The sequence below is a fragment of the Serratia sp. 121840015-1 genome (genome assembly GCF_053627655.1).
Map to the genome: position 1 here is coordinate 339,620 of NZ_JBSEYF010000003.1, position 57,204 is coordinate 396,823.

Consider the following 57,204-nt stretch of genomic DNA (forward strand, 5'->3'; position numbering starts at 1 on the left):
CGACGAAGAAAGCGATAATCCATGCACAGACGGAGAGGGCCACCGTGACCTGAAAGCCGGACCAAATCCAGCCGAGGTAAGTGGTGTTCCCAAACGGGGCCTGCTGCAGGAAGATACCCCAGTTCCAATCTATTGACATAACAAACTCCGGTAAACGGGCGCAGGGCGCCGAAGATTGATGACTTGATGAGCGCCGATCGCCGTGCGGCCAGTCTGGCTGGCTTGTTGTGTGCGGAGATCGGTGATGCGCGTTGGGGAAAATGAGGGAGGGGAACGGCCCCCCTCATACCTGTCTGTCCCAGTCATCAACTGGGCCGGTTTGGCCTGCGGCCGCCCCGGCTCTTGTTCTATTTAGTTCAACGCTTTGTCGTTAGGCTCTTTGAACAGCTGCTTCATGTCGTCCGAGAGTTCGAAGTTCATGTTGAGGTTTTTCGGTGGAATAGGCTGCTTGAACCATTTGTCAAACCACTTGGCCGCTTCACCGGAGGTTTGCGCCTGGGCGATGGTGTCATCGACCAGCTTTTTGAACTCAGGATCGTCTTTGCGCAGCATGCAGCCGTAGGCTTCTTTCGACTGCGGCGTGCCGATGATTTCCCACTGATCCGGCTTCTTGGCCTTGGCGCGCTCGCCCGCCAGCAGGGCATCGTCCATCATGAAGGCCACCGCGCGGCCGCTTTCCAGGGTGCGGAAGGAGTCACCGTGGTCTTTGGCGCTGATGATGCGCATGTTCATTTTGTCGCTGTCGTTCAGCTTGTTCAGCAGCACTTCGGAGGTGGTGCCGGAGGTGACCACCACCGGTTTACCGGCCAGGTCTTTAAAGTCTTTGATGTCGGAGCCTTTTTTCACCAGCAGACGGGTGCCGACCACGAAAATGGTGTCGGAGAAGGCGGCCTGTTTTTGGCGCTCGAGGTTATTGGTGGTGGAGCCGCACTCGAAGTCATAGGTGCCGTTTTGCAGCAGCGGGATGCGGTTCTGCGAGGTAATCGGCAGCATTTTCACCTGCAGATTCGGTGCATTAAGTTTTTTCTTAACAGCTTCAACGATTTGGTTGGAGTAGTCCTGAGAGTAGCCCACAACTTTTTGTTGGTTGTCGTAGTAGGAAAAGGGCACTGACGATTCGCGGTGGCCGACAACGATCACGCCGTTGTCTTTGATTTTCTTCAGCGTACCGGACAGGTCTTCCGCATGCGCCACGCTACCTGCCATACCGAGCAGCAGTAACGATAACGCCAATTTACGCATTTGCATGGTCCAACTCCTTTGCTGTTGTGGTGGCTCTGACTAAAGAGCGTCAGGTTAAATCGACTATTTATTGCTCAAGTTATAAAGATAGTCTTAGAACGGATAGCCGTTAAAAAATAACCGATTGTGAATACCTTGAAACTAAAATGTTTCATTTTTTGAGACGCCGCGCGCACCAAATCAATGCAACGAAACCCTGACGCCCCCGCGTGGTGCGCTCAATGCACCCAAAATGTGCACAGGTGCGACAAAACGTCAGCAAAAGTAAATCGGCGCGCGATGTCACCATAGTTAAAGCAAGGAGTGTGCCAGCCGCGTTGATTTAACGGCGTTTTCTGACCAAGGAGGGGACAGTGACGAGAACGCGGGGCGCGGCGGGCGCGCCCCGGCGAGAAGGACTATTTGCGGCGCAGGCCCAACATCAGCGCCCAGCCGCCCAGCAGCAGGGTTATCACCCACAGCGGCGTGGCGCCGAAGCGTGCGTAAGGCGTGACGCCGGTGGTCGGCGTGACCTTCACTTCGAGCACCTGACGGGTAAACTGCGGGATCTCGGCGATCACCTCGCCGTTCGCATCCACCGCGGCGGTAACGCCGTTGTTGGTGCTGCGCAGCAGCGGCCGGCCGAGCTCCAGCGCCCGCATGCGCGCCATCTGGAAGTGCTGCCACGGGCCGATAGAGTGGCCGAACCAGGCATCGTTGGAGATGGTCAGCAGGAAATTGGTGTCCGGGCGGAAGTTATCGCGTACCTGCTGGCCCAGGACGATTTCGTAGCAGATGGCCGCCGTCAGGTTGTACCCGCGTACGCTGAGCTGCGGCTGCACGTAGTCGCCGCGGCTGAAGGAGGACATCGGCAGATCGAAGAACGGCGCCAGCGGCCGCAGCAGGGTTTCCAGCGGCACGAACTCGCCGAACGGCACCAGGTGGTGCTTGTTGTAGCGATCCTTGGCCGGGTAGCTGTACGGCGTCGGTTCGCCGAGCACGATGGCGCTGTTGTAGATCTGCTGGCCCTGTGGCGTGGCGCGCACGTCGACGATGCCGGTGATCAGGCTGCTGTTCTTCGCCCGCATCAGGTCGTCCATCATGGTCAGGAAGCCGTTCTGGTTGGCTTCATAATCCGGGATGGCGGACTCCGGCCAGATGACGATCGGCGCCTTGCCCACGTACGGACGGGTTTCGTCCAGATAGGTTTGCAGCGTGCTGACCAGCGCTTTCGGATCCCATTTCATCGACTGGGCGATGTTGCCTTGCACCATGGCGACGTTCACCGCTTTCTCCGGCTGCGGAGTAAACCACTGCAGCTGGCGCAGCGGCCACGGCAACAGCAGCAGCGCGGCGGCGATGATCGCAGCCGACAGGCGGCGCTGATTGACGGCGTACACCAGCAGGCCGGCGATGGCCATCAGCACAAAGGTGATGGCGTCGATGCCCAGCAGCGGCGCGATGCCCTTCAGCGGGCCGTTGATCTGGCTGTAGCCGAACTGCAGCCACGGGAAGCCGGTCAGCACCCAGCCGCGCAGGAATTCGGTCACCTGCCACAGCGCCGGCGCGGCGATGGCCAGCCGCCACCAGCGGGTGGCCGGCCACAGGCGCGTCAGCAGCCCGGCGAACAGCCCGGTATACAGCGACAGGTAAGCGGCGAGCAGCACCACCAGGAAGACGTTGACGGCGAAAGGCATGCCGCCGAAATCGGCGATGCTGACATACACCCAGTTGATGCCGCTGCCGAACAGCCCGAAGCCCCAGACAAAGCCGAGCAGGGCAGACTGTTTGGTGGTGCGATTGAGGGTAACGGCCAGCAGGCCGAACAGGGAGACGATGGCCGCGGGCCAGAAGTCGTAGGGCGAGAACGCCAGCGTCCCGCCGGCACCTGACAACAGCGCCAGCAGGGCGCGAACCCGCTGGCGTTCAAGTAATGAGGCTTTAGCCATGTTGGATTTAATCTTCCAGTTTCGGTGGTGGAGAATCGTCCGGAATTTTTACATGAACCTGGATAATACGTCGACTGTCGGCCATGGCAACTTTAAATAGGTAACCTTCGATTTCAATGGTTTCCCCGCGCGCCGGCAGGTGACCGAAGGCCTGCATCACCAGACCGCCGATGGTATCGACCTCGTCGTCGCTGAAATGGGTGCCGAAGGCGTCGTTGAAGTCTTCGATCGGGGCCAGCGCGCGCACGGTGTACATGTGGCGGCTGAGCTGGCGGATATCCAGATCGTCTTCGTCGTCGTATTCGTCTTCGATCTCGCCGACGATCAGTTCCAGAATGTCTTCGATAGTGACCAGGCCGGACACGCCGCCGAATTCGTCAATGACAATCGCCATGTGATAGCGCTGGGAGCGGAACTCTTTCAGCATCCGGTCGACGCGCTTGCTTTCCGGCACCACCACCGCGGTGCGCAGCACCTTGTCGATGCTGAACGGCTCGGAGTCCGCGCGCATGAACGGCAGCAGATCCTTGGCCATCAGGATGCCTTCGATGTGATCTTTGTCTTCGCTGATCACCGGGAAGCGCGAGTGGGCGGAGTCGATAATCACGTCCAGGCACTCTTCCAGCGTCTGGTTGCGCTTGAGCGTCACCATTTGGGAGCGGGGGATCATGATGTCGCGCACGCGCTGCTCGGCGATATCCATCACGCCTTCCAGCATGTCGCGGGTATCGGGATCGATCAGGTCGTTTTGTTCGGAATCACGGATCAGCTCGACCAGATCGCCACGGTTTTTGGGCTCGCCGTGGAACAGCTGGTTAAGGATAAGAGTAAAGAACCCCTTCTTGGGACTGGGGCTGTCATTGCTTTGTGAATGGTCGTCGCTCATGGCGTTTTCGTTACTGTCACTCATGTCAGAGTTAAGGGGCGTCAGCGACAGCCCCGCATGGGGGCTGTAGGGTAAACGGCTGACGTCAGACGGGGTCTTTTTCCGCCAGGTACGGATCAGGGTAACCCAGTCCGTGCATGATTTCGGTTTCCAAAGACTCCATTTCTTCGGCTTCATCGTCTTCGATGTGGTCATACCCTAGCAGATGAAGACTGCCATGGACAACCATATGCGCCCAGTGGGCCTCCAGCGCCTTGCCTTGCTCAATCGCTTCCTGTTCAACCACCTGGCGGCAGATAATCAGGTCGCCGAGCAGCGGCAGCTCGATGCCCGGCGGGGCCTCGAACGGGAAAGAGAGCACGTTGGTCGGCTTGTCTTTGCCGCGGTAGGTCAGGTTCAGCTCGTGGCTTTCCGCTTCGTCTACCAGACGCACGGTCACCTCGGCTTCTTCCTGAAATTGCGACAGCACGCCTTCCAGCCAGCGCTGGAAGGTGGCCTCATCCGGCAGGCCGTCGCCGCTTTCACAGGCAATCTGCAGATCCAAAATCACCTGACTCATGGTGTCTCCTGCTCGGAGGCGGCGAGCGCCTCGCGCTTACGTTGTTCGGCAATCGCGTCTTTGCGTTTCTGTTCGGCCGCTTCCCAGGCCTCATAGGCGATGACTACGCGGGCCACCACCGGGTGGCGCACCACGTCTTCGCTGTGGAAGAAGTTGAAGCTCAGTTCTTCCACGTCCGACAGCACTTCCACCGCGTGGCGCAGGCCGGATTTCTGGTTGCGCGGCAGGTCGATCTGAGTGACGTCGCCGGTGATGACCGCCTTCGAGTTGAAGCCGATGCGCGTCAGGAACATCTTCATCTGTTCGATGGTGGTGTTCTGGCTCTCATCCAGAATGATAAAGGCGTCGTTCAGCGTACGGCCGCGCATATAGGCCAGCGGCGCGACTTCGATCACGTTGCGCTCGATGAGCTTCTCCACGCGCTCGAAGCCCAGCATCTCGAACAGGGCGTCGTACAGCGGGCGCAGGTAAGGATCGACCTTCTGGCTCAGATCGCCGGGCAGGAAGCCCAGTTTTTCGCCGGCTTCGACCGCAGGGCGCGTCAGCAAAATGCGGCGAATTTCCTGGCGCTCCAGCGCATCCACCGCGGCGGCGACCGCCAGGTAGGTTTTGCCGGTGCCCGCCGGGCCGATGCCGAAGGTGATGTCGTGATCGAGAATGTTGGCGATGTACTGCGCCTGGTTAGGCGTACGCGGTTTCACCATGCCGCGCTTGGTTTTAATGGTGACCGCCTTGCCATAATCCGGCACGCTGTCGGCCACCTGTTCCAACACCCGGCTCTCTTTGATAGCCAGGTGGATTTGCTCTGGGTCGATATCCGGGATCACGCCGCGAATCGGCGCGGTATCCACGTACAGATGGCGCAGGATATCGGCGGCGGCAACCACGCACAGGTTTTTGCCGACCAGCTTGAAACGGTTGTCGCGGCGATTGATTTCAATGCCCAATCGGCGCTCGAGTTGCTTGATGTTGTCATCAAACGGGCCGCACAGGCTGAGCAAACGCTGGTTGTCTGCGGGCTCTAACAAAATTTCTTGTGTTGCGACGTTCAAACTATTCCTCTAGGTCACATCGGGCCTGGTTGATGTCACATAGCGCGTTCGGGACGCGCGCGTTCAGGACGAGCCTGAATACTCTCTTTCTTGAATTATTCATGGTGCGCCGCAACGGCGCAAGTTTACCGCTGATCTATCTGTGCGCCATCGGCGGAATTCAAGGGAAGATAAGGAAAAAACGCGGCGGGGCGCAAAGCCCGCCGCGTCATCACAGAACAAGGCCGCCGTGAATCAGTTCTTTTTCACGAACTCGGATTTCAGCTTCATCGGGCCGAAGCCGTCGATTTTGCAGTCGATGTTGTGATCGCCTTCGACCAGGCGAATGTTTTTCACCTTGGTGCCGATCTTCAGCATCGAGGAGCTGCCTTTGACCTTCAGGTCTTTGATCACGGTGACCGCATCGCCGTCCGCCAGCAGATTGCCGTTGGCGTCTTTGACGATCAGCGCGTCCTGATCTTCCGCCGGAGCGCTGTCGCTCCACTCGTGGGCGCACTCAGGGCAGATGAACAGGGCATTGTCCTGGTAGGTGTATTCGGAGTTGCACTTCGGGCAGTGTGGGAGTTGCATGTTATGTCGCCTCTTCAACAATAAAAAAATAAAAAAGAAAATCACCGGGCGCGGGCGCCCGGCGGAGAAACGGTAAGGAGTAGCGCGAATGGGCGGCGATAAGGCGGCCGCCGCGGCGTCAGGGCTGGTAAATGCCGACGCCCAGCGCGTTTTCTTTGCGGGTACGGGCGATCACCGACTGCGGGGATTCATGTACGCGCAGATCCATCTGCTGTTCGGTGCGCACCACTGCGCCGCGCAGGGTGTTGGTCAGCGCCTCGGTAATTTCCACGTCGACGAACTGGCCGATCATGTCGGGTGTGCCCTCGAAGTTTACCACACGGTTGCACTCCGTGCGCCCGGCCAGCTCCATCACGCTTTTGCGCGAGGTGCCCTCCACCAGAATGCGCTGGACGGTGCCGAGCATGCGGCGGCTGAACTGCAGCGCCTGCTGGTTGATGCGATCCTGCAGAATATACAGCCGCTGTTTTTTCTCTTCTTCGCTGACGTCGTCGACCATGTCCGCCGCCGGGGTGCCCGGGCGCGACGAATAGATGAAGCTGAAGCTGACGTCGAAATTGACGTCGGCGATCAGGTTCATGGTCTGTTCGAAGTCGGCCTGGCTTTCGCCCGGGAAACCGACGATGAAATCGGAGCTGAGCTGAATGGCCGGCCGCGCCTTGCGCAGCTTGCGGATAATCGCCTTGTACTCCAGCGCGGTGTGCGCGCGTTTCATCATGGTCAGGATGCGATCCGAACCGCTCTGCACCGGCAGATGCAGGAAGCTGACCAGCTCCGGCGTGTCTTCGTACACCGCGATGATGTCATCGGTGAACTCGATAGGGTGGCTGGTGGTGAAGCGAATGCGATCGATGCCGTCGATGGCTGCCACCAGGCGCAGCAGTTCGGCGAACGAACAGATCTCGCCGTCATGCGTGGCGCCGCGGTAAGCGTTGACGTTTTGGCCGAGCAGGTTGACCTCGCGCACGCCCTGCGCCGCCAGTTGGGCGATTTCGAACAGCACGTCGTCGCTCGGGCGGCTCACTTCTTCACCGCGGGTGTAAGGCACCACGCAGAAGGTGCAGTATTTGTTGCAGCCTTCCATGATCGACACGAATGCGGTCGGGCCTTCGGCGCGCGGTTCCGGCAGACGGTCGAACTTTTCGATCTCCGGGAAGCTGATGTCAACCACCGGGCTGCGGGTGCCCTGAACGTGATTGATCATTTCCGGCAGGCGGTGCAGGGTCTGCGGGCCGAAGACCACGTCGACGCAGGGCGCGCGGCTGCGGATCAGTTCGCCTTCTTGCGAGGCCACGCAACCGCCGACGCCGATGATGACAGACGGGTTCTTTTCTTTCAGCAAGCGCCAGCGCCCCAGCATGGCGAAAACTTTTTCCTGCGCTTTTTCACGGATCGAGCAGGTGTTCAGCAGCAGCACGTCCGCCTCTTCGGCGTTTTCGGTCCACTCGAAGCCGTGCGTGCTGTTCAACAGGTCGGCCATTTTCGATGAATCATACTCATTCATCTGGCAGCCCCAGGTTTTGATATGTAGTTTTTTCGTCATTGACTTGCCATTACTCAGTGCGGAGCGAAAGTTGCGTTACGCGACATGCAGGGCGCGTATTGTAATCATTTGCCGCCGTTGTGACCAGCGCGGGGGAAAATGGCACGCGACCTGAAGCCGGAGCGAAAATCCGGTACACTGCGCAAAACGCCATGCCGGGTGGGATGGCGAGCATTCACACAGAAAACATAGCCAATATGAAGACATCTCAAAATCGGTATGACGCGGTGGTGGTGGGCGGCGGCATGGTCGGCGCGGCGGCGGCCCTGGGGCTGGCGCAGGCGGGCTGGTCGGTGGCGTTGCTGGAACATCAGGCGCCGCAGGCGTTCGAGGCGCAAAGCCCGCCGGATCTGCGCATTTCCGCTATCGGCTGCACCTCGGTGGGGCTGCTGAAACAGCTCGGCGCCTGGCAGGCCGTGACGGCGATGCGCACAGCGCCGTATCGCCGGCTGGAGACCTGGGAATGGGCGTCGTCGCGCGTGGCGTTCGACGCGGTGTCCCTGGGGCTGCCCGAGCTGGGCTTTATGGTGGAAAACCGCATTCTGCAGCTGGCGCTGTGGCAGCAGTTCGCGCAGTGCGCCAACCTGACGCTGCTGTGCCCCGCCAGGCTGCAATCGCTGCAGCGGGCGGACAATGCCTGGCAGCTGACGCTGGACGGCGGCGAGACGCTGCAGGCGCGCCTGGTTGTCGGCGCCGACGGCGCCAACTCGCAGGTGCGCAAGCTGGCGGCGATCGGCACCAACGGCTGGCAGTATCGTCAGGCGTGCATGTTGATCACCGTCGATACCGGCGCGCCGCAGCAGGATGTGACCTGGCAGCGTTTCTTCCCGTCTGGGCCGCGCGCCTTCCTGCCGCTGTACGACAGCTGGGCGTCGCTGGTGTGGTATGACAGCCCGCAGCGCATTCGCCAGCTGCAGGCGATGCCGCCGGCGCAGCTGGAGCGTGAGATCGCCGCCGCTTTCCCGGCGCGACTGGGCCCGGTCAAGGTGCACGCCGCCGGTTCGTTCCCGCTGACGCGGCGTCATGCGCAGCGCTACGTGCTGCCGGGGCTGGCACTGCTGGGGGATGCGGCGCATACCATCAATCCGCTGGCGGGGCAGGGCGTCAATCTGGGGTATCGCGACGTGGATGCCTTGCTGAACGTATTGAGCGATGCGCGGGAGCAGGGAGAGGACTGGAGCAGCGAGGCGGTACTGCTGCGTTATCAGCGCCGCCGCCGTACCGACAATCTGCTGATGCAGAGCGGGATGGATCTGTTCTATACGGCTTTCAGCAATAACCTGGCGCCGCTGAACGTCGCGCGCAATCTGGCGCTGATGGCCGCGCAGCGGGCGGGCAAGCTGAAAGAGCATGCGTTGAAGTACGCGTTGGGATTGTAACCGACAGGGCTCAGTTGCGGCTGGGCCCGTTAGGATTGACTGAACGCCAGACAGCAAAAAGCCCGCCGAAGCGGGCTTTTCTAAATATGGCTGGGGTGCCAGGATTCGAACCTGGGTATGCTGGTATCAGAAACCAGAGCCTTACCGCTTGGCGACACCCCAATTATGGTGGCTACGACGGGATTTGAACCTGTGACCCCATCATTATGAGTGATGTGCTCTAACCAGCTGAGCTACGTAGCCGATGTTACTTTTTACTTCTTTGATTTGCAAGCAGTTTGTTATGGCTGGGGTACCTGGATTCGAACCAGGGAATGCCGGTATCAAAAACCGGTGCCTTACCGCTTGGCGATACCCCACCTGCAAACAAATCTTATGTTGAAACCCCATTCCCGAAAGAATATGGCTGGGGTACCTGGATTCGAACCAGGGAATGCCGGTATCAAAAACCGGTGCCTTACCGCTTGGCGATACCCCATCAACATACTGCGCCGACGATGAAGAGAAATGGTGCGGGAGGCGAGACTTGAACTCGCACACCTTGCGGCGCCAGAACCTAAATCTGGTGCGTCTACCAATTTCGCCACTCCCGCAATGCAAAAAAGAGATGGTGGCTACGACGGGATTCGAACCTGTGACCCCATCATTATGAGTGATGTGCTCTAACCAGCTGAGCTACGTAGCCCTCTTTTTTTGCTTTGCCTTCATCGGCGTTGCGGGGCGCATTATGCGTATATGACCGATTTGCGTCAACAAGTTTTTTCCCGAAAAAGTGCCGGGAAGCGCCGTTTGTCTGGGTTGTGAACATTATGGCGATAAAATCGGCAATTCAGGCAGTTGGCGGGGGGGAAAGGCAACAAAAAGGCGGGCCAAAAGGCCCGCCTTGGGGAAAACGCCGCGCGATTATTTATAGGCGGCCTGGTGCACGCCGACGGCGCGGCCGGAAGGATCGTCCATCTTCTTGAACGATTCGTCCCATTCGATGGCCTTGGCGGACGAGCAGGCGACGGACGGGCCGCCCGGCACGCATTCGGCGGCGCTCGGCAGCGGGAACAGCTCTTCGAAGATCTCGCGGTACAGGTAGCCTTCTTTCGAGGTCGGCGTGTTGTACGGGAAGCGGAAACGCGCGGTTTCGAGCTGTTGATCGCTGATTTGCTGCGCAGCGACCTCTTTTAGCGTGTCGATCCAGCTGTAGCCGACGCCGTCGGAGAACTGCTCTTTTTGGCGCCAGGCCACGCTGGCCGGCAAATAGGACTCGAAACATTCGCGGACGATGTGTTTTTCCATTTTGCCGTTGCCGCACATTTTATCTTTCGGGTTGATGCGCATCGCCACGTCGAGGAATTTCTTGTCCAGGAACGGCACGCGGGCCTCAACGCCCCAGGCGGACATCGCCTTGTTGGCGCGCGCGCAGTCGAACATATGCAGCGCCAGCAGCTTGCGCACGGTCTCTTCGTGGAATTCGCGGGCGTCCGGCGCCTTATGGAAGTAAAGGTAGCCGCCGAACACTTCGTCCGCGCCTTCGCCGGAGAGCACCATCTTGATGCCCATCGCCTTGATTTTGCGCGACATCAGGTACATTGGCGTCGAGGCGCGAATGGTGGTGACGTCATAGGTTTCGATGTGGTAAATCACGTCGCGGATGGCGTCCAGGCCTTCCTGCACGGTGAAGTGGATCTCATGGTGCACGGTGCCCAGATGGTTGGCGACCTCCTGCGCGGCGCGCAGATCCGGCGAGCCTTCCAGACCGACGGCGAAGGAGTGCAGCTGCGGCCACCAGGCTTCGCTGCGTTCCTGATCTTCCACGCGGCGCGCGGCGTACTTCTTGGTGATCGCCGAGATGACCGAGGAATCCAGCCCGCCCGACAGCAGCACGCCGTAAGGCACGTCGGACATCAGGTGGCTTTTCACCGACTCTTCCAGCGCGGTGCGCAAGGCGGCGGCGTCGGTCACGTTGTCTTTGACGCTGTCGTAATCGAACCAGTCGCGGCGATAGTATTCGCGGATCTCACCGTCCTGGCTCCACAGGTAGCTGCCGGCCGGGAATTCCTTGATGGTGCGGCACACCGGCACCAGCGCTTTCATTTCGGAGGCGACGTACAGGTTGCCGTGCTCGTCGTGGCCCATGTACAGCGGGATGATGCCCAGGTGATCGCGGCCGATCAGGTAAGCGTCTTTTTCGGTGTCATACAGGGCGAAGGCGAACATGCCTTGCAGATCGTCGAGGAAATCCGGGCCTTTCTCCTGGTACAGCGCCAGGATCACTTCACAGTCGGACCCGGTCTGGAACGCGTAGCGGTCGCTCAGCTGTTGGCGCAGCGCCTGGTGGTTGTAAATTTCGCCGTTGACCGCCAGAACGTGGGTGTGCGCGGCGTTGTACAGCGGTTGAGCGCCGTTGTTGACGTCGACGATCGACAGGCGTTCGTGGGCCAAAATGGCTTTGTCGCTGGCGTAAACGCCGGACCAATCCGGGCCGCGGTGGCGCATCAGGCGCGACAGCTCCAGCGCTTTCTTACGCAGTTCAACGGGATCGGACTTCAGATCGAGCACACCGAAAATAGAACACATACAACTCTCCTAACGGGCTTTCATGACTGTGATGTTGTTTTTTACTGTTATGGGCAGCATTGCCGATTCATCAGCGATAACGCGGTTTTGCTGCGCTGTGGTTATGAAAATGCGCCTAAAGCTGCAGGAGATGCAAGTGTTTTAGCCATACGCTGAGAAATAGTTGTTTGCGTGGCTGCGATTTTTAACGGATTTTCAGTTATTGGCGGGAAAATTTAACGATTATGCAATTTTTAGCGTGATGACGGGATTGCCGGCCGGTTTGGCCGGCAATCGATTAGCGATTAGGCGATGAGCTGCCACAGGGTGAAGGCGGCGTCCGGCGTCCAGCCGGCGTTGGAGGTGTGCGCCTGGATACAGGTGTATTTCTTGCCTTTATAACTCACCACGTCGCCGGCTTTGTAGCTGTGGTTGTTCTGCCACTCGGGCGCCCCCGGATCGGGTGGCGTGCCGTCGTTGGCGGTTTTAACCGCCAGCGCGCTGCTCGGCAGCGAGGTATTGCCCTGGCTGTCGGTGGCGGTAACGAAGTAGCTGTACTGGGTGGCCGGGGTCAGGCCGCTGTCGGCCAGCGACAGGCCGGCGGTCTGGCCGATCGGGGTGCCGTTGCGGTAGACGGTGTAACTGGCGATCGGTAAGGCGCCGGTGGCGGCGGCCCAGCTCAGCTTCAGCGAGGTGGCGCCCAGCTCGGCGACCGTCAGCGCAGTCGGTGCATTAGGTTTTCCCGGCGGTGGGGTAACGCCGCCCTGAATCAGCGGCGCGTAGCGGGTTTTGAATTCCCAGTTGTAGGCCACGCCGGCTTTGCTATTACCGTTGTCCCAGTTGATTGACCAGGTCATCAGGCCCTTGATCGACAGGTTCTTGGCGTCGAGACGCGAGAAAGCGTTATATACCGCCTGTTTATCGATCACGTAGCCGGTGGCGGCGGCGTCGTTGTTGCTCGGCAGGCCGATGACGAATTTCGCCGCCGGGATCTTCGCATAGCCGCGGGTGCCGGTGACCAGGCTTTCCGTCAGGTAGTAGAGGAAGTCTTCCTTCTTGGTGTCGTCGTTTTGGGTCAGCCAGGTTTTAATTTCTTCAACCCAAAGGCCATCGCCACCCTGGTTGTAATATTGTGGTGCGATAAAGTCGTAGTAGCCTTCGAGGGCGTTGATATAATCCAGGTAGGTGCCATTCTCACGTAAATATGGGAATTCCGGCGCCATGCTGATAATAAAGTTTTTCCCCTGCGCGGCGTAATAGTCTTTTACTTTTTTCAATGCCGCAGGCAAGACGGTTTTATTATTGGCGGCGCCGATTGCCGCCTGTTCCAAATCGATATCCAGGCCGTCGAAGCCATAGACTTCCACCAGGCGAATAATCTCGTCTTTCAGCTTATCTTCGTCGCCGGTTTTCAGCTCGATATGCGCGTCTGCGCCGCCGAGGGAGATCAGCACCGCGCGGCCCTGGCTGTTCAGCACGCCCACCTGGCGGCGGAACTCGGCGTCGGACAGGTTGTACGGTTTGAAGGTTGGGATGCCCTGGCCTTTCATAAAGGCGACGGCCACCACGTTGTATTCGGCGGGAATATCGGTCAGGTTCATATTGGCGAACTGGCCTTGCCGATAGCCGTCACTGGCGCCGGCGGCCCAGTTGTGCCAAAAACCCATCAGGATTTTTTTATTGGCGATAGTCGGCATAATGGCTGCGTCATCGGCGGCGGCATTAATCATGTTATTTGTGCTCATGGTAGCCTCATTAATTAGGGGTAAAGGTTTTCCGCTGGCCGGCAATATCAGCTATTGGCGGGGCGTAAGGTTATAATGAGGATTTTTAGCGCAGGCAGGCTGAAACCTTTTGCGGCCATGAACGAATTAAATTCAAACTGCGGTCAGGAAGAGAGAAATAATGGCGGCCGGGCAGCCGCCATAAATGCATCAGAAGATGGTGATATCGGCAACGGAAGGGTAGACGTAGCTCGGGCGGAACGGCATGGTTTCAATGTCGCTCAGCGTGGAGACGCCGGACAGCACCAGCACGGTTTCCAGACCGGCCTGGAAGCCCGCCAGAATGTCGGTGCGCAGGTTGTCGCCGACGATCACCGTCTCTTCCGAGTGCGCCTGCATTTTGTTCAATGCGGCGCGAATGATCCACGGGCTGGGCTTGCCGACGTAAAACGGCTTGCGGCCGGTGATCTTCTCGATGGGAGCGCACAGCGCGCCGCAGGCTGGCGAGAAGCCGTGGCCGTGGCTATCCGGGTTGGTGGCGATAAAGCGTGCGCCGTTACTGACGAAGTAGGCGGCCTTGTGCATCATGTCCCAGTTGTAAGAGCGGGTTTCACCGACGATCACGAAATCCGGGTTGATGTCGGTGATGGTGAAACCGGCTTTGTACAGCTCATGGATCAGGGCGCCTTCGCCGACCACGTAGGCTTTTTTGCCTTCCTGGCGGCGCAGGAAATCGGCGGTGGCCATCGCCGAGGTATAGAACGCGCTCTCCGGCACTTCCAGCCCGGCGGCGGCGAAGCGGTTCGCCAGATCCTGCGCGGTCTGTGACGGGTAGTTGGTCAGCACCACCAGCGGCATGCCTTGTTCCTGGATGCGCGCCAGGAACAGATCGGCGCCGGGCACCGGCGTATTGTCATGCAGCAGCACGCCGTCGATATCGCATATAACGTTTTTGATTTTCATTTGTCGCTGTTTCTCATGATTACGGCAGGCAAGGGGTGACGATAACACACCTGCCAGAAGCGGCGGATCAGCTTTCCAGCAATCGCTGCAAGAGCACGCCGTTGAGCATCGCGCGTTTGGCCAGGGCGAAAGCGCCGATCGCCGAGCGATGATTGAGTTCGGAGGTCACCACCGGCAGATTTTTGCGGAAGTCCTTCAGCACCTGGGTATTGATGCAGCTCTGGATCGCCGGCAGCAGCACCTTGTCCGCTTCGGTGATCTCACCGGCGATCACCACCTTCTGCGGATTGAACAGGTTGATGGCGATGGCCACCGCCTTGCCTAGATAGCGGCCGACGTGTTCGATCACTTCGCTGGCCAGCAGATCGCCGCGGTTGGCGGCCTTGCAGATGGCGTTGATGCCGCAGTCTTCCAGCGTCAGTTTGCTCGGGTAGCCCTGGCTCAGCAGCTGGCGCACGCGCTGTTCGATCGCCGCGTTGGCGGCTACAGTTTCCAGGCAGCCGAAGTTGCCGCAGTGGCAGCGTTCACCCAGCGGATCGATTTGGATATGGCCGATTTCGCCGACGTTGCCGTTATTGCCGAGAAAAATCTGCCCGTTGACGATGATGCCGGCGCCGGTGCCGCGGTGCAGGCGCACCAGAATAGAGTCTTCGCAGTCGCGGGTAGCGCCGAAGTAGTGCTCCGCCAGCGCCAGGCTGCGGATGTCGTGGCCGACGAAGCTGGTGACGTTGAAGCGCTGCTGCAGGTTGTCGACCAGCGCCCAGTTGCTGACGCTGATGTGCGGCATGTAGCGCACCACGCCCAGCGCCGGATCCACCAGGCCGGGCAGGATCACCGCGATGGCGATCAGCTCGCGCAGGCGGCGCTGGTTTGCTTCGATGAATTGGGCGATGGCGGCGAACAGTGCATTTTCCAGCGTTTCCTGGGTGCGTTCCGGCAGCGGATAGTGTTCTTCGCTGAGCGATTTACCGCTCATGTCATACAGGGTGATGGTGGCGTCGTGGCGGCCGAGACGTACCGCGACGGTATGGAAATGACGGGTTTCCGACACGATGGAGATCGCGCGGCGGCCGCCGGTGGAGGCTTGCTGATCGACTTCTTTGATCAGCCCGCGCTCCAGCAGCTGGCGAGTAATTTTGGTGACGCTGGCGGGGGCAAGCTGGCTGAGTTCGGCAATTTGAATGCGCGAGATCGGGCCCTGCTGGTCGATCAGGCGGTAAACTGCCGCGCCGTTAAGCTGTTTGACTAAGTCAACGTTCCCTATTTGTGCTTGTCCGCCAGTGCTCATCAATAATGTTACTCGCTGTTCATTGAATTAAACCTCGTTACCGTTAACGAGCGTTTTGGTGATCTTGAAATCACGGGTGAAGGCGGTCAGGTTAGCCACCTTGCCGGCTTCGATGGTGCCCAGACGCTGCTCGACGCCGATGGCGCGCGCCGGATACAGCGTCGCCATGCGCAGCGCTTCGTCCAGCGCGATGCCGATATGCTCGACGCTGTTTTGCACCGCTTCGATCATGGTCAGTGCGGAACCGCTCAGGGTACCGTTCTCATCCACGCACAGCCCATCCCGATAGTATATTGTTTTACCGGCGAAAATAAATTGGTCAATATCTGCACCTGCCGGTGCGGTCGCGTCGGTGACCAATACCAATTTATCACCTTTCAGGCGTTTGGCGTTACGGATACTCGCCCAGGCCACGTGATGGCCGTCGGCGATGATGCCGGTATAGACCTCCGGCGTATCGAAGATCGCCCCCATCAGCCCCGGTTCGCGGCCGGTGATATACGGCATGGCGTTGTACAGGTGGGTGGCGAAGCTGATGCCGGCGGCGAAGCCGGTGCGCGCCTGATCGTAGGTGGCGTTCGAGTGGCCGGCGGAGACCACGATGCCGGCCTCGGTCAGCTGCTTGATAACGTGCGGCTCAACCATTTCCGGCGCCAGCGTCACCTTGGTGATCACGTCGGCGTTGGCGCACAGGTAATCGATCATGTCCTGAGTTGGCTTGCGAATGAACGCCGGGTTATGGGTGCCTTTTTTCACCGGGCTGAGGTACGGCCCTTCCAGGTGCAGGCCCAGCGCCTGGTTTTGGTGCTTTTTCAGATAAGCACGCATCACGTCGACGCTGTGCTTCATGAATTCGTCGCTGCTGGTGATCAGCGTCGGCAGATAGCTGGTGCAGCCGGATTTCTCGTTGGCGCGCTGCATGATCTCCAGCGTTTCTTCCGAAATCGCTTCCAGCGAATCGTTGAACTGGACGCCGCCGCAGCCGTTCAGCTGCACGTCGATAAGCCCAGGGGCCAGGATGGCGCCACCCAGGTCGCGCGTTTCGATGCCGGCGGGCAATTCAGCCGCCGGGCAGACTCTCTCGATCAGCCCATCAGCGATAATGACTGCATGGTCATCAAGTACGTCGTGGCCGGTATAGATTCGGCCGTGGGTTAAAGCGAACATCGTAGCCCCCTGCAAAGATTAAAGACTTTTCACGCTTTCCGCTTCTAACTCGCGGAAATATTTGACGGTTTTGACTTTCAGCTCCATGGTGGCCGGCTCGTCGCACACCACGACCGCTTTGGCGTGCAACTGCAGGCAGCTGATGGTCCACATGTGGTTGATGTTGCCTTCCACCGCGGCTTCCAGCGCCTGCGCCTTGGCGTGGCCGGTCACCAGGATCATCACTTCTTCCGCGTCCAGCAGCGTGCCCACGCCGACGGTCAGCGCATATTTCGGCACCAGGCTGACGTCGCCGCCGAAGAAGCGCGAGTTGGCGATGCGGGTGTCTTCGGTCAGCGTTTTGATGCGGGTGCGCGAAGCCAGAGACGAAGCCGGCTCGTTGAACGCGATATGGCCGTCGATGCCCACGCCGCCCATGAACAGGTTAATTTTGCCGTAAGACTTGATCTTCTCTTCGTACTGGCGGCACTCGGCGTCGACATCCGCGGCGTTGCCGTTCAGCAGGTTGATATTTTCACGAGGGATATCAACGTGGTCAAAGAAGTTGCGGTACATGAAGGTGTGGTAGCTTTCCGGGTGTTCCTGCGGCAGGCCAACGTACTCGTCCATGTTGAAAGTCACAACATGCTTAAAGCTTACTTCACCTGCTTTGTGCATCGCAATCAGATGTTTGTAGGCTTCCAGCGGCGTGCCGCCGGTAGGCAGGCCGAGGACAAACGGGCGCTCTGCGGTTGGCTTGAATGCGTTGATGCGTTGAACGATATGACGCGCGGCCCATTTGCCGACTTGTGCGGTATCTTTCAGTGGGATAAGTCTCATCTAACACCTCTTGGGATAAGTAAACTAAAGCTATACTGTACGGGCCTGCGGGAGTCCTAAGCGTAACCCAGCTTTATGATTCTCGCGTGAATCGTCCGTCCGGTTGATTTTTTGAATGATAAAATAAGTTTTGTGTGATGGCCAGCAATCTGGGAGGGAAAGACTACTTTTTGGTGATATTTATCACAAAAAGGGAGGTTTTAATTTGCGATACAAAATAAATTTTTTACACTCGGCATGAGTGATACGTGCCAAGCATTGTTTCTAAAAAGGTAGTGAGAGATCCAAATAAACTACTAATAGGGTCCGTCCGCGGACAACATAGGGGGAAAAGGTGAACATTCTTAGTTATTTGCAAAAGGTGGGACGGGCGCTGATGGTGCCGGTCGCCACGCTGCCTGCCGCCGCCATCTTGATGGGCGTCGGGTACTGGATTGACCCTGTTGGTTGGGGCGGCGACAACGCGCTTGCCGCATTATTTATCAAATCCGGTTCAGCCATTATCGATCATATGGCCGTGCTGTTCGCCATCGGTGTGGCCTACGGCATGTCCAAAGACAAGGACGGCTCTGCCGCACTGACCGGCTTCGTCGGTTTCCTGGTGCTGACCACCCTCTGTTCACCGGCCGCCGTGTCGATGATTCAGAAGATCCCCCTCGACCAGGTGCCTGCCGCGTTCGGCAAAATTGAAAACCAGTTCGTCGGTATTCTGGTGGGTATCATCTCCGCCGAAGTGTACAACCGCTTCAGCGGCGTCGAGCTGCCTAAGGCGCTGTCGTTCTTCAGCGGCCGCCGTCTGGTGCCGATCCTCATTTCCTTCCTGATGATCCTGGTCGCTTACATCCTGATGTATGTCTGGCCAGTGGTGTTCGGCGCTCTGGTGAGCTTCGGCGAACACATCCAGAAATTGGGCTCCGTCGGCGCGGGCATCTATGCCTTCTTCAACCGTCTGCTGATCCCGGTCGGCCTGCACCACGCGCTGAACTCGGTGTTCTGGTTCGACGTGGCCGGCATCAACGATATCCCTAACTTCCTTGGCGGCCAGCAGTCGATCGAAGCCGGTAAAGCGGTCGTCGGCATCACCGGCCGTTATCAGGCGGGCTTCTTCCCGATCATGATGTTTGGTCTGCCGGGCGCAGCGCTGGCTATCTATCACTGCGCGCGCCCTGAGAATAAGGCGAAAGTGCTGGGGATCATGATGGCGGGGGCATTCGCTGCCTTCTTTACCGGCATCACCGAACCGCTGGAATTCTCCTTCATGTTTGTGGCGCCGGTGCTGTATGTGCTTCACGCGATCTTGACCGGGATTTCCGTCTTCATCGCCGCCAGCATGCACTGGATTGCCGGTTTCGGCTTCAGCGCCGGTTTGGTGGATATGGTGCTGTCGTCGCGCAACCCGTTGGCGACCCACTGGTACATGCTGATCCCGCAAGGTCTGGTGTTCTTCGTTATCTACTATGTGGTGTTCCGCTTCACCATCAACAAGTTCAACCTGATGACCCCGGGCCGCGAGCTGGCGGTTGCCGGTGACGAAACCGACGGTTATGACGTCAACGTCAACAGCAACGCCGGTAAAGACGAGAACGAAACTACCACGCTGGCCCGTCGCTACGTCGGCGCGATCGGCGGTTCCGACAACCTGACCGGCATCGATGCCTGCATCACTCGCCTGCGTTTGAACGTGAAAGACTCCGCGCTGGTGAACGACGCATTGGCGAAACGCCTCGGCGCATCCGGCGTTATCCGTCTGAACAAGCAGAGCGTGCAAGTGATCGTCGGCACCCGTGCTGAACTTATCGCCAGCGCAATGCGCAACGTGATTGCAGCCGGCCCGGTAGCGGCAGCGGCGGCCCCGGCGGCGGCTCCTGCTGCGGAAGCCAAACCGCAGGCGGTACCGAACGCACCGAAAGTCGCGTTTGAAACGCTGGTGGCGCCGGTGACCGGTGAAGTCGTGGCGCTCGATCAGGTGCCGGACGAAGCTTTCGCCAGCAAGGCGGTAGGTGACGGCCTGGCGATTCGCCCGACCGACAACATCGTCGTGGCGCCGGCGGACGGCACCGTGGTGAAAATCTTCAATACCAACCACGCGTTCTGCCTGGAAACCGACAAGGGCGCCGAGATCGTGGTGCACATGGGGATCGACACCGTCGCGCTGGAAGGCCAGGGCTTCAAACGCCTGGTGGAAGAGGGCGCGGAAGTGAAAGCCGGTCAACCGATTCTGGAACTGGATCTGGATTATCTGAACGCCAACGCGCGTTCGATGATAAGCCCGGTGGTGGTCAGCAACTCTGACGACTACGCCGGCCTGGCGGCGCTGGCCAGCGGCTCTGTCGTCGCCGGTCAGACCAAGCTGTACGAGATCCAAAAGTAAGACCGTTTTTACCTGAGTAGTACCGGGGGCCGGCCACGCATCATGGCGGAGTTTACCCCGACTTGGCGGGAAGAGAGCGATCTCTTCCCGCTTTTTTTATTCCGTTTCGCCCCACGGCGGTGCGCTGCGCGCCGACGGTGCAACGCGCCGCATTTTTCGTGAAACAAACGGTTGTTTCCAGACGTGGCTTGTTGGATCATAGGCGGTTATGTGTAGCGCTTTGCATTGAGGAACAGTGAAATGAGTGAGGCTGAAGCCCGCCCAACCAATTTTATCCGTCAGATCGTCGATGAAGATCTGGCGTCGGGGAAACACACGTCGGTACATACCCGCTTCCCGCCGGAGCCTAACGGCTATCTGCATATCGGCCACGCCAAGTCCATCTGCCTGAACTTCGGCATCGCCAAGGACTATCAGGGCCAGTGCAACCTGCGTTTCGATGACACCAACCCGGTGAAAGAAGACATCGAGTTCGTGGAGTCAATCAAGCACGACGTGGAGTGGCTGGGCTTTGAGTGGAGCGGCAACGTTCGTTACTCCTCAGACTATTTCGATCAGCTGCACCAGTATGCGGTTGAGCTGATCACCAAGGGCCTGGCCTACGTCGATGAGCTGTCGCCGGAGCAGATCCGTGAATATCGCGGCACCCTGACCGCGCCGGGCAAAGACAGCCCATACCGCGGCCGCAGCGTGGAAGAGAACCTGGCGCTGTTCGAGAAGATGCGCAACGGCGAGTTCGCCGAAGGCGCCGCCTGCCTGCGCGCCAAGATCGATATGGCTTCGCCGTTTATCGTGATGCGCGATCCGGTGCTGTACCGCATCAAGTTCGCCGAACACCACCAGACCGGCAATAAATGGTGCATCTATCCGATGTACGATTTCACCCACTGCATTTCCGATGCGCTGGAAGGGATCACCCATTCGCTGTGCACCCTGGAATTCCAGGATAACCGCCGTCTGTATGACTGGGTGCTGGATAACATCACCATTCCTTGCCACCCGCGTCAGTACGAGTTTTCGCGTCTCAACCTCGAATACGCCATCATGTCGAAGCGCAAGCTGCACCAGCTGGTGGCCGAGAAGATCGTCGAAGGCTGGGACGATCCGCGTATGCCGACCGTCTCCGGTCTGCGCCGTCGCGGTTATACCGCCGCCTCGATTCGTGAGTTCTGCCTGCGCATCGGCGTGACCAAGCAAGACAACAACGTCGAGATGGTGGCGCTGGAATCCTGCATCCGCGACGATCTGAACGAGAACGCGCCGCGCGCCATGGCGGTGCTGGATCCGGTGAAAATCGTCATCGAGAACATGGGCGATGCGGTGGAAATGGTCACCATGCCTAACCACCCGAACAAACCGGAAATGGGCAGCCGCGATGTGCCGTTCAGCCGCGAGATCTATATCGATCGCGCCGACTTCCGCGAAGAAGCCAACAAGCAGTACAAGCGTCTGGTGCTGGGCAAGGAAGTGCGTCTGCGCAATGCGTACGTGATCAAGGCCGAGCGCGTCGAGAAGGACGAAGCGGGCGAGATCACCACCATCTTCTGCAGCTACGATGCGGAAACGCTGAGCAAAGATCCTGCCGACGGCCGCAAGGTGAAGGGCGTGATCCACTGGGTGTCAGCGGCGCACGCGCTGCCGGCGGAAATTCGCCTGTACGATCGCCTGTTCAGCGTGCCTAATCCGGGCGCGGCGGAGGACTTCCTCTCCACCATCAACCCGGAATCGCTGGTCATCAAGCACGGCTTCGTCGAGCCGAGCCTGGCGGCTGCACAGCCGGAGAAAGCCTATCAGTTCGAGCGAGAAGGTTACTTCTGCGCCGACAACCGTCACTCGTCGGCCGAGCATCTGGTGTTTAACCGCACCGTCGGCCTGCGTGACACCTGGGCGAAAATCGAAGGCTAATCTTATTAGCCTCGAAAATTAATGAATCAGCGCGGCTTTAAGCCGCGCTTTTTTATGCCTGCGCTCAGCTCGCGATCTATTCCTCTCTCATTTTATCCGGGGTGCGTTTAATTAATGGCGACGCATTAACCCATTAGTTCTCTTATATTGGTCCTATTAGTCTTCACTTTTTCTTATATATTCGTGATGCGAATTAATTTCATTTGGAGAGCGCTCTCAATTTTTATCGTCTGACTGACGAATTTAGTCAGGCTGAAACCATTAATCGTCTCTGGTTGACCTTGTATCTCAATTTATTCTGATTTAATTGAATTTTTTATTCGACACCCTCTATGATCACCAGCGTAACAAATTCTCACTGATATGTGCTCCTTGTCATACTTTGACAAATCTCCCTCATTTTTCATTTGATAATTCGCGTCGCGAAAAATAGTCTGTCTGTAGCAATTAGTGCTGTGGGAATAACATCTCGTCGGCAATATTTTTTACCCGTTCGGGTTTTTTATTGGCAGTCGTGCAGGGCAGTGGTGAACACAGGCGGCTGCAACTTTTAAGTTAAGTCAAAGAGGAATTTCAATATGGGTACGCACGGTGCTCAGCGTAAAACGCTGGCGCTCGCAGTCGCGGGCGCGCTGTTGGGAACAGGGTTTGCCATGGCGCCTGAGGCGAAAGCCGCAGGGTTTATCGATGATTCCACGCTGACCGGCGGCATTTATTACTGGCAACGTGAGCGCGACCGTAAAGATCTCAATCCGGACAGCAAGGATTACAACCAATACACCACCAACCTGTCGCACTCCACCGCCAACCTGAGCCTGGATTTCGCTTCGGGCTACGCCTGGGACATGTTTGGTCTGGACGTCGGTGCCTTTACCGCCATCGAGCTGGCGGAATCCAGCGCCAGCGGCCACCCGAACGAGATCGCGTTCTCCTCGAAAAACCGTACCTACGACGAAGACTATTCCGGTGACAAAGGCGGCGTCAGCCTGTACAAAGCCGCCGCCAAATTCAAATACGGCCCGGTTTGGGCGCGCGCCGGCTATATTCAGCCGAGCGGCCAAACCCTGCTGGCGCCGCACTGGAGCTTTATGCCGGGCACCTATCAGGGGGCCGAAGCCGGCGCCAAGTTCGACTACGGCGACGCCGGTGCGTTGAGCTTCTCCTACATGTGGACCGATAAATACAAGGCGCCGTGGCATATCGAGATGGACGACTTCCGCCAGAACGATAAGAAAACGCGCGTCTCCTACCTGCACTCGCTGGGCGCCAAGTACGATTTCAAAAACGATCTGGTGCTGGAAGCCGCCTTCGGCCAGGCGCAGGGTTATGTGAATCAATACTTCACCAAGGCGTCTTACAAATTCGATGTGCTCGGCAACCCGCTGACCACCAGTTACCAGTTCTACGGTGCGGAAGACCGCATCAGCGACAAGAACGATCCGAACAGCATCTACGACGGCCTGGCCTGGCTGCAGGCGCTGACCTTCGGTTACACCACCGGGCAGTTCAACTGGCGTCTGGAAGGCACCATGGTCAAGGCGGAAGGCAACCAGGGCTTCTTCCTGCAGCGCATGACCCCGACCTACGCCTCGTCCAACGGTCGTCTGGACGTGTGGTGGGATAACCGCTCCGACTTTAACGCCAACGGTGAGAAAGCGGTGTACGCCGGCGTGATGTATGACCTCAGCAACTGGAACCTGCCGGGCATGGCGGTCGGCGGCTCCTACGTTTACGCCTGGGACGCCAAGCCGAGCACCAACCCGATCTACGATCAGAGCCTGCGCCTGAAGGAAAGCGCCTGGAGCCTGGACGCGATGTACACCATCCAGGAAGGGCGCGCCAAGGGCACCCTGATCAAGCTGCACTACACCCAGTATGACAACCACACCAACATCCCGAGCTGGGGCGGCGGTTACGGCAACATCTTCCAGGACGAGAAAGACGTCAAGTTCATGGTCATCGCGCCATTCACCATCTTCTGATGCGTTCCCCGGCCTCGCCGCCGGGGGCAGTTAAGGGAATTCAACGATGAAAAAAATCATGCTGATGTTGGCGGCCGCCGCGGCCTTGAGCGCCTGTGCGCAACCCGCCGCACCGCCGGAAGACGCCAAATTGAAGCAGGCTTACAGCGCCTGCATCAACACCGCCGAAGGTTCGCCGGAGCGTCTGCAACCCTGTAAGGCGGTGCTGAACGTGCTGAAACAAGAGAAGCAGCACCAGCAGTTCGCCGCGCAGGAAACGGTGCGGGTGATGGATTATCAGAACTGCATTATGGCGGTGCACAGCGGTAACGGTCAGGCCTACGACGCCAAGTGCGGCAAGCTGTGGCAAGAAATTCGCGATAACAATAATTAAGAAGGACAAGAACATGAACGCATTCAAACTGAGCGCATTAGCCGCGTTGACGGCAACGATGGGATTTCTGGGCAGCATGGGAAACGCCATGGCCGATCAACAGCTGGTGGATCAGCTGAGCCAGCTGAAGCTGAACGTAAAAATGCTGGATAACCGCGCCGGCGAAAACGGCGTGGATTGCGCGGCGCTGGGCGCCGACTGGGCCTCATGCAACCGGGTGTTGTTCACCCTCAGCAACGACGGCCAGGCGATCGACGGTAAAGACTGGGTCATCTATTTCCACAGCCCGCGCCAGACCCTGCGGGTAGACAACGACCAGTTCAAGATTGCTCACCTCACCGGCGATCTGTACAAGCTGGAGCCGACCGCCAAATTCAGCGGCTTCCCGGCCGGTAAGGCGGTGGAAATCCCGGTGGTCGCCGAATATTGGCAGCTGTTCAGAAACGACTTCCTGCCGCGCTGGTATGCCACGTCCGGCGACGCCAAGCCGAAAATGCTGGCGAATACCGACACCGAAAACCTGGACCAGTTTGTGGCGCCGTTCACCGGCGACCAGTGGAAGCGCACCAAGGACGACAAAAACATTCTGATGACGCCGGCTTCGCGCTTTGTCAGCAATGCCGATCTGCAGACGCTGCCTGCCGGCGCGCTGCGCGGCCAGATCGTGCCGACGCCGATGCAGGTGAAGGTTCACGCGCAGGACGTCGATTTGCGCAAAGGGGTATCGCCGGATCTGAGCACGCTGGTCAAGCCGGCGGCAGACGTCGTCAACCAGCGCTTCGCGCTGCTGGGTGTGCCGGTTCAGGCCAACGGCTATCCGATCAAGACCGACATCCAGCCGGGCAAGTTTAAAGGCGCGATGGCGGTGCCGGGCGCCTATGAGCTGAAAATCGGCAAGAAAGAGGCGCGGGTGATCGGCTTCGATCAGGCCGGGGTGTTCTACGGGCTGCAGTCGATCCTGTCGTTAGTGCCGAGCGACGGCAGCGGCAAGATCGCCACGCTGGACGCCAGCGATGCGCCACGCTTCCAGTATCGCGGCATTTTCCTCGACGTAGCGCGCAACTTCCATAAGAAGGACGCGGTGCTGCGCCTGCTGGATCAGATGGCGGCCTACAAGCTCAACAAATTCCACTTCCACCTGAGCGATGACGAAGGCTGGCGCATCGAGATCCCCGGTTTGCCTGAGCTGACGGAGGTCGGCGGCCAGCGCTGCCACGATCTGAGCGAAACCACCTGTCTGCTGCCGCAGTACGGCCAGGGGCCGGACGTCTACGGCGGCTTCTTCAGCCGTCAGGACTATATCGACATCATCAAATACGCCCAGGCACGCCAGATTGAAGTGATCCCGGAGATCGACATGCCGGCACACGCCCGCGCCGCGGTGGTCTCGATGGAAGCGCGCTATAAAAAGCTGCATGCCGCCGGGAAAGAGCAAGAGGCCAACGAATTCCGCCTGGTGGATCCGACCGATACCTCCAACACCACCTCCGTGCAGTTCTTTAACCGCCAGAGCTACCTGAACCCGTGCCTGGATTCTTCCCAGCGTTTTGTCGACAAGGTGATCGGCGAGATCGCCCAGATGCATAAAGAGGCCGGCCAGCCGATCAAGACCTGGCACTTCGGCGGCGACGAAGCGAAAAACATTCGCCTGGGCGCCGGCTACACCGACAAGGCGAAACCGGAGCCGGGCAAAGGCATCATCGATCAGAGCAACGAAGACAAGCCGTGGGCCAAGTCGCAGGTGTGCCAGACGATGATCAAAGAAGGCAAGGTGGCCGACATGGAGCATCTGCCGAGCTACTTCGGCCAAGAGGTCAGCAAGCTGGTGAAGGCGCACGGCATCGACAGAATGCAGGCCTGGCAGGATGGCCTGAAAGACGCCGAGAACGCGAAGGCGTTCGCCACCTCGCGCGTGGGCGTCAACTTCTGGGATACCCTGTACTGGGGCGGTTTCGATAGCGTCAACGACTGGGCCAACAAAGGGTATGAAGTGGTGGTTTCCAACCCGGACTACGTCTACATGGACTTCCCTTACGAGGTGAACCCGGACGAGCGCGGTTACTACTGGGGTACCCGCTTCAGCGACGAGCGCAAGGTGTTCAGCTTCGCGCCGGACAACATGCCGCAGAACGCGGAAACTTCGGTCGACCGCGACGGCAACCACTTCAACGCCAAGAGCGACAAGCCGTGGCCGGGCGCCTACGGGCTGTCCGCTCAGCTGTGGAGCGAAACCCAGCGCACCGATCCGCAGATGGAATACATGATCTTCCCACGCGCGCTGTCGGTGGCTGAACGCGCCTGGCACCGCGCCGGTTGGGAGCAGGACTATCGCGCCGGCCGCGAATACAAAGGCGGGGAAACCCACTTTGTCGATACCAAGACGCTGGAGAAAGACTGGCTGCGCTTCGCCAATATCCTGGGGCAGCGTGAACTGGCCAAGCTGGACAAAGGTGGCGTCGCTTACCGTCTGCCGGTGCCGGGCGCACGCGTAGCGGGCGGCAAGCTGGAGGCGAATATCGCGCTGCCGGGATTGGGCATCGAGTACTCCACCGACGGCGGCAAGCAGTGGCAGCGCTATGACGCCAAGGCCAAGCCTGCGGTGTCCGGTGAGGTGCAGGTGCGTTCGGTTAGCCCGGACGGCAAGCGCTACAGCCGCGCCGAGAAGGTCTAAGCCCGGTGCAACGGCCTGCTGCCCTGGCGGCGGCCGTATAACGAAGGGGGAATGCGTTCGCCCGCGCGTGTCGGCGTAGGGCGGACGTTGTAGTGAGAGTAGTACGTGGAGTAGCAGTGCCGCTGCAATTGTGATATTTCATGACATGATTTTCCCCCGGCTTGTCCGGGGATTTTTTTGCCCTTTGCACGGCAGGCATAAAAAAACCGCCTCGGTGTGAGGCGGTTTTTCATAGCCGGTCAGGCTTATTTCTTGTCGTGCAGCGTTTCGTCTTCGCGACAGTCACCGGTTTCACAGTGGCCGTACAGGTACAGGCTGTGGTTGGTGAGCTTGATGCCGTGCTGCTTGGCGATGTCACGCTGCCGCACTTCGATGGATTCGTCGCTGAATTCGATCACTTTGCCGCAGTCCAGGCAAATCAGGTGATCGTGGTGATGCTGTTGGGTCAGCTCGAACACGGACTTGCCGCCTTCGAAATTGTGACGTGTCACAATGCCCGCATCGTCAAACTGGTTCAGTACGCGATAAACCGTTGCCAGCCCGATCTCTTCGCCCATATCAATCAGTTTTTTGTACAAATCTTCCGCACTGACGTGATGGCATTCCGGATTTTGCAGTACTTCCAGGATTTTGAGTCGCGGAAGCGTGACTTTTAAGCCGGCCTTCTTCAATGCGATGTTGTTGTCGGTCATGCGAATTCAGTCCTGTTACTATGCTAATCAAGTTGAGGCGTACTCGCCTGTGGCATCGGTCGGCACAAAGAGTTAATGCGTCTCATTATAGAACCGGTTGTACTAAATGGAAACCGCCGGTTGTTAACAAAGATATAATTGCACTATTGCATGTTTTGCATGCAACGCCTTGATGGATGGGATAAACCGATATCTCAGTCTACCGTGACGGGGTGGGAAGTTACAAATCTGTAGCTTCTATCGCAGCAATCCCTGCTGCCGATGACGGCCCTGTGGGCACACTATGCACTTTACAGGGCCTTTGTTCAACCTTTCGCCAGTGCCGGGGCTTAGCCGACGATATCGGCCAGGCTCAGCTCTTCGACGATTTGTTTGACCCAGGCGTCCACGCGCTCGTTGGTCAGCTCAGGCTGACGGTCTTCGTCGATCGCCAGACCGATGAAGTGGCTGTCGTCCGCCAGGCCTTTGGAGGCCTCGAAGTGGTAGCCTTTGGTCGGCCAGTGGCCCACGATGGCCGCGCCACGCGGTTCGATGATGTCGCGGATGGTGCCCATCGCGTCACAGAAGTATTCCGCGTAGTCTTCCTGGTCGCCGCAGCCGAACAGCGCCACCAGTTTGCCGTTGAAGTCGACTTCTTCCAGCGTCGGGAAGAAATCATCCCAGTCACACTGCGCTTCACCGTAGTACCAGGTCGGGATACCCAGCAGCAGGATATCGAACCCTTCCAGGTCTTCTTTGCTGCTTTTAGCGATGTCATGCACTTCAGAGACGTCGTCGCCAAACTGTTTCTGGAGAATTTTCTGGATCATTTTGGCAATGTTTTCGGTATTGCCAGTGTCGCTGCCAAAGAAAATGCCTACAGTAGCCATATCGCGTATAACCTTTAAATTCAAGTAATTGCATTACTCGACGCCGGCACTGCCGCCGCTGACGCCGATTAAAATGATGCCATGGCAAGAGCCTTTCGCCTCCGGGGCGGGCGCCGACAGGCGCAGTCTCTTACCGGTAAATGCGTATCATGCCAGAAAGTGGCGCCGGGGTTTTATCGCATTTATGCGATGCCGGAGAATGAAGAAAAGCGTGGTCGATCCGGCGTTGTCCTTAACGCCGCGCCGCGCGTGCGGCCGAAGAGATCAATGTTCCGGCTGTTCTTCCGCCAGTTGTGCCAACAGCATCTGCTCGATGAGTTCGCTGCGGCTGATGTTGCGCTGTTCCGCCAGTTTGTTCAGGGCGTCCACCGCATCCGCGTTGATTTTCAGCTCTACGCGCCGCAATCCACGCACTTTATCGCGCCGTAGCTGATTGCGCTTATTGATTCTAAGCTGTTCATCGCGGGAAAGCGGGTTGGTTTTCGGGCGCCCCGGACGGCGTTCATCTGCGAACAGATCCAGCGTCGTGCGATCCGTTTGTTCTTTTGCCATAGGTAGCGGTACTGCAAGGGAGTTTGCATCAAAAAGCGCTCGCACGCTTCCGGAGGCATCGGTTAACACACTTCGGGCCAATAAACCCTAACCCAAATTCACCCCCGAACCGGCGTTCGCGAACGCGCTGGCGCGGTGGCAAAATTATAGCGCGCCATATTACCCCAGCAGATGGAGCGACGACAATGCCTAACTGCGGGCTAAACGCGCTAAGCCGTTATCTTTAGCGCGTTTTTTCGCCAGGTGAGTGCGTTTTTCAGGCTTCGTCGAGGAAACGGTGAATGGTGCGCAGCACCGCTTCCGGTTTTTCGGCGTGCACCCAATGGCCGGTGCCGGCGACGACGTGCGCGCGGGCCTGCGGGAACTGGCGGGCGATGGCCGCACGGTAGCTGTCCTGCACGTACGGCGACAGGCCGCCGCGAATGAACAGGGTCGGATGCGGCCAGGCCGGGACTTCCTGCCAGCCGGTGATGTCTTCGTAGCGTTCGATCAGCACCGGCAGGTTGAAGCGCCATTCGCCGTTGTGGAAGGACTTCAGCAGGAACTGGATCACGCCTTCTTCCTGCAGGTAGTCGCGCATCAGCTGGGCAGCCGCCTGGCGCTGGGTGATGCCGGCGGCGCTGACGGCCTTCAGCGCGGCGAAGATCTCGTCGTGGCGGCGGGTCTGGTAATTCACCGGCGCGACGTCGATGACGATCAGCCTGGCGACGCGCTCGGGCGCGATGGCGGTCAGCGCCATCGCCGCTTTGCCGCCCATCGAATGGCCGATGACGATCGCTTTCTCCAGCTGCAGTTCGTCGAGCAGCGCCAGCAGATCCTGCGCCATGGCGGCGTAGTTCATGTCGTCGGCGCGCGGGGAGAGGCCGTGGTTGCGCAGATCGACCTTGATCACCGTGTGCTGTTTATGCAGATCGCGCGCCAGCACGCCCAGGTTGTCCAGATTGCCGAACAGCCCGTGGATCAGCAGCACCGGCAGCGCGTCTGACTCGGCGGCCAGCAGTTGATAATGTAATTTCATGGCGAAGTTCATACTGAGAGAGATTCAGATTAGGGTATCATGATTGAATCGCACGATGAATCATGCGGAATTTTCGCGGCGCGGGCTTGGCAGTGCCGGCTATAGGTATTAGTCTGCATTTTCCGTCCGGAGGCACATTGTTGTGTTCGCCCCAGCGCTTTTAACCTTATAATCCCATGGCTTGAATGCAGGATCTGGCTTCAGGTTCTAAGTAGAAAAAACAGTATTGGATAAAGATGAAAACTATTGAAGTCGACGAAGAGCTTTACCGTTATATTGCCAGCCACACGCAACACATCGGTGAAAGCGCGTCCGATATTTTACGCCGCATGTTGAAATTCACCGCCGGGCAACCGGTGCGCGCGTTGCCTGCCGCCAGTGCGCCGCAGTCCGTCGAGCTGGAAAAAACGGCGCCGGCGCAGCGTCCGCGCGATCGCGTGCGCGCCATGCGCGAGCTGCTGTTGTCGGATGAATATGCCGAGCAGAACAAAGCGGTCAACCGTTTCATGCTGGTGCTGTCCACCCTGTATACCCTCGATGCCGCCGGTTTCGCCGCCGCCACCGAGGCGTTGACCGGCCGTACCCGCACCTATTTCGCCGGCGATCAGCAGACCTTGCTGGCCAACGGCACGCATACCAAGCCGAAGCATGTACCGGGCACCCCTTACTGGGTGATCACCAATACCAATACCGGCCGCAAACGCAGCATGATTGAACACATCATGCAGGCCATGCAGTTCCCGGCGGAACTGATCGAGAAAGTTTGCGGTACCGTCTAATTTAGCGAACAGCCCGTCATGATGGCCGTGCGCGACGTATTTGCCCGGTCACCGACAGGGATGAGGGAGATATGTCGATGGCGAATAATCCACGTGCCGGGCAGCCCGCCCGCCAAAGCGATCTGATCAACGTAGCCCAGCTGACGTCGCAGTACTATGTGCTGCAACCGGAAGCCGGCAATCCCGCACATGCGGTGAAGTTTGGCACCTCCGGCCACCGCGGCAGCGCACAGCGCCACAGCTTCAACGAAGCGCACATCCTCGCCATCGCTCAGGCGATCGCCGAAGTTCGTCATCAGCAGGGCACCACCGGCCCGTGCTACGTGGGCAAAGACACCCATGCGCTGTCCGAGCCGGCCTTCATTTCCGTGCTGGAAGTGCTGACCGCCAACGGCGTCGATGTGATCGTGCAGGAAAACAACGGCTTCACGCCAACGCCGGCGGTATCGCACGCCATTCTGTGCCACAACCGCCGCGGCGGCGCGCAGGCCGACGGCATCGTCATTACGCCGTCCCATAACCCACCGGAAGACGGCGGCATCAAGTACAACCCGCCGAACGGCGGCCCGGCCGACACCAACCTGACGTCGGTGATTGAAAAGCGCGCCAACGAACTGCTGGCGCAACAGTTGAAAGGCGTTCAGCGCCAGTCGCTGGACAAGGCCTGGAACAGCGGCCACCTGCATGCCAAAGACCTGGTGCAGCCTTATGTCGAAGGCCTGGTTGAGGTGGTCGACATGCCGGCCATCCAACGCGCCGGCCTGAAACTGGGCGTGGATCCGCTTGGCGGTTCCGGCATCGCCTATTGGCAGCGCGTGGCGGAGCACTACAAGCTGGATCTGACGCTGGTGAACGATTCCATCGATCAGACTTTCCGCTTTATGCACTTGGACCACGACGGCATCATCCGCATGGACTGCTCGTCCGAGTCGGCGATGGCCGGCCTGCTGGCGCTGCGCGACAAATTCGATCTGGCGTTCGCCAACGATCCGGATTACGACCGCCATGGCATCGTCACGCCGAAAGGCCTGATGAACCCGAACCATTATCTGGCGGTAGCCATCAACTACCTGTTCCAGCATCGCCCACAGTGGGGCGCCGATGTGGCGGTAGGTAAAACGCTGGTGTCCAGCGCGATGATCGACCGCGTGGTGGCTGACCTGGGCCGCAAGCTGGTGGAAGTGCCGGTCGGCTTCAAGTGGTTCGTGGACGGCCTGTTCGACGGCAGCCTGGGCTTCGGCGGCGAAGAGAGCGCCGGGGCCTCGTTCCTGCGCTTCAACGGCAAACCGTGGTCGACGGACAAAGACGGTATCATCATGTGCCTGCTGGCGGCTGAAATCACCGCGGTAACCGGTGAAAACCCGCAGCATCACTATGACGATCTGGCCAAACGCTTCGGTGCGCCAAGCTACAACCGCATCCAGGCACCGGCGACTGCGGCGCAAAAAGCGGCGCTGTCCAAGCTGTCGCCGGAGATGGTCAAGGCCAATACCCTGGCGGGCGACCCGATCACCGCCCGTCTGACTGCGGCACCGGGCAACGGCGCGTCGATTGGCGGCCTGAAAGTGATGACCGACAACGGCTGGTTCGCGGCCCGTCCTTCCGGTACCGAAGACGCATACAAGATCTACTGCGAGAGCTTCCTCGGGGCGGAACACCGCGAGAAGATCGAGCACGAAGCGGTCGAGATCGTCAGCGAAGTGCTGGCTTCCGCCAAGTAATCGCTTTTCTTGATTGATAAAAAGCGCTGTTTTTACAGCGCTTTTTTTATGCCTGCAATTTAGATATATCTTTTTATCGGCGCAGGCTTGCGCATTTAGATATATCGATCTAGATTAGCCTTATCGACGCTGTTTAGATATATCTAAACAATCTCGTATTGATGTTCACCGTTAAAGCGAGGTATCACGCTATGTTTCATCGATTAGGTTTACACCGGCATCACCACCACCATCATGAATGCGAAGAGGGTCGCCGTCATCGCGGCGGGCGCCATCACTTCGGCGGCGACGGCGAAGAGCACGGCCGGGGTGGGCGCGGCGGCCGGGGCGGGCGTCACCGTCTGTTCGAGCACGGCGATCTGCGTCTGGTGCTGCTGGCGCTGGTGGCGCGCAAGCCCAGCCACGGCTATGAGCTGATCAAGGCGATTGAGGAGGCCTCATCCGGCCTGTACGTGCCGAGCCCGGGGGTGATTTACCCCACGCTGACGCTGCTGGAAGAGCAGGATTTCCTTGAGCCGCTCACCACCGGCAACGGCCGCAAAAGCTATCGCATCACCGCCGCGGGCGAGGGCGAGCTGCAAAAGCATCAACAGGTGGTTGACGTCATTCTGGCGCGCCTGGCGGGTGCCGGCCGCGAGCATTATCGGCACGGCAACCTGGCGGAAGGCATCTACGACGCCATGAACCGCCTGCGCAGCCTGCTGCGCGGCAACGTGATGCGCGCCGATCTCACGCCGCAGCAGGTGGAGCGCATCAACGCCGCGTTGCTGACCGCCGTGGCGGCGATCGAAAGCGAAATGCATATTCAACCCACGCAGCAGGAGAAGAACTGATGCCCGGCCACCGTTTTACTATTACCGTTGAAGCCCTGAGCGATCGCCAGGGCAATCCCGTCGAGAAAGCGCCGCTGAGTTTTGAAGTGACCAACCACGACGATATTCTCGATATCGTCGAGCGCATCCGGGCGCGTGACGATCTGAACTTCGGCCCCGAGCAGAGCGCGGCCTTCGCCGTAGGCTTGAAGCTGTTCTCCGAAGTGATGATCGAAAACCGCAAACACCCGGTGTTCGCTCCGCTGCGCGAGGCGTTTAAGGAATTTATGGTCGGATTGAAGAAGGGGCCGGCGGCGTAAAGGCGCGGCAAACCGCGCCCGCCGAGGTTAAGGCATGAAGCGATAGCCGACGCCGGTTTCGGTCAGCAGGTGTTTGGGCCGGGCCGGATCGGCTTCGAGCTTCTGCCGCAGGTGGCCCATGTAGATGCGCAGATAGTGGCTGTGCTCCACGTAGTTCGGCCCCCAGACGTGGCTCAACAGCTGGCGTTGGGTGATCACTTTGCCGGCGTTGGCCAGCAGCTCCGCCAACAGGCGAAACTCGATCGGCGTCAGATGCAGATCTTCGTCGTTGCGCAGCACCCGGCGATTCACCAGATCGACGGTGATTTCCGAAAAGCTTATCAGCGGGCTTTCCTGTTGGCTGGCGGAGTGGCGACGCAGCGCGACCCGCACCCGCGCCAGCAGCTCGCCGATGCCGAACGGTTTGCTGAGGTAGTCGTCGGCGCCGGCGTCCAGCGCGGCGATTTTGTCCTCTTCGGCGTTGCGCGCCGACAGCACGATCACCGGAATGGCGCTCCACTGCCGCAAATCGCGGATGTAGCTCAGCCCGTCGCCGTCCGGCAAACCCAAATCAAGAATGATCAGATCCGGTTTGCGCGTGCCGGCTTCAATCAACCCACGCTGCAGCGTTTCACTTTCAAATACCCGCAGGCCTTCGCTCTCCAGTGCGGTGCGCACGAAGCGGCGGATCTCTTTTTCATCTTCAACAATCAGAATGTTGGTTGGCGTTATGCTCACGTTTCCCCTGCGTTGATTACAGATCGAAGGCGTCGCCGTCGATCTCGGGCGGTTTTTCCAGCGGCAGCACGAAGCGGAAGCTGGCGCCGCCGTTGGCGCCGTTTTCCGCCCAGATGCGGCCATCATGCACTTCAATAATGGCACGGCAAATCGCTAACCCCAAGCCGACGCCGGGGATCGCCGACTCTTTATTGCCGCGTGAAAACTTGTCGAAAATCAGCTGGAGCTGATCGGCGGGGATGCCGGGGCCGTTATCCCAGACCTCGACTTCCAGCCACTCGGGCAGCGTGCGGGCGCGAATGCCAATGGTGGCCTCGGCGCCGGCGTATTTATTGGCGTTTTCCAACAGGTTGGTGAACACCCGTTCCAGCAGGCTGCCGTCGCAGTTGACCAGGATCTGTTCCGGCGGCAGCTCGACCACGATCGGATGCTGGCTGAGCAGCGGCTCCAGCATGTGCAGCGAGGCGCCGACGATCTCTTCCAGCGACTGCCACTCTTTGCGCAGGCTGAAACCGCCGGACTGGATGCGCGCCATATCCAGCAGGTTATTTACCAGCCGGGTGGTGCTCAGCACCTGCTGGCGGATCTGGCTGGCCTGGGTGGCGTGATTGGAGCCTTCGGCCGCCAGGTCCAGCGTGAGGATTTCCGCCTGGCCGAACAGCACGGTCAGCGGCGTGCGCAGATCGTGCGACAGCGCCGCCAGCAGCGAGTTGCGCAGCTGTTCGCGCTCGGCGTCCAGCTTGGCTTCCTCGGCGCTGCGCGCCAGGTGCAGCCGCTCCAGCGCGCTAGCGATCAGCACCGCGAAGGTTTGCAGCAGCCGCTGCTGTTCCGGCACCATTAGCTGGCGCAGGTTGTTGGGCTCGATCGCCAGCAGGCCGAAGGTCTGCTTGGGGGTATTGAGCGGCAGCAGCTGGTAAGGCACGCCGGGCAGGGTATCGGTGCCGGCGCCGGCCGGCAGGCCTTTGTCGAAGCTCCAGCGTGCGATGGCCTCGTCTACCGACAGCAGTCCACCTTCCTCGCCGACCATCTGTTGCAGGCGGCCGTCTTCCTGCGGCAGCAGCAGCACGGTTTTCGCCTGGAAACTGCTGGAGAGGAAGTGGCGGCTGGTGTTGGCGATGTCGGCCACGGTCAGCGCGCGGCTCAGCCCGCGCGACATTTCGTACAGGTGGCGCGCCCGCTGCTCGCGGTAGCGCGCCACCCGGGCCTGATAACGCACCCCGGCGGTCAGGTTGCCGATGATGATGCCGACGGCGAGCATCACGCCGAAGGTCAGCAGATACTGCATGTCGCTGACGGCGAACGACCATTCGGGCTGGACGAAGAACAGATCGAAACTGGCGACGTTGATCACCGCCGCCAGCACCGACGGCCAGCGGCCGAAGAACAGCGCGACGATCGCCACGCCGAGCAGATAAACCATCACCAGGTTGGCCTGATCGAAGCCCGGCAGCAGCCACTGCGAGAGCAGGGTAATCAGCGCGCACAGCGCCACCGCGACCACGCAACCGCGCAGCTGCATGCGCCATTTATCATTGAAGCTGCGGCCGTCGTGCTCCTTGCCCGGCGGCGGTTGTGCGGTGTCGCTCTCCAGCGCCACGATCACCAGATCGAGATCCGGGCCCAGCCGGCCGAGGCGATCGGCGAAGCTGCCGCGCAGCTTCCAGCGCTGCTCGCTGCGGCGGCCGATGATGATTTTGCCGAGGTTATGCTCGCGGGCATAGCGCAGCACCGCGCGCTCTTCGGACGGATCGGCCAGCGTGGCGGTTTCTGCCCCCAGTTCCTGCGCCAGCCGCAGCGCGCGCAGAATGGCGCGGCGCTGGTTTTCCGGCAGCCGGTGCAGCTTGGGGGTTTCCACATAGACCGCATGCCAGTGGCAGCCGAGCCGCGCTGCCAGCCGGGCGGCGATGCGCACCAGCTTTTCGTTGCCGCTGTTGTGGCCGACGCACAGCAGAATGCTGTCGCGGGTGTGCCACACTTTCTCGCGCCCCTGGGTGTCGCGAAACTCGCGCATCTGGTCATCGACCCGATCGGCGGTGCGGCGCAGCGCCAGCTCGCGCAGGGCGATCAGGTTGCCTTTGCGGAAGAAGTGCTCGATGGCGCGCTCGGCCTGGCCGGGAATATACACTTTGCCTTCGTGCAGCCGCCGGCGCAGATCGTCCGGCGGCAGATCGACCAGCACCACTTCGCTGGCCTCGTCAAACACGTGGTCGGGCACCGTTTCACGCACCCGCACGCCGGTCACGCCGCCCACTACGTCGTTCAGGCTTTCCAGATGCTGTACGTTGACGGTTGTCAGCACGTCGATGCCGGCATCCAGCAGCTCTTCCACATCCTGCCAGCGTTTGGGGTGGCGCGAACCGTGAGCGTTGCTGTGCGCCAGTTCATCCATCAGCACCAGCGCCGGGTGGCGCGCCAGCGCGGCGTCGAGATCGAATTCATGCACCAGCCGGCCGCGATGCTGGATGCGTTTTTGCGGCAGCAGCGTCAGGCCGTCGAGCAGGGCGGCGGTCTCGCTGCGGCCGTGGGTTTCCACCACGCCGACCAGCACGTCCAGCCCCTGAGCGCGCAAACGCTGGGCTTCCTGCAGCATGGCGTAGGTTTTGCCGACGCCGGCGCAGGCGCCGAAGAATACCTTCAACCGGCCGCGCGGTTTTTCATTGGCCATCGCCAGCAGGCTATCGGGATCGGGGCGCTGCTGCTCTTCTTCGACCATGACAATTCCTTGTGTTACCAAGCAAAAAGGGGTTCGGCATGCCGAACCCTATCACTATGCTGAATACGGCGCGTTACTTCAACGCATCCAGCGCCAGGTTCAGCTTCAGTACGTTCACCACCGATTCCCCCATGAAGTTGGGCGTGGCCCGATCGGTGTTGTCTTCGATCAGTTTGGCGATCTGTTCCGGCGGCAGATGCCGTGCCGCCGCGACTCGTGCCAGCTGATACTGTGCGGCGGCGATCGAGATCTGCGGATCCAACCCGCTGCCGGAGGCGGTCAGCAGATCGACCGGGATCGGGCCGCTCATCGCAGGGTTGGCCTGGCGCAGCTGCGCTGCGCGCTCGGCGATAGCCTTATCCAACGCCGGGTTGGTGGCCGCCAGGTTGCTGCCGGCAGAGGCCAGTGGATTATAGGCCGAATCGCCGGTGGCCGATGGGCGGCCCCAGAAATAGTCGGCGCGCGTGAAGTTCTGGCCGATCAGTGCGGAGCCGACCGCCTTGTCGCCCCGGTACAGCAGCGAACCGTTGGCCGCACTCGGAAACAGCAGCTGCGCCAGCCCGGTGGTCAGCAGCGGATAGGCGATGCCGGTGATCAGCGTCAGCAGGATCAGCATCACCAGCGCAGGTCGTAAATAAGTCATGTTCATTTCCCTCAATGGTTAACCGGCGACGTGTAGCGCGACCAGGATCAGGTCGATCAGTTTGATGCCGACGAACGGCACCAGCAGGCCGCCGACCCCGTACAGCCACAGGTTGCGGCGCAGCAGGGCTGCGGCGCTCATCGGTTTGTAGCTCACCCCTTTCAGCGCCAGCGGGATCAGGAACACGATCACCAGGGCGTTGAAGATCACCGCCGACATGATGGCGGAGGCCGGGGAATGCAGATGCATCACGTTCAGCGCGTTCAGCTGCGGATAGGTGGCCGCGAACGCCGCCGGAATGATGGCGAAGTATTTGGCCACGTCGTTGGCGATGCTGAAGGTGGTCAGCGAGCCGCGCGTCATCAGCATCTGTTTGCCGATGTGCACCACTTCGATCAGCTTGGTCGGGTTGGAATCCAGATCGACCATGTTGCCCGCCTCTTTGGCGGCCTGGGTGCCGGAGTTCATCGCCACCGCCACATCGGCCTGCGCCAGCGCCGGGGCGTCGTTGGTGCCGTCGCCGGTCATCGCCACCAGGCGGCCTTCCGCCTGGTACTGGCGGATCAGCGCCAGCTTGGCTTCCGGCGTGGCTTCCGACAGGAAGTCGTCCACCCCGGCTTCGGCGGCGATCGCCGCCGCGGTCAGCGGGTTATCGCCGGTGATCATCACCGTTTTGATGCCCATCTTGCGCAGCTCATTGAAGCGTTCCTTGATGCCGCCCTTGACGATATCCTTCAGCGCCACCACGCCCAGCACTCGGGCGCCTTCCGCCACCACCAGCGGTGTACCGCCGGTGCGCGCCACGCTTTCCACCAGATCGTCCACCGCCCGCGGGAAGTGCCCCTGATTGGATTCGACGTGACGGCGAATGGCATCCACTGCGCCTTTGCGGATCATGCGCTCCTGCACGTTGACGCCGCTCATGCGGGTCTGGGCGGAGAAGGGCACGAAGGTGGCGTTCAGCGCCTGCAGATCGCGTTCGCGCAGGTTGAATCGCTGTTTGGCCAACACCACGATGCTGCGGCCTTCCGGCGTTTCGTCCGCCAGTGAGGCCAGCTGCGCGGCATCCGCCAGCTCTTGCTCTTTCACGCCCGGCGCCGGCAGGAACTCCGAAGCCTGGCGGTTGCCCAGCGTGATGGTGCCGGTTTTATCCAGCAGCAGCACGTCCACGTCGCCGGCGGCTTCCACCGCGCGGCCGCTGGTGGCGATCACGTTGGCGCCGAGCATGCGGCTCATCCCGGCCACGCCGATGGCGGACAGCAGGCCACCGATGGTGGTGGGGATCAGACAGACCAGCAGCGCGACCAGCACGGTGATGGTGACCACGCTGCCGCTGCCGGCCGCTTCCACGCTGTATTGCGAGAACGGGAACAGGGTGGCGGTGGCCAAGACGAACACGATGGTCAGCGCCACCAGCAGGATAGTCAGTGCGATCTCGTTCGGCGTTTTGCGGCGTTTGGCGCCTTCCACCATGGCGATCATGCGATCGAGGAAGGTTTCCCCCGGGTTGACGCTGCACTGCACCACCAGCCAGTCGGACAGCACGCGGGTGCCGCCGGTGACCGAGGAGAAGTCGCCGCCGGACTCGCGGATCACCGGCGCGGACTCACCGGTGATGGCGCTTTCATCTACCGAGGCGCCGCCTTCCAGCACTTCGCCGTCGCACGGGATGGTGTCGCCGGCTTCCACCAGCACGATATCGCCCTTGCGCAGGCTTTCGGCGGCCACTTTCTCCGTGGCGCCGTCGCGGCGCGGGCCGGCCAGTTTTTTCGCCCAGCTGGTTTTCTTGGTGCCCTTCAGGCTTTCCGCCTGGGCCTTGCTGCGCCCTTCGGCCAGCGCTTCCGCGAAGTTGGCGAACAGCACGGTGAACCATAACCACAGGGCGACGCTGCCGGTAAAGGCGGCGGCGCCGTCGGTTTGGCCGGTGAGGATCGCCAGCCAGATGGCGGTGGTCAGAATGCTGCCGATATACACCACGAACATCACCGGGTTGCGCCATTGAACGCGAGGGTCCAGTTTTTTCACCGCATCGATCAGCGCGGTGCGCACCAGGGCCGGTTCAAACAGCGCGCGTTGTTTGCGAGTCATCTCTTATTCTCTCTCTGTGACGTCTGTTAGTTTGCCAACCAAAGCTGCAAATGCTCGGCCACCGGGCCCAGCGCCAGCGCCGGCACGAAGGTCAGCGCGCCCACCAGCAGCACGGTGCCGATCAGCAGGCCGATAAACAGCGGCCCATAGGTCGGCAGGGTGCCGTTGCCCGCCGGCTGGCGTTGTTTGGCGCTCAGCGAACCGGCGATCGCCAGCACCGGCAGGATCACCCCGAAGCGGCCGACAAACATGGCGAAGGCCAACAGCAGGTTGTAGAACGGCGTATTGACGCTCAACCCGGCGAAGGCGCTGCCGTTGTTGTTGGCGGCGGAGGACAGGGCGTACAGCACTTCGCTGAAGCCGTGAGCGCCCGGGTTGAGGATGCCGGCGCGGCCCGCGTCGGTGCCGATGGCCAGCGCGCTGCCCAGCAACACCAGCGTCGGCGTGACCAGGATCGCCAGCGCGGTCATCTTCATGTCGTAAACGTCGATTTTCTTGCCCAGATATTCCGGGGTGCGGCCGATCATCAGACCGGCGATAAACACCGTCAGCAGCACGAACAGCAGCATGCCGTACAGGCCGGAGCCGACGCCGCCGAACACCACCTCACCGATCTGCATCAGCCACATCGGCACCATGCCACCCAGCGCGGTGAAGGAGTCGTGCATGGCGTTAACCGCCCCGCAGGACGCGGCGGTGGTCACCACCGAGAACAGGCTGGTGGCAAGAATGCCGAAGCGCGACTCTTTGCCTTCCATATTGATGTTGCTGTCGGCGCCCAGCGCGCTCAGGTGCGGGTTGCCCGCCAGTTCGGCGTACATCACCACGACCACCGCCACCACGAAGATCAGCGCCATCGCCCAGATCAGCGCATGGCCCTGGCGGTTTTCACCGGCCAACTGGCCGAAGGAGAAGCACAGTGCGCAGGGGATCAGGAAGATGGCCAGCATCTGCACGAAGTTGGTCAGCACGGTCGGGTTCTCGAACGGGTGCGCCGAGTTGGCGCCGAAGAAGCCGCCGCCGTTGGTGCCAAGCATCTTGATCGCTTCCTGCGAGGCCACCGGCCCCATCGGCAGCGTCTGCTGCGCGCCTTCGAGCGTGGTGACGTGCAGGTAAGGCAGGAAGTTTTGCAGCGTGCCCTGGCTGACGAAGAACAGGGCGATCAGCAGCGCGATCGGCAGCAGCACATACAGCGTGATGCGGAACAGATCGGCCCAGGCGTTGCCGACGGTGTTGCCGGCGCGGCGGGTAAAGGCGCGGATCAGCGCAAAGGCCACGGCGATGCCGGTGGAGGCGGAGACGAAGTTCTGCACCGCCAGCCCGGCCATCTGGCTGAAATAGCTGAGGGCGCTTTCGCCGCTGTAGGCCTGCCAGTTGGTGTTGGTGACGAAGCTGACGGCGGTGTTGAGCGCCAGATCCCAGGAGAGGCCCGGGAAGCCTTGCGGGTTGAGCGGCAGCGAGCCCTGCGTCATCAGCAGGGCGAACAACAGCGCCAGGCCGAGCAGGTTGAACGCCAGGATCGCCAGCGCGTACTGCCACCAGTTCATCTCGGTGGCGCGGATGCCGCAGGCGCGCCAGACGCCGGCTTCTACCCCGCGCAGCGCAGGCAACGGCTCACCTTCGATCAGGCGCGCCATAAAGCCGCCCAGCGGCCGGGCTAGCAGCAGAAGCACCAGCAGGAAGCTGGCGATCAGTAAAAAGGCTGAAGCCGCCATCAGAAATCCTCCGCGTTAAACAGGGCGTAGACCAAATAGGCCAACAGCAGCAGAACCAACAGCGCACCACCAATAACGCTGAAACTCACGGGACACCTCCAGAGGTGTTGTTTTTGATAGAGGCAGTGTAGGGAGAGGGGTAGAAAGAAGATGAAAAAATCGCGCGGGTGGGTGTAAAAAAAGTATAAAAATGGCTGAAATTGCAGCGGAAATTCAGCGCTTCAACCATCAGGCCGGTGGCGAGATTGCCCCTGATGGAGGAGGGAGAACGGGCGTAAGCGGGAAATAACCACCCGGATAATAACCACAATGTAACCCATGGTAAGTTAAAAATTAACTTGGCTGTAACAAAATTACGGATCGCTGCGGCGATTAGCGATTTTTTGTGCGATTTAGTGGTCGGATGAGTAGTAAACTTTCATCAAGTGCGCTAAAATTTTGCTCAGTTACCAAATTACCGATTGTTCATTTGATACGCCGACGCCGTTTTCCCTGACAAATCAACGGCAGGCGTTTTTAAGGAGGTTCGCATGTCTACTACCTATCACGCTTATTCATTGCATCGGATTCTCCTGCGCCGCAGCGCAGTGGTTATCGCGGGCATTTTGGCCCTGCCGGTGATGCTGTTCCGCAGCGATCGCGGGCGTTTTTACAGCTACCTGCACCGCGTCTGGTCAAAAACCAGCGATAAGCCGGTCTGGCTGCAGCAGGCGGAACTGGCGTCCTGCGATTTCTACTGAGTCGCTGCCGATTCACGAAAAAACCCTCGCCCTGCGGCGGGGGTTTTTTTATGCCTCTGGCCGCCCCTATCAAGCGCAAGGTCGTATTCGGCAAGCCATTCTTCTACACTTTCCTCATCGGCCAACAACACGGGAGAGCGGTATGAGTGACAAAATCCCTATCGGCATCAGCGCCTGTTTACTGGGCGAGACGGTGCGTTTCGACGGCGGCCACAAGCGGCTGGCCTTTGCGGTGGAACAGTTGGCGCCCTATGTGCGCTTTGAGCCCGTTTGCCCAGAAATGGCGATCGGGCTGCCTACGCCGCGCCCGGCGCTGCGCCTGGTGAAACAGGCGCAGCCGTGGCCGGCGATGCGCTACAGCAACGACGCCGGCGTGGATCTGACCGAGGAGATGCGCGGCTTCTCCGCGCAGCGCGTGGCGGCCTTGCAACATCTTTGCGGCTATATCGTCTGCGCCAAGTCACCGAGCTGCGGCCTGGAGCGGGTGCGGGTCTACAGCGAAAACGGCAAGGACTCGCGTAAAAACGGCGTCGGTCTGTTTACCGCCGAACTGCTGCGCCAGATGCCGTGGCTGCCGGTCGAAGAGGATGGACGATTGCAGGACGCGGCACTGCGGGAAAACTTCATTGAACGGGTGTATGCGCTGTACGAGCTGAACATGCTGTGGCGTCAGGGGCTGACCCGCGGCGGGCTGATCGCGTTTCACAGCCGCTATAAGCTGTCGCTGCTGGCGCATTCGCAGCCGGCGTATCGGGAGCTGGGGCGCTTCGTCGCCGATATTCACCGTTGGGACTCGCTGGAGGCCTTCGCCGTGGAATACCGCAGCCGCCTGATGGCGCTGTTGGCGCACAAGGCAACGCGCCGCAACCACACCAATGTGTTGATGCACGTGCAGGGCTATTTCCGCCGTCAGCTCAGTACGGCGCAGCGCCAGGAGCTGGCGCATCTGATCGATCGCTACCGGCAGGGCATGCAGCCGCTGTTGGCACCGATCGCGCTGCTCAAACATTACATGGCGGAATACCCCGATCGCTATCTGGCGGAACAACGCTATTTCGAACCTTATCCGGAGGCGCTGCGTTTGCGTTACGGCCATTGATTGACAAGGAGTTTTATGACCACGCATCTGGTCTGGTTGCGTAACGATCTGCGTATCACCGACAACAACGCGCTGCACGCCGCCTGCAGCGATCCCGAAGCCCGGGTGCTGGCGGTGTTTATCGCCACGCCGCAGCAGTGGCGGCAACATGAGATGGCGCCGCGGCAGGCGGCGCTGATCCACGCCAGCCTGCAGGCGGTGCAGCAGGCGCTGGCGCACAAGGGCATTGCGCTGCATTGCCATGCCTGTGCGGACTTTGCCGCGTCGATTGACTGGCTGGCGGACTATTGCGAGCGGGAGCAGGTGGATACGCTGTTTTACAATCGCCAGTACGAACTGAACGAACGGCGGCGCGATGCGCGGCTGGAACAGCGGTTGAGTGGCCGGGTGAGGTGCCACGGTTTCGATGACAGCCTGCTGTTGCCGCCGGGCAGCGTGCTCACCGGCGGCGGAGAGATGTACAAGGTCTATACGCCGTTTCGCAACGCCTTTATTCAACGCCTGACCGAGTCCGACGTGAGTTGCCTGCCGGCGCCGAAGATCCGCGCCGGTGGCGCGTTGCCTGCGCCTGAGGCGCCGGCGGCGTTCGATTATCCCACGGCAGACATCGGGGATGGCTATCCCGTTGGTGAGGAGGCCGCGTTGCAGCGGCTGCGCGCTTTTTGCCGCGAGCAGGTGCAGGATTACCTCCGGCAGCGCGATCTGCCGGCCCTCGCCGGCACCAGCAGCCTGTCGCCCTATCTGGCGATCGGCGTGCTGTCGCCGCGCCAGTGCTTCAACCGCCTGCGCGCCGAATGCCCGCAGCTGCTGGAAGATCGCGAAAGCGGTGCCTTCGCCTGGCTCAACGAGCTGATTTGGCGCGAGTTCTATCGCCATCTGCTGGTGGCCTATCCCGATCTGTGCCGCCATCGGCCGTTTATTGCCTGGACGGACAAGGTGCGCTGGTGCGATGACAAGGCGAAGCTGCAGGCCTGGCAGCGGGGCGAGACCGGCTACCCGATCGTCGATGCCGCCATGCGCCAGCTGAACGCCACCGGCTGGATGCACAACCGGCTGCGCATGATCAGCGCCAGTTTTCTGGTGAAGGATCTGCTGATCGACTGGCGCACCGGGGAGCGCTATTTCATGTCGCAACTGCTGGATGGGGATCTGGCGGCCAACAACGGCGGCTGGCAGTGGGCGGCCTCCACCGGCACCGACGCCGCGCCGTATTTCCGCATCTTCAACCCGACGACTCAGGGTGAACGTTTTGATCCACAAGGCACTTTTATCCGTAAATGGTTGCCGGAACTGGCGGATGTGCCCGACAATGACATCCATCATCCCCATCGCTGGGCGGAAAAGCAGCGATGCACGCTGAACTACCCGCTGCCGATCGTCGACCATAAGCAAGCCCGGCTGGAGACGCTGGCGGCGTTCGAGGCGGCAAAACGGGGAGAGTCTTGAGGCAACTGCAAGGAGCGACGCAATGATGAAAAAGGTGCTGGCCCTGTGCCTGAGCGGCTATTCGGCGCTGGCGATCGCCGGCTTTGACGTGGTGGCGCTCGGCGTCGACGGCGGCGTCAGCGACGGCAATCTGACCTCCTACCTGATCCGCAGCGACAATCAGCCGCGGTATGTGGCGCTGGACGCCGGTTCGCTGCTGCCGGGCATCGCCAAAGGGCTGGAGAAGGGCAGCTTCCCGCAGGTGACGCCCGAGCTGGCCGCGCCTTACACGCCGCAGGGCTATGTGTTCCGGCAGTTGATCGGCAGCTACTTTATCAGCCACGGCCACCTGGACCACGTGGCGGGGCTGATCGTCGGCTCACCCGAGGACAATAAAAAAACCGTTTACGCCCAGGCGGACACCGTACTGACCCTGCGTAATCACTACTTCAACTGGAAGGCGTGGCCGAACTTCACCGACGCCGGCAACGGCTCGCGGCTGGGCACTTACCGGCTGCAAACGGTGCGGCCGCAGCAGCGGTTTACCCTCGGCCTGACCGGATTGACCGGCGTGATGTACCCGCTCAGCCACGATCGCTATCCGTCGTCGATGCTGCTGATTTCCAACGGCAGCGAGTTCTTCGCCTACTTCGGCGATACCGGGCCGGATAAGGTGGAGCAGTCGCGCGATCTCGATACCGTCTGGCGCGCGCTGGGGCCGCTTGTCGAGCAGAAGAAGCTCAAGGGCATGATTATCGAAACCTCTTACCCTAACGGGGTGGAGGATAAACATCTGTACGGCCATTTGACGCCGGCCTGGCTGCTGAAGGAGCTAAAGAACCTGACGCAGTACAGCGGCGGCGATGGCTCGCTGAACGGTTTGCCGGTGGTGATCAGCCACATCAAGCCCAGCCTGAAACAGGGCGAAGACACGCGCGCCGCCATTGCGCAGCAGCTGGCGCAGGGCAACGATCTGGGCGTGAAATTCATCCTGATGGCGCAGGGCGACCGGCAGACATTTTGACTATGAAGAGAGAAGAGAATGCGTAACCTCGATCTGGAACAACTGATCAACACGGAACTGAACGCCGCGGCGTTTCAGGACTACGCCCCCAACGGATTGCAGGTAGAAGGCCGCCCACACGTGCAGCGCATCGTGACCGGCGTCACCGCCTGTCAGGCGCTGCTGGACGCCGCGGTGGCGCATCAGGCCGACGCGATTATCGTGCACCACGGCTATTTCTGGAAAAACGAGGCGCCGGCGGTGCGCGGCATGAAACGCAATCGCCTGAAAACGCTGCTGACCCACGACATCAACCTGTACGGCTACCACCTGCCGCTGGACGCGCATCCGGTGCTGGGCAACAACGCGCAGCTGGCGCAGGCGCTGGGCATTCGGGTGATTGGCGACGTTGAGCCGCTGGTGCCGCACGGCGAATTTGAACAGCCGCTGACCGGCGAAGCGCTGCAGCAGCGTATCGAAAGCCGGCTGGGGCGCGCGGTGCTGCACTGCGGCGATAACGCGCCTGAGCACATTCGCCGGGTGGCCTGGTGCACCGGTGGTGGCCAGGGCTTTATCGACAGCGCGGCGCGTTTCGGCGTCGATGCGTTCATCAGCGGTGAAGTGTCTGAGCAGACCATTCACAGCGCGCGCGAAATGGGCGTGCATTTCTTCGCCGCCGGCCACCACGCCACCGAGCGCGGCGGCGTGAAGGCGTTGGGCGACTGGCTGGCGCAGCACCACGGCTTTGATGTGACCTTTATCGATATCCCGAATCCCGCCTGATTTTTTTCTTCCCCGGATCCAGCCCGGCCTGTGCGCCGGCTGAATCCTTTTACCGCGCTATTTCCTTATTTTCCTTATGGTTGCGTTCTATTGACAGCCGGGGCCGCGTCACGCATAACTGGTGTGTTTTTCATCGCGATAATAATAAGGAGAATAAGGGTGCAACAAGCACGTTATTACCTGTTGGGTGAGAGAGCGGTAGTGCTTGAACTGTCGCCGCCGGTGACCTTACCGAGCCAGCAGCGCATCTGGGCGCTGGCGGAAAAGCTGAATCACCACCCCGACGTGCGGGAAGTGGTGCCGGGGATGAATAACCTGACGCTGTTGCTGCATACGCCGCAGGCCGACGCCGAAGCGATGCTCGCATTGCTGCAGCAAGGTTGGGAAAGCAAAGAGAGCCTGACGCCGGAATCGCGCCAGGTGGATATTCCGGTGGTCTACGGCGGGGAGCAAGGCCCCGATCTGGATGAAGTGGCGCGCCATACCGGCATGACGCCGCGGCAGGTGGTGGAATGCCACGCGGCGGCGGCCTATGTGGTCTATTTCCTCGGCTTTCAGCCGGGTTTCTCCTATTTGGGCGGCATGCCGGAACAACTGGCGACGCCGCGCCGCGCTGAGCCGCGTCTGGCGGTGGCGGCCGGCTCCGTCGGCATCGGCGGCGGCCAGACCGGCATCTATCCGCTGGTGACGCCCGGCGGCTGGCAGCTGATCGGCCGCACACCGCTGGCGCTGTTCAATCCGCATGAAATGCCGCCGACGCTGCTGCGCCCGGGCGATAACGTGCGCTTCGTGCCGCAGAAGGAGGGCGTATGCTGATTATTCTGCGTGCCGGCATCTATACCACGGTGCAGGATTTGGGCCGCGAGGGATTCCGCCGTCTGGGCATCAGCACCGGCGGGGCGCTGGATCAACCGGCGTTGAAGATCGCCAACCTGCTGGTGGGCAATGCGCCGGAGGCCGCCGGGCTGGAGATCACCCTCGGCCAGTTCAGCGCCGAGTTTACCCGCCCTGGCTGGATCGCCCTGACCGGCGCCGGCTGCGACGCGCAGCTGGACGGCAAGCCGCTGTGGACCGGCTGGCGCTACCCGGTGAAAAAGGGGCAGCGGCTGGCGCTGGGCACGCCGAAACGCGGCATGCGCAGCTATCTGGCGATCTCGGGCGGCATCGCCGTGCCGGAAATGCTGGGCTCGTGCAGCACCGACATGAAAGCCGCCTTTGGCGGCCACGAAGGCCGTAACCTGAAGGACGGCGATCGGCTGCCGCTGGGCAAATCCACCGCGCTGCCGCAACACCGCTGCGGCGTGAAGCAGCTGCTGTTCACCAACCGCATCCGCGCGCTGCCGGGGCCGGAGTACGCTGAATTCAGCGAAGAGGCGCAGGACACGTTCTGGCGCACCGCCTGGCAGCTCAGCCCGCAGAGCAACCGCATGGGCTACCGCCTGCACGGCGGCACGCCGCTGGAGCGCACCACCGACCGCGAGATGCTTTCGCACGGCCTGCTGCCCGGCGTGGTGCAGGTGCCGCACAACGGCCAGCCGATCGTGCTGATGGCCGATGCGCAAACCACCGGCGGTTACCCGCGTATCGCCTGCGTGATCGAGGCCGATCTTTACCACTTGGCGCAGATCCGTCTCGGCGAACCGATCCACTTCGTTCTCTGCTCTCTGACGGAGGCGCAGCGCGCCAAGGCTGAGCAGGATCTCTTCCTTCGACAGATTGCCTGGGGGTTACATGATCGTTGATTTGAACGCCGATCTCGGCGAAGGCTGCGCCAACGACCAGGCGCTGTTGCAATTGGTGAGTTCGGCCAACATCGCCTGCGGCTTCCACGCCGGCGATGCGCAGACCATGCGTCAGTCGGTGCGCTGGGCATTGCAGTACGGCGTGGCGATCGGCGCTCACCCGAGTTTTCCCGATCGGGATAACTTCGGCCGCACCCGCATGCAGCTGCCGCCGGAAACGGTCTACGCGCAGGTGGTGTATCAGCTCGGGGCGCTGGCGGCCATCGCCCGCGCCGAGGGTGGGGTGATGGTGCACGTTAAGCCGCACGGCATGCTATACAACCAGGCGGCGGTTGAGCCGGCGCTGGCGGAAGCGATCGCCCGGGCGGTGCAGGCGGTCGATCCGGCGCTGCGGCTGGTGGGGCTGGCCGGCAGCGAGCTGATCCGCGCCGGGGAACAACTCGGTCTGACCACCCGGCAGGAGGTATTCGCCGATCGCGGCTATCAGGCCGACGGCACGCTGGTGCCGCGCGGTTTGCCGGGGGCGTTGATCGACGATGACGAACAGGCGCTGGCGCAAACCCTGGAGATGGTGCGCCATCACCGGGTGCGCAGCGTGGATGGCGTCTGGACCGCCGTTCAGGCGGAAACCGTCTGCCTGCATGGGGACGGCGAGCATGCGCTGGCGTATGCGCGCAAGCTGCGGGACAGTTTTGTTCAGCAGGGCATCCGCGTCAGCGCGGAGCAGTAAAGCAATAAAGCAAGACACAACATCACAAGCAAAAAACTATTAGAAAATATCGAGGGAAGACTATGGAACAGGCCGTGAATCTCTGGCCACTGATTGGCATCGCCGCCATCGTGGTCGGGTTTGTATTGCGTTTCAACCCGGTGCTGGTGGTGATCGCCGCCGGCATCATCACCGGTTTGGCGGCGCTGATGCCGCTGGACGTCATTCTGGAAAAGCTCGGCGAGGGCTTTCTCAACACCCGTAACCTGCCGCTGATCCTGCTGCTGCCGCTGGCGGTGATCGGCCTGCTGGAGCGCCACGGGCTGAAAGAGCGTGCGCAGGCGTGGATCGCCAAGATCAAAAGCGCCACCGCCGGCCGTTTGCTGATCGTATACCTGTTCGTGCGCGAGATTACCGCGGCGATGGGGCTGACCAGCCTGGGCGGGCATCCGCAAATGGTGCGGCCGCTGCTGGCGCCGATGGCGGAAGGGGCAACGGAAAACCGCTACGGCGAGCTGCCGGAGCGCACCCGCCACCGTCTGCGCGCCATGTCGGCCGCGACCGACAACGTCGGGCTGTTCTTCGGCGAAGATATCTTCGTGGCCTTCGGCGCGATCATCTTCATGCACAACTTTATGCTGGAGTCCGGCGGCATTCAGACCGAGCCGTTGCATATCGCGCTGTGGGGCATTCCGACCGCGATTTTCGCTTTCCTGATCCACGCGTTCCGGCTGTATCGGATGGATAAGCAGCTGAGCGCCGAGCTGGCGCAGCTGAATCAGGCGGCGCTGCAGGCGAAGGGGGAGGCACGATGAACTTCCAGCAACAATATCTCTACTGGCTGGCCGGCGCGGTGCTGCTGATTGTGGCGGTGATGTCCTTCCGCGATCGCGCCAACCCGCGCCGCATCACCACCGGGCTGTTTTGGGGGCTGTACGGCCTGGTGTTCCTGGTCGGCGACTGGACTTACCGCCTGCTGGGCGACGTGCTGGGCGAAGGCAGCAACGAGAAACGCATGCTGCACATCATCGTTGGCGGGGTGGTGGTGGTGATGGCCCTGATTGCCGGCTTCGGCGGCGTGCGCCTCGGCAGCTATCATCAGCGGACGCCGCAGGAGCGCGAGGCCAGCGCCAAGCGCCTGGGCAATAAGCTGTTTATCCCCGCTCTGGCGATCCCGGTGGTGACGGTGATCGGCGTGCTGCTGTTCAACAACGTGCCGGCGTTGCAAACCGCTGTGTTCGGCAGCGGTAACCACGCGACGCTGATCACCCTGTTCTCGATGACCGTCGGCTGCCTGATTGGCCTGGCGATCGCGGTGAAAATGACCCATGAGAAGGCCCTGCAGCCGATACAGGAAGCGCGGCGCCTGCTGGATTCGATCGGCTGGGCGTTCATTCTGCCGCAGATCCTTGCCACGCTGGGGCTGCTGTTTACCGTCGCCGGCGTTGGCACCGCGATCTCGCATTTGACCCAGGAGTATCTGGCGGTCGATAACCGCTTTATCGCCGTGGCAGTCTACGCTATCGGTATGGCGGTGCTGACCATGGTGATGGGCAACGCCTTCGCCGCCTTCCCGATCGTTACCGCCGGCATCGGCATTCCGATCCTGGTGTTGCAGCACGGCGGCAACCCGGCGGTGATGGCGGCGATCGGCATGTTCTCCGGCTATTGCGGCACCCTGATGACGCCGATGGCGGCGAACTTCAACATCGTGCCGGCGGCGCTGCTGGAGCTGCCGGACAAGAATGCGGTGATCAAGGCGCAGGTGCCGACCGGTGTGCTGCTGCTGTTGGTTAACGTGTTCCTGCTGTATTTCCTGATGTTCCTGTAGGAGTAAGGATGCAAAAAGTATTGATTACCGGCTTTGAGCCGTTTGGCGGCGAGCGCCTCAACCCCTCCTGGGAAGTGGTGAAGCAGCTCAATGATATGGAGCTGGTCGGCACACGCATCGTGGCGCGCCAGCTGCCGTGCGTGTTCGGCGCGGCGCTGGAGGCGCTCAATGCGGCGATCGACGAGGTGCAGCCGGTGATGGTGTTGGCTATCGGCCAGGCCGGCGGCCGCACCGACATCACGATTGAACGGGTGGCGATCAACGTCGACGACGCGCGTATCCCTGACAATCAGGGACAGCAACCGGTGGATGAGCCGATCGTCGCCGGCGGTCCGGCGGCCTATTTCAGCACCTTGCCGATTAAAGCGATGGTCAGTTCGATGCGCGAGGCCGGCATTCCGGCCTCCGTTTCGCAGACCGCCGGCACCTACGTGTGCAACCATGTCATGTATGGCCTGCTGCACCGTTTGAGCGGCCAGCGCGAGGTCAAGGGCGGGTTTATCCATATCCCGTACCTGCCGGAGCAGGCGGCGGCACACCCCGGTGCGCCGAGCATGGCGGCCTCGACGGTGCTGTTTGCATTGGAGCTGGCCGTTTCCATCGCTTTGCAGGTGGAGCACGATCTGAAAGTGGTGGGCGGAGCGACGCATTAATCATGTCATCCCCGGCGCATCGGGCTGCGCCGGGTCTACGCAAGGAGTGGTCTATGCCGGAAGGACCGGAGATTCGCCGGGCGGCGGACAAACTGGCGGCGGCGGTGATCGATCAGCCGCTGACCGCCGTCGATTTCGCTTTTCCCCAGCTGAAACACTATCGCCAGCGTCTGCTCGGCGAGCGCATCGTCGCCATCGAGCCGCGCGGCAAGGCGCTGCTGACCCATTTCTCCAATGGGCTGACGATGTACAGCCACAACCAGCTGTACGGCGTGTGGAAAGTGGCGGCGGCAGGGGAGACGCCGGAGACCAAGCGCGATCTGCGGGTGCGGCTGGAAACCGCCCACAGCGCGATATTGCTTTACAGCGCTTCCGACATTACCGTCGGGCCACGCGAGGAAATAGAGCAACACCCGTTTTTGCAACGCATCGGCCCCGACGTGTTGGACATGTCGCTGACGGTAGACGATGTGGCGGAGCGGTTGCTGACGCCGCGTTTTCGCCGCAGGCAGCTGGGGGGCATGCTGCTCGACCAGGCGTTTCTCGCCGGATTGGGCAATTATCTGCGCGCCGAAATCCTGTGGCAGGCCGAACTGGCGCCGCAGCACAAACCGCAGGATCTGACGCCAGAGGCGCTGCACCACCTGGCGGAGGCACTGCTGGCAGTGCCGCGCCTCTCCTACCAGACGCGCGGGCAGGCGGATGACAACCGGCATCACGGCGCGCTGTTTCGCTTCAAGGTATTTCATCGCAGCGGCGAGCCCTGCGAACGCTGCGGTGGGATGATCGTGCGTACCGAACTGTCGTCGCGGCCGTTTTATTGGTGCCCGGGCTGCCAGAAATAACCAAAAAAAACGCCGCCCGAAGGGGCGGCGCTGTGCGGTTTCAGCCGGGAAAGCGGCTTACTTGTTTTTCAGCTGGGATTTGAAATCGCGTTCGGCATAGCCGGTGTACAGCTGACGCGGACGGGCAATTTTGATGCCTTCGTCGTGCATTTCGTTCCAGTGGGCGATCCAGCCGATGGTGCGCGCGATGGCGAAGATCACGGTGAACATGGAAGAAGGAATGCCCATCGCCTTCAGGATGATGCCGGAGTAGAAGTCGACGTTCGGGTACAGTTTCTTCTCGATGAAGTACGGGTCGTTCAGCGCGATGTGTTCCAGCTCCATCGCGACCTGCAGCAGGTTGTCGTCTTTCTTGTTCAGCTCTTTCAGCACTTCGTGACAGGTTTCGCGCATCACGGTAGCGCGCGGATCGTAGTTCTTGTACACGCGGTGGCCGAAGCCCATCAGGCGGAAGGAGTCGTTCTTGTCCTTGGCGCGCTTGATGAATTCCGGAATGTGCTCGACAGTCTTGATCTCTTCCAGCATTTTCAGCGCCGCTTCGTTGGCGCCGCCGTGCGCCGGTCCCCACAGGGAGGCGATACCGGCCGCGATGCAGGCGAACGGGTTGGCGCCGGAAGAGCCGGCGGTGCGCACGGTAGAGGTAGAGGCGTTCTGCTCATGGTCGGCGTGCAGGATCAGAATGCGGTCCATGGCGCGTTCCAGCACCGGGTTCACCACGTACTCTTCGCACGGGGTGGCGAACATCATGTGCAGGAAGTTGCCGGCATAGGACAGATCGTTGCGCGGGTAAACGAACGGCTGGCCCAGGGAATATTTGTAGCACATCGCGGCCACGGTCGGCATTTTGGACAGCAGACGGAACGCGGTGATTTCACGGTGACGCTCGTTGTTGACGTCCAGCGCATCGTGGTAGAACGCCGCCAGCGCGCCGGTCACGCCGCACAGCACCGCCATCGGGTGCGAGTCGCGACGGAAACCACGGAACAGATGGGTGATCTGGTCGTGGATCATGGTGTGGCGGGTGACGGTGGTCTTGAAGGTCTCGAACTCTTCCGGCGTTGGGGTCTCGCCGTACAGCAGGATGTAGCACACTTCCAGGTAGGAAGATTCTTTCGCCAGCTGCTCGATAGGGAAGCCGCGGTGCAGCAGCACGCCTTTGTCGCCGTCGATGAAGGTAATCTTGGATTCGCAAGAAGCGGTGGAGGTAAAGCCGGGATCAAATGTGAAATAACCTTTGGAACCCAGAGCGCGGACATCGAGGACATCAGGGCCCAGTGTCGGTGTCAATACGCCCAGTTCGATCGGAGCTTCGCTGTCGTTAATGGTTAGCGTCGCTTTCTTATCAGTCATTTACTGTCTCCTTAGCGCCTTATTTTAAAAACCACTAACAACTGAAATACCTTAAATCTCTGCAGGTTGCCCGCAAAAAATGGTGCGGACGCTAACTCTGTGAGCGACTGCGCAACTGTGCGCGGGTAGGGTACAGAGTGCTGACCAGGCGAACGAGACGGGTGACCAGTTGTTAACGATTCATAGTAATTCGTTATAGTCTGTTAATCTTACCTATGAGCTGTTCGAAGAGATGTGAACCTATCCCAATAATCTGTTTTTATTTGCTTTATTTGCTTTTTGACGCCGGCAAAATCGAGCGGAAAACAACGGCTATTGGGATAGGTTCGTCAAATACACTGTTGCATAACTCGAACCCGGGGGGAAGTGTATCTGCTGACCCATAGCGCATCATAGGACCGTTTGTGCCCCTATATGTAATGGAAATGTTGATCTCTTGTCAAATCAGATAATTAATTTTGCACTAATTGTGAAATCCGTGATCTGAATCACTGTTCGGGGGAAATGTTATCAAAGCGGTTGTATGAGAATTGTAATCAGAATGTGATCCTCCTATACTGCCGCCAGGTCTCCGGATTACCCTGAAGTAGGAGCACCCAGCGTTATAAATGCGCGCCGTTTGAGCACAGAGGATGTTGATGTTTGAGCGCGTGACGTGTAAGGGTTTTAGGCTCTTAACGCTGTCTGATCCCCGCCCAGGCCCGGAGGAAGGAAAATAATAAGAGCTGTGTGGGCAAATACGTGAAAAAACAACGACCTGTCAACTTGGATCTGCAAACGATCCGGTTCCCCGTAACTGCGATAGCGTCTATCTTACACCGAGTCTCTGGCGTAATTACCTTCGTTGCCGTGGGTATCCTCCTCTGGCTGCTGGGCCTGTCACTCTCTTCCCAAGAGGGGTTCCTGCAGGCGGCCGCCATCATGAATAGCTTCATCGTCAAATTCATATTCTGGGGCATCCTCACGGCGCTGGCCTATCACATTTGCGGTGGCATCCGTCACTTGTTAATGGATTTTGGCTACATCGAAGAGAGTTTGGCCGCCGGTACCCGTTCCGCCCAGGTGGCGATCGGTCTGACCGTCGTGCTGTCAGTTCTGGCTGGAGTCCTCGTATGGTAAACAACGTTTCTGCATTAGGGCGCAACGGCGTGCACGATTGGCTGCTGCTGCGCGCTTCCGCTATCATCATCACCCTGTACGTCCTGTATATCCTGGGCTTCTTCGTCACGGCTCCGGAACTGACTTATGACATCTGGCGCGGTTTCTTCGCCACTTCCATTACGAAAGTGTTCACTCTGCTGACCTTGCTGTCGATTCTGGTGCACGCCTGGATCGGGCTGTGGCAGGTGCTGACGGACTACGTCAAGCCGCTGGCGGTTCGCCTGGTGTTGCAGCTGGCTGTCGTGGTCGCGTTGCTGGTCTATTTACTGTACGGAACAATCGTAGTGTGGGGTGCTTAAATGAAACTGCCAGTCAGAGAGTTTGATGCCGTCGTAATCGGCGCCGGCGGTGCGGGCATGCGTGCCGCGCTGCAAATTTCCCAAGCGGGCTCGACCTGTGCCCTGCTGTCCAAAGTTTTCCCGACCCGTTCCCATACCGTGTCCGCACAGGGCGGCATCACCGTCGCGCTGGGCAACAGCCACGAGGACAACTGGGAATGGCATATGTACGACACGGTGAAAGGTTCCGACTATATCGGTGACCAGGACGCCATCGAATATATGTGTAAAACCGGCCCGGAAGCGATTCTGGAACTGGAACACATGGGCCTGCCGTTCTCTCGTCTGGACGACGGCCGCATCTACCAGCGCCCGTTCGGCGGCCAGTCGCTGAACTTCGGCGGCGAGCAGGCGGCGCGTACCGCAGCCGCAGCCGACCGTACCGGCCACGCGCTGCTGCACACCCTGTACCAACAGAACCTGAAAAACCACACCACCATCTTCTCCGAGTGGTATGCGCTTGATCTGGTGAAAAACCAGGACGGCGCGGTGGTCGGTACCACGGCTATCTGCATCGAAACCGGTGAAGTGGTTTACTTCAAAGCCAAGGCCACCGTGCTGGCGACCGGCGGCGCAGGCCGTATTTATCAGTCCACCACCAACGCCCACATCAACACCGGCGACGGTGTCGGCATGGCGCTGCGCGCCGGCGTGCCGGTGCAGGACATGGAAATGTGGCAGTTCCACCCGACCGGCATCGCCGGCGCGGGCGTGCTGGTGACCGAAGGCTGCCGCGGCGAAGGCGGTTACCTGCTGAACAAACATGGCGAGCGCTTCATGGAGCGTTATGCGCCGAACGCCAAAGATCTGGCGGGCCGCGACGTGGTTGCCCGTTCGATCATGATCGAAATCCGCGAAGGCCGCGGCTGCGACGGCCCTTGGGGCCCGCACGCCAAGCTGAAGCTGGATCATCTGGGTAAAGACGTGCTGGAATCCCGTCTGCCGGGCATTCTGGAACTGTCCCGCACCTTTGCGCACGTCGATCCGGTGAAAGAGCCGATCCCGGTTATCCCAACCTGCCACTATATGATGGGCGGCATTCCGACCAAAGTGACCGGCCAGGCGCTGACCGTGAATGAGAAAGGCGAAGACGTGGTGATCCCGGGGCTGTTCGCCGTGGGCGAAATCGCCTGCGTATCGGTGCACGGTGCCAACCGCTTGGGCGGCAACTCGCTGCTCGACCTGGTGGTGTTCGGCCGTTCCGCCGGCATGCACCTGCAGGAATCGCTGGAAGAGCAGGGCGTGAGCCGTGATGCCAGCGACTCCGACGTGGAAGCCTCGCTGGACCGTCTGAACCGTTGGAACAACACCCGCTCCGGCGAAGACCCGGTCGAAATTCGCAAAGCGCTGCAGTCTTGTATGCAGCACAACTTCTCGGTATTCCGCGAAGGCGATGCGATGGCCAAGGGTCTGGAAGAACTGAAAGTGATCCGTGAACGTCTGAAGAACGCACGCCTGGACGATACCTCCAGCGAGTTCAACACCCAGCGCATCGAGTGCCTGGAGTTGGATAACCTGATGGAGACCGCGTATTCCACCGCCGTGTCGGCCAACTTCCGTACCGAGAGCCGTGGCGCACACAGCCGCTTCGACTACCCGGAACGCGATGACGCCAACTGGCTGTGCCATTCGCTGTATCTGCCGCAATCGGAAAGCATGACGCGTCGTGAAGTGAACATGCAACCGAAGCTGCGCCCGGCATTCCCGCCGAAAGTGCGTTCTTACTAATTGCGGAGATCGACAGATGAAACTCGAATTTTCCATTTATCGCTACAACCCGGATGTCGATGACGCGCCGCACATGCAGGACTACACCCTGGAAGCGGAAGAAGGTCGCGACATGATGCTGCTGGATGCGTTGATCCAGCTGAAAGAAAAAGATCCGACCCTGTCGTTCCGTCGCTCATGCCGCGAAGG

The 57,204-nt window shown here is 60.3% G+C and carries 51 protein-coding genes and 6 tRNA genes (2 of these 57 only partly in view); 26 read left to right on the forward strand and 31 right to left on the reverse strand.

Features of this window, described 5'->3' with window-relative positions:
• From ACUXAC_RS17870 to miaB, 8 genes are all read right to left on the reverse strand, one after another.
• Positions 1–139 carry the start of an amino acid ABC transporter permease gene (locus ACUXAC_RS17870; protein ID WP_454266801.1) on the reverse strand. It extends 602 nt beyond the left edge of the window, so 139 of the gene's 741 nt are visible here — the first part of the coding sequence; the start codon lies at positions 137–139; its stop codon lies off the left edge, out of view.
• A 212-nt stretch (positions 140–351) separates the two neighbouring features.
• Positions 352–1,248 carry an amino acid ABC transporter substrate-binding protein gene (locus tag ACUXAC_RS17875; RefSeq protein WP_038877465.1) on the reverse strand — a complete coding sequence of 299 codons (897 nt, stop codon included), beginning with the start codon at positions 1,246–1,248 and terminating at the stop codon, positions 352–354.
• Between the two features lie 392 nt (positions 1,249–1,640).
• Positions 1,641–3,170 carry an apolipoprotein N-acyltransferase gene (lnt, locus tag ACUXAC_RS17880; protein WP_454266802.1) on the reverse strand — a complete coding sequence of 510 codons (1,530 nt, stop codon included), beginning with the start codon at positions 3,168–3,170 and terminating at the stop codon, positions 1,641–1,643.
• 7 nt (positions 3,171–3,177) lie between these two features.
• Entirely contained in the window at positions 3,178–4,056 is an 879-nt protein-coding gene (gene corC / locus ACUXAC_RS17885) for a CNNM family magnesium/cobalt transport protein CorC (RefSeq protein WP_025301851.1), read from the reverse strand.
• 85 nt (positions 4,057–4,141) lie between these two features.
• Positions 4,142–4,615: an rRNA maturation RNase YbeY gene (ybeY, locus tag ACUXAC_RS17890; protein WP_454266803.1), complete on the reverse strand. Its 474-nt coding sequence runs from the start codon at positions 4,613–4,615 to the stop codon at positions 4,142–4,144.
• A complete protein-coding gene (locus tag ACUXAC_RS17895; RefSeq protein WP_004939969.1) occupies positions 4,612–5,667 on the reverse strand; it encodes a PhoH family protein in 1,056 nt (351 codons plus the stop codon). Before ACUXAC_RS17895 ends, ybeY begins: the two co-directional genes overlap by 4 nt.
• Positions 5,668–5,901: 234 nt before the next feature.
• Entirely contained in the window at positions 5,902–6,237 is a 336-nt protein-coding gene (locus ACUXAC_RS17900) for a zinc ribbon domain-containing protein YjdM (protein ID WP_004939967.1), read from the reverse strand.
• 118 nt (positions 6,238–6,355) lie between these two features.
• Positions 6,356–7,780 carry a tRNA (N6-isopentenyl adenosine(37)-C2)-methylthiotransferase MiaB gene (miaB, locus tag ACUXAC_RS17905; RefSeq protein ID WP_454266804.1) on the reverse strand — a complete coding sequence of 475 codons (1,425 nt, stop codon included), beginning with the start codon at positions 7,778–7,780 and terminating at the stop codon, positions 6,356–6,358.
• 197 nt (positions 7,781–7,977) lie between these two features.
• Between miaB and ubiF the strand changes: the two genes are divergently transcribed.
• On the forward strand, positions 7,978–9,159 hold the full coding sequence (ubiF, locus tag ACUXAC_RS17910; RefSeq protein WP_055316092.1) for a 3-demethoxyubiquinol 3-hydroxylase: 1,182 nt from the start codon (positions 7,978–7,980) through the stop codon (positions 9,157–9,159).
• Positions 9,160–9,246: 87 nt separating this feature from the next.
• Here the strand turns inward: ubiF and ACUXAC_RS17915 are convergent.
• From ACUXAC_RS17915 to nagB, 12 genes are all read right to left on the reverse strand, one after another.
• Positions 9,247–9,321, reverse strand: a tRNA-Gln gene (locus ACUXAC_RS17915).
• Between the two features lie 4 nt (positions 9,322–9,325).
• Positions 9,326–9,402 (reverse strand) — tRNA-Met (locus ACUXAC_RS17920).
• 41 nt (positions 9,403–9,443) lie between these two features.
• Positions 9,444–9,518, reverse strand: a tRNA-Gln gene (locus tag ACUXAC_RS17925).
• Between the two features lie 44 nt (positions 9,519–9,562).
• Positions 9,563–9,637, reverse strand: a tRNA-Gln gene (locus tag ACUXAC_RS17930).
• Positions 9,638–9,667: 30 nt separating this feature from the next.
• A tRNA-Leu gene (locus tag ACUXAC_RS17935) sits at positions 9,668–9,752 on the reverse strand.
• A 15-nt stretch (positions 9,753–9,767) separates the two neighbouring features.
• Positions 9,768–9,844: transfer RNA gene (locus ACUXAC_RS17940), tRNA-Met, on the reverse strand.
• Between the two features lie 218 nt (positions 9,845–10,062).
• On the reverse strand, positions 10,063–11,727 hold the full coding sequence (gene asnB, locus ACUXAC_RS17945) for an asparagine synthase B (protein WP_004939961.1): 1,665 nt from the start codon (positions 11,725–11,727) through the stop codon (positions 10,063–10,065).
• Between the two features lie 284 nt (positions 11,728–12,011).
• The gene (locus ACUXAC_RS17950) at positions 12,012–13,451 is read right to left on the reverse strand and encodes a carbohydrate-binding protein (RefSeq protein WP_454266805.1); all 1,440 of its coding nucleotides are present in this window, start codon (positions 13,449–13,451) and stop codon (positions 12,012–12,014) included.
• 189 nt (positions 13,452–13,640) lie between these two features.
• Entirely contained in the window at positions 13,641–14,393 is a 753-nt protein-coding gene (locus ACUXAC_RS17955; RefSeq protein ID WP_004939957.1) for an HAD-IIA family hydrolase, read from the reverse strand.
• A gap of 67 nt (positions 14,394–14,460) precedes the next feature.
• Positions 14,461–15,681 (reverse strand): DNA-binding transcriptional regulator NagC, encoded by a 1,221-nt coding sequence (gene nagC, locus ACUXAC_RS17960; protein ID WP_004939956.1) that lies wholly within the window; start codon positions 15,679–15,681, stop codon positions 14,461–14,463.
• A gap of 27 nt (positions 15,682–15,708) precedes the next feature.
• Positions 15,709–16,848 carry an N-acetylglucosamine-6-phosphate deacetylase gene (gene nagA / locus ACUXAC_RS17965; RefSeq protein ID WP_038877480.1) on the reverse strand — a complete coding sequence of 380 codons (1,140 nt, stop codon included), beginning with the start codon at positions 16,846–16,848 and terminating at the stop codon, positions 15,709–15,711.
• An 18-nt stretch (positions 16,849–16,866) separates the two neighbouring features.
• A complete protein-coding gene (nagB, locus tag ACUXAC_RS17970) occupies positions 16,867–17,667 on the reverse strand; it encodes a glucosamine-6-phosphate deaminase (protein WP_004939952.1) in 801 nt (266 codons plus the stop codon).
• Positions 17,668–18,001: 334 nt separating this feature from the next.
• On the opposite strand from nagB, the gene nagE reads away from it, so the two are divergent.
• From nagE to ACUXAC_RS17995, 5 genes are all read left to right on the forward strand, one after another.
• Complete coding sequence (gene nagE, locus ACUXAC_RS17975; RefSeq protein ID WP_060423598.1) at positions 18,002–20,038, forward strand: N-acetylglucosamine-specific PTS transporter subunit IIBC; 2,037 nt, start codon at positions 18,002–18,004, stop codon at positions 20,036–20,038.
• A gap of 240 nt (positions 20,039–20,278) precedes the next feature.
• Positions 20,279–21,943, forward strand: a complete 1,665-nt coding sequence (glnS, locus tag ACUXAC_RS17980) for a glutamine--tRNA ligase (RefSeq protein ID WP_060440515.1) — start codon at positions 20,279–20,281, stop codon at positions 21,941–21,943.
• A 578-nt stretch (positions 21,944–22,521) separates the two neighbouring features.
• On the forward strand, positions 22,522–23,925 hold the full coding sequence (chiP, locus tag ACUXAC_RS17985) for a chitoporin ChiP (protein WP_454266806.1): 1,404 nt from the start codon (positions 22,522–22,524) through the stop codon (positions 23,923–23,925).
• Positions 23,926–23,971: 46 nt separating this feature from the next.
• A complete protein-coding gene (gene chiQ / locus ACUXAC_RS17990) occupies positions 23,972–24,298 on the forward strand; it encodes a ChiQ/YbfN family lipoprotein (RefSeq protein WP_004939944.1) in 327 nt (108 codons plus the stop codon).
• 13 nt (positions 24,299–24,311) lie between these two features.
• Positions 24,312–26,969 carry a beta-N-acetylhexosaminidase gene (locus ACUXAC_RS17995; RefSeq protein ID WP_454266807.1) on the forward strand — a complete coding sequence of 886 codons (2,658 nt, stop codon included), beginning with the start codon at positions 24,312–24,314 and terminating at the stop codon, positions 26,967–26,969.
• 245 nt (positions 26,970–27,214) lie between these two features.
• On the opposite strand, the gene fur is transcribed toward ACUXAC_RS17995, so the two are convergent.
• The 4 genes from fur to ybfF all read right to left on the reverse strand — a co-directional run bounded on the left by fur (position 27,215) and on the right by ybfF (position 30,112).
• Positions 27,215–27,661: a ferric iron uptake transcriptional regulator gene (fur, locus tag ACUXAC_RS18000; RefSeq protein ID WP_019454058.1), complete on the reverse strand. Its 447-nt coding sequence runs from the start codon at positions 27,659–27,661 to the stop codon at positions 27,215–27,217.
• 329 nt (positions 27,662–27,990) lie between these two features.
• A complete protein-coding gene (gene fldA / locus ACUXAC_RS18005) occupies positions 27,991–28,530 on the reverse strand; it encodes a flavodoxin FldA (RefSeq protein WP_454266808.1) in 540 nt (179 codons plus the stop codon).
• A gap of 264 nt (positions 28,531–28,794) precedes the next feature.
• Positions 28,795–29,082: a LexA regulated protein gene (gene ybfE / locus ACUXAC_RS18010; protein WP_004939936.1), complete on the reverse strand. Its 288-nt coding sequence runs from the start codon at positions 29,080–29,082 to the stop codon at positions 28,795–28,797.
• Between the two features lie 256 nt (positions 29,083–29,338).
• Positions 29,339–30,112 (reverse strand): esterase, encoded by a 774-nt coding sequence (gene ybfF / locus ACUXAC_RS18015; protein ID WP_454266809.1) that lies wholly within the window; start codon positions 30,110–30,112, stop codon positions 29,339–29,341.
• 224 nt (positions 30,113–30,336) lie between these two features.
• Here ybfF and seqA point away from each other — a divergent pair, with 224 nt between their 5' ends.
• The 4 genes from seqA to ACUXAC_RS18035 all read left to right on the forward strand — a co-directional run bounded on the left by seqA (position 30,337) and on the right by ACUXAC_RS18035 (position 33,732).
• The gene (gene seqA, locus ACUXAC_RS18020; protein WP_049201976.1) at positions 30,337–30,879 is read left to right on the forward strand and encodes a replication initiation negative regulator SeqA; all 543 of its coding nucleotides are present in this window, start codon (positions 30,337–30,339) and stop codon (positions 30,877–30,879) included.
• Positions 30,880–30,956: 77 nt separating this feature from the next.
• Positions 30,957–32,600 (forward strand): phosphoglucomutase (alpha-D-glucose-1,6-bisphosphate-dependent), encoded by a 1,644-nt coding sequence (gene pgm / locus ACUXAC_RS18025; RefSeq protein WP_055311938.1) that lies wholly within the window; start codon positions 30,957–30,959, stop codon positions 32,598–32,600.
• A 191-nt stretch (positions 32,601–32,791) separates the two neighbouring features.
• Positions 32,792–33,433 (forward strand): PadR family transcriptional regulator, encoded by a 642-nt coding sequence (locus tag ACUXAC_RS18030; protein ID WP_454266810.1) that lies wholly within the window; start codon positions 32,792–32,794, stop codon positions 33,431–33,433.
• Positions 33,433–33,732: a DUF3861 domain-containing protein gene (locus ACUXAC_RS18035; protein ID WP_454266811.1), complete on the forward strand. Its 300-nt coding sequence runs from the start codon at positions 33,433–33,435 to the stop codon at positions 33,730–33,732. The genes ACUXAC_RS18030 and ACUXAC_RS18035 overlap by 1 nt, the downstream gene beginning before the upstream one ends.
• A 27-nt stretch (positions 33,733–33,759) precedes the next feature.
• Here the strand turns inward: ACUXAC_RS18035 and kdpE are convergent, their stop codons facing one another.
• The 6 genes from kdpE to ACUXAC_RS18065 form a co-directional block, all read right to left on the reverse strand.
• On the reverse strand, positions 33,760–34,449 hold the full coding sequence (gene kdpE, locus ACUXAC_RS18040) for a two-component system response regulator KdpE (protein ID WP_038877506.1): 690 nt from the start codon (positions 34,447–34,449) through the stop codon (positions 33,760–33,762).
• A gap of 16 nt (positions 34,450–34,465) precedes the next feature.
• Positions 34,466–37,162, reverse strand: a complete 2,697-nt coding sequence (kdpD, locus tag ACUXAC_RS18045; protein ID WP_087763325.1) for a two-component system sensor histidine kinase KdpD — start codon at positions 37,160–37,162, stop codon at positions 34,466–34,468.
• Between the two features lie 73 nt (positions 37,163–37,235).
• On the reverse strand, positions 37,236–37,805 hold the full coding sequence (kdpC, locus tag ACUXAC_RS18050; protein WP_149571651.1) for a potassium-transporting ATPase subunit KdpC: 570 nt from the start codon (positions 37,803–37,805) through the stop codon (positions 37,236–37,238).
• Between the two features lie 18 nt (positions 37,806–37,823).
• A complete protein-coding gene (gene kdpB, locus ACUXAC_RS18055) occupies positions 37,824–39,893 on the reverse strand; it encodes a potassium-transporting ATPase subunit KdpB (protein WP_273873925.1) in 2,070 nt (689 codons plus the stop codon).
• Between the two features lie 26 nt (positions 39,894–39,919).
• Positions 39,920–41,608 (reverse strand): potassium-transporting ATPase subunit KdpA, encoded by a 1,689-nt coding sequence (gene kdpA / locus ACUXAC_RS18060; RefSeq protein WP_038877511.1) that lies wholly within the window; start codon positions 41,606–41,608, stop codon positions 39,920–39,922.
• Entirely contained in the window at positions 41,608–41,697 is a 90-nt protein-coding gene (locus tag ACUXAC_RS18065; RefSeq protein ID WP_016928742.1) for a K(+)-transporting ATPase subunit F, read from the reverse strand. Before ACUXAC_RS18065 ends, kdpA begins: the two co-directional genes overlap by 1 nt.
• Positions 41,698–42,138: 441 nt before the next feature.
• Between ACUXAC_RS18065 and ACUXAC_RS18070 the strand changes: the two genes are divergently transcribed.
• The 12 genes from ACUXAC_RS18070 to nei all read left to right on the forward strand — a co-directional run bounded on the left by ACUXAC_RS18070 (position 42,139) and on the right by nei (position 52,438).
• Positions 42,139–42,348 (forward strand): YbfA family protein, encoded by a 210-nt coding sequence (locus ACUXAC_RS18070; protein ID WP_004939916.1) that lies wholly within the window; start codon positions 42,139–42,141, stop codon positions 42,346–42,348.
• A 142-nt stretch (positions 42,349–42,490) separates the two neighbouring features.
• Complete coding sequence (locus tag ACUXAC_RS18075) at positions 42,491–43,447, forward strand: YbgA family protein (protein WP_100396174.1); 957 nt, start codon at positions 42,491–42,493, stop codon at positions 43,445–43,447.
• Positions 43,448–43,462: 15 nt separating this feature from the next.
• On the forward strand, positions 43,463–44,893 hold the full coding sequence (gene phrB / locus ACUXAC_RS18080; protein WP_454266812.1) for a deoxyribodipyrimidine photo-lyase: 1,431 nt from the start codon (positions 43,463–43,465) through the stop codon (positions 44,891–44,893).
• A 22-nt stretch (positions 44,894–44,915) separates the two neighbouring features.
• Positions 44,916–45,896 (forward strand): MBL fold metallo-hydrolase, encoded by a 981-nt coding sequence (locus tag ACUXAC_RS18085; protein WP_048232933.1) that lies wholly within the window; start codon positions 44,916–44,918, stop codon positions 45,894–45,896.
• 18 nt (positions 45,897–45,914) lie between these two features.
• Positions 45,915–46,658 (forward strand): type 2 GTP cyclohydrolase I, encoded by a 744-nt coding sequence (locus tag ACUXAC_RS18090; protein ID WP_025301873.1) that lies wholly within the window; start codon positions 45,915–45,917, stop codon positions 46,656–46,658.
• A gap of 159 nt (positions 46,659–46,817) precedes the next feature.
• A complete protein-coding gene (gene pxpB / locus ACUXAC_RS18095) occupies positions 46,818–47,474 on the forward strand; it encodes a 5-oxoprolinase subunit PxpB (RefSeq protein ID WP_004939909.1) in 657 nt (218 codons plus the stop codon).
• On the forward strand, positions 47,468–48,400 hold the full coding sequence (gene pxpC, locus ACUXAC_RS18100; protein ID WP_060440510.1) for a 5-oxoprolinase subunit PxpC: 933 nt from the start codon (positions 47,468–47,470) through the stop codon (positions 48,398–48,400). Before pxpB ends, pxpC begins: the two co-directional genes overlap by 7 nt.
• Complete coding sequence (gene pxpA, locus ACUXAC_RS18105; RefSeq protein WP_100396170.1) at positions 48,390–49,130, forward strand: 5-oxoprolinase subunit PxpA; 741 nt, start codon at positions 48,390–48,392, stop codon at positions 49,128–49,130. The genes pxpC and pxpA overlap by 11 nt, the downstream gene beginning before the upstream one ends.
• 62 nt (positions 49,131–49,192) lie before the next feature.
• Positions 49,193–49,924, forward strand: coding sequence for a DUF969 domain-containing protein (locus ACUXAC_RS18110; protein ID WP_016928734.1), 732 nt, complete (start codon positions 49,193–49,195; stop codon positions 49,922–49,924).
• The gene (locus ACUXAC_RS18115; protein WP_049201994.1) at positions 49,921–50,940 is read left to right on the forward strand and encodes a DUF979 domain-containing protein; all 1,020 of its coding nucleotides are present in this window, start codon (positions 49,921–49,923) and stop codon (positions 50,938–50,940) included. The genes ACUXAC_RS18110 and ACUXAC_RS18115 overlap by 4 nt, the downstream gene beginning before the upstream one ends.
• A gap of 8 nt (positions 50,941–50,948) precedes the next feature.
• Positions 50,949–51,593 (forward strand): pyroglutamyl-peptidase I, encoded by a 645-nt coding sequence (gene pcp, locus ACUXAC_RS18120; RefSeq protein ID WP_197756956.1) that lies wholly within the window; start codon positions 50,949–50,951, stop codon positions 51,591–51,593.
• A gap of 53 nt (positions 51,594–51,646) precedes the next feature.
• On the forward strand, positions 51,647–52,438 hold the full coding sequence (gene nei, locus ACUXAC_RS18125) for an endonuclease VIII (RefSeq protein ID WP_387443691.1): 792 nt from the start codon (positions 51,647–51,649) through the stop codon (positions 52,436–52,438).
• 57 nt (positions 52,439–52,495) lie between these two features.
• On the opposite strand, the gene ACUXAC_RS18130 is transcribed toward nei, so the two are convergent.
• A complete protein-coding gene (locus tag ACUXAC_RS18130; RefSeq protein ID WP_016928730.1) occupies positions 52,496–53,788 on the reverse strand; it encodes a citrate synthase in 1,293 nt (430 codons plus the stop codon).
• Positions 53,789–54,517: 729 nt separating this feature from the next.
• Here ACUXAC_RS18130 and sdhC point away from each other — a divergent pair.
• The 4 genes in view from sdhC to ACUXAC_RS18150 are tightly spaced (at most 16 nt apart) and all read left to right on the forward strand, a layout consistent with a single transcriptional unit that may run on beyond the window.
• On the forward strand, positions 54,518–54,907 hold the full coding sequence (gene sdhC, locus ACUXAC_RS18135) for a succinate dehydrogenase cytochrome b556 subunit (RefSeq protein ID WP_004939893.1): 390 nt from the start codon (positions 54,518–54,520) through the stop codon (positions 54,905–54,907).
• Entirely contained in the window at positions 54,901–55,248 is a 348-nt protein-coding gene (gene sdhD / locus ACUXAC_RS18140; protein WP_004939891.1) for a succinate dehydrogenase membrane anchor subunit, read from the forward strand. Before sdhC ends, sdhD begins: the two co-directional genes overlap by 7 nt.
• Complete coding sequence (sdhA, locus tag ACUXAC_RS18145; protein ID WP_060423638.1) at positions 55,249–57,015, forward strand: succinate dehydrogenase flavoprotein subunit; 1,767 nt, start codon at positions 55,249–55,251, stop codon at positions 57,013–57,015.
• Between the two features lie 16 nt (positions 57,016–57,031).
• On the forward strand, positions 57,032–57,204 hold the 5' end (the start) of the coding sequence (locus ACUXAC_RS18150; RefSeq protein WP_195880106.1) for a succinate dehydrogenase iron-sulfur subunit. The gene runs 544 nt beyond the window's last position; only the first 173 of its 717 coding nucleotides appear in the window; the start codon lies at positions 57,032–57,034; its stop codon lies beyond the right edge, outside the window.

What these genes read in the sequence shown, in the direction of transcription:
- ACUXAC_RS18075 (WP_100396174.1), top strand. Translation starts at nt 42,491, where the DNA reads ATGAGTGACAAAATCCCTATCGGCATCAGCGCCTGTTTACTGGGCGAG.
- corC (WP_025301851.1), bottom strand. Translation starts at nt 4,056, where the DNA reads ATGAGCGACGACCATTCACAAAGCAATGACAGCCCCAGTCCCAAGAAG.
- ACUXAC_RS17875 (WP_038877465.1), bottom strand. Translation starts at nt 1,248, where the DNA reads ATGCAAATGCGTAAATTGGCGTTATCGTTACTGCTGCTCGGTATGGCA.
- sdhD (WP_004939891.1), top strand. Translation starts at nt 54,901, where the DNA reads ATGGTAAACAACGTTTCTGCATTAGGGCGCAACGGCGTGCACGATTGG.
- ACUXAC_RS17995 (WP_454266807.1), top strand. Translation starts at nt 24,312, where the DNA reads ATGAACGCATTCAAACTGAGCGCATTAGCCGCGTTGACGGCAACGATG.
- kdpA (WP_038877511.1), bottom strand. Translation starts at nt 41,608, where the DNA reads ATGGCGGCTTCAGCCTTTTTACTGATCGCCAGCTTCCTGCTGGTGCTT.
- sdhA (WP_060423638.1), top strand. Translation starts at nt 55,249, where the DNA reads ATGAAACTGCCAGTCAGAGAGTTTGATGCCGTCGTAATCGGCGCCGGC.
- kdpB (WP_273873925.1), bottom strand. Translation starts at nt 39,893, where the DNA reads ATGACTCGCAAACAACGCGCGCTGTTTGAACCGGCCCTGGTGCGCACC.
- chiP (WP_454266806.1), top strand. Translation starts at nt 22,522, where the DNA reads ATGGGTACGCACGGTGCTCAGCGTAAAACGCTGGCGCTCGCAGTCGCG.
- ACUXAC_RS18030 (WP_454266810.1), top strand. Translation starts at nt 32,792, where the DNA reads ATGTTTCATCGATTAGGTTTACACCGGCATCACCACCACCATCATGAA.
- phrB (WP_454266812.1), top strand. Translation starts at nt 43,463, where the DNA reads ATGACCACGCATCTGGTCTGGTTGCGTAACGATCTGCGTATCACCGAC.
- pxpC (WP_060440510.1), top strand. Translation starts at nt 47,468, where the DNA reads ATGCTGATTATTCTGCGTGCCGGCATCTATACCACGGTGCAGGATTTG.
- ACUXAC_RS18110 (WP_016928734.1), top strand. Translation starts at nt 49,193, where the DNA reads ATGGAACAGGCCGTGAATCTCTGGCCACTGATTGGCATCGCCGCCATC.
- pcp (WP_197756956.1), top strand. Translation starts at nt 50,949, where the DNA reads ATGCAAAAAGTATTGATTACCGGCTTTGAGCCGTTTGGCGGCGAGCGC.
- nei (WP_387443691.1), top strand. Translation starts at nt 51,647, where the DNA reads ATGCCGGAAGGACCGGAGATTCGCCGGGCGGCGGACAAACTGGCGGCG.
- ACUXAC_RS17900 (WP_004939967.1), bottom strand. Translation starts at nt 6,237, where the DNA reads ATGCAACTCCCACACTGCCCGAAGTGCAACTCCGAATACACCTACCAG.
- nagC (WP_004939956.1), bottom strand. Translation starts at nt 15,681, where the DNA reads ATGAGCACTGGCGGACAAGCACAAATAGGGAACGTTGACTTAGTCAAA.
- ACUXAC_RS18115 (WP_049201994.1), top strand. Translation starts at nt 49,921, where the DNA reads ATGAACTTCCAGCAACAATATCTCTACTGGCTGGCCGGCGCGGTGCTG.
- pxpA (WP_100396170.1), top strand. Translation starts at nt 48,390, where the DNA reads ATGATCGTTGATTTGAACGCCGATCTCGGCGAAGGCTGCGCCAACGAC.
- pgm (WP_055311938.1), top strand. Translation starts at nt 30,957, where the DNA reads ATGGCGAATAATCCACGTGCCGGGCAGCCCGCCCGCCAAAGCGATCTG.
- fldA (WP_454266808.1), bottom strand. Translation starts at nt 28,530, where the DNA reads ATGGCTACTGTAGGCATTTTCTTTGGCAGCGACACTGGCAATACCGAA.
- ybfE (WP_004939936.1), bottom strand. Translation starts at nt 29,082, where the DNA reads ATGGCAAAAGAACAAACGGATCGCACGACGCTGGATCTGTTCGCAGAT.
- chiQ (WP_004939944.1), top strand. Translation starts at nt 23,972, where the DNA reads ATGAAAAAAATCATGCTGATGTTGGCGGCCGCCGCGGCCTTGAGCGCC.
- ACUXAC_RS17950 (WP_454266805.1), bottom strand. Translation starts at nt 13,451, where the DNA reads ATGAGCACAAATAACATGATTAATGCCGCCGCCGATGACGCAGCCATT.
- miaB (WP_454266804.1), bottom strand. Translation starts at nt 7,780, where the DNA reads ATGACGAAAAAACTACATATCAAAACCTGGGGCTGCCAGATGAATGAG.
- kdpC (WP_149571651.1), bottom strand. Translation starts at nt 37,805, where the DNA reads ATGACTTATTTACGACCTGCGCTGGTGATGCTGATCCTGCTGACGCTG.
- lnt (WP_454266802.1), bottom strand. Translation starts at nt 3,170, where the DNA reads ATGGCTAAAGCCTCATTACTTGAACGCCAGCGGGTTCGCGCCCTGCTG.
- seqA (WP_049201976.1), top strand. Translation starts at nt 30,337, where the DNA reads ATGAAAACTATTGAAGTCGACGAAGAGCTTTACCGTTATATTGCCAGC.
- glnS (WP_060440515.1), top strand. Translation starts at nt 20,279, where the DNA reads ATGAGTGAGGCTGAAGCCCGCCCAACCAATTTTATCCGTCAGATCGTC.
- ACUXAC_RS18085 (WP_048232933.1), top strand. Translation starts at nt 44,916, where the DNA reads ATGATGAAAAAGGTGCTGGCCCTGTGCCTGAGCGGCTATTCGGCGCTG.
- ACUXAC_RS18090 (WP_025301873.1), top strand. Translation starts at nt 45,915, where the DNA reads ATGCGTAACCTCGATCTGGAACAACTGATCAACACGGAACTGAACGCC.
- asnB (WP_004939961.1), bottom strand. Translation starts at nt 11,727, where the DNA reads ATGTGTTCTATTTTCGGTGTGCTCGATCTGAAGTCCGATCCCGTTGAA.
- kdpD (WP_087763325.1), bottom strand. Translation starts at nt 37,162, where the DNA reads ATGGTCGAAGAAGAGCAGCAGCGCCCCGATCCCGATAGCCTGCTGGCG.
- ACUXAC_RS17955 (WP_004939957.1), bottom strand. Translation starts at nt 14,393, where the DNA reads ATGAAAATCAAAAACGTTATATGCGATATCGACGGCGTGCTGCTGCAT.
- ACUXAC_RS18130 (WP_016928730.1), bottom strand. Translation starts at nt 53,788, where the DNA reads ATGACTGATAAGAAAGCGACGCTAACCATTAACGACAGCGAAGCTCCG.
- ACUXAC_RS18035 (WP_454266811.1), top strand. Translation starts at nt 33,433, where the DNA reads ATGCCCGGCCACCGTTTTACTATTACCGTTGAAGCCCTGAGCGATCGC.
- nagB (WP_004939952.1), bottom strand. Translation starts at nt 17,667, where the DNA reads ATGAGACTTATCCCACTGAAAGATACCGCACAAGTCGGCAAATGGGCC.
- fur (WP_019454058.1), bottom strand. Translation starts at nt 27,661, where the DNA reads ATGACCGACAACAACATCGCATTGAAGAAGGCCGGCTTAAAAGTCACG.
- ybfF (WP_454266809.1), bottom strand. Translation starts at nt 30,112, where the DNA reads ATGAACTTCGCCATGAAATTACATTATCAACTGCTGGCCGCCGAGTCA.
- ybeY (WP_454266803.1), bottom strand. Translation starts at nt 4,615, where the DNA reads ATGAGTCAGGTGATTTTGGATCTGCAGATTGCCTGTGAAAGCGGCGAC.
- ACUXAC_RS18070 (WP_004939916.1), top strand. Translation starts at nt 42,139, where the DNA reads ATGTCTACTACCTATCACGCTTATTCATTGCATCGGATTCTCCTGCGC.
- nagA (WP_038877480.1), bottom strand. Translation starts at nt 16,848, where the DNA reads ATGTTCGCTTTAACCCACGGCCGAATCTATACCGGCCACGACGTACTT.
- ubiF (WP_055316092.1), top strand. Translation starts at nt 7,978, where the DNA reads ATGAAGACATCTCAAAATCGGTATGACGCGGTGGTGGTGGGCGGCGGC.